Genomic DNA, 57,671 nt, shown 5'->3' with positions numbered 1-57,671 from the left:
TCTAGATTCTTAGGATTCTTTAGATTCTGCGGAATCTTGCATTTTTAAATCAAACTTCATCAAAACTTATTCTTAGATTCTTTTTAATATTCTTTACATTTGCGATTTTAAGGCTATTTTGGTAATATCACTTTTTAAAAATACGAAAAATTGCTAAATTAAAAGGAAATATATGAATACTTGGTCTCCCACAAGCTGGAGAAATTTTAAGATAAAGCAGCAACCTATATATAAAGATAGGAAATTATTAGAAAATGTGGAAAAAGAGCTAAGCGGATTCCCGCCACTTGTGTTTGCCGGGGAAGCTAGGAACTTAAAAAAGCGACTAGGCGAAGTGGTCGAGGGAAAGGCATTTCTTTTGCACGGGGGCGATTGTGCGGAATCTTTTAGCCAATTTAGTGCGGTAAATATTAGAGATATGTTTAAGGTCATTATGCAAATGAGCGTGATTTTGACCTTTGCAGCGGGATTTCCGGTCGTTAAAGTTGGCAGACTTGCCGGGCAGTTCGCAAAGCCTCGCTCAAGCGACACGGAGACAATCGATGGGGTAGAGTATCTAAGCTATCGAGGCGATATGATAAATGGAATGGAAGCAGATTCCGCTCTAAGGGAGGCAAATCCAAAGCGAATGCTAAAGGCGTATAATCAATCCGCCGCGACGCTTAATCTCTTACGAGCCTTTGCGCAAGGTGGTTTTGCGGATTTGAATGAAGTCCATAAGTGGAATCTAGAATTTGTGAAAAATAACTCTTTCGGGCAGAAATACGAGGAATTAGCCGAGCGAATTACTGAGGCACTCGCATTTATCGAGGCTTGTGGAATCCACGCAGAAAACACCCAGCAACTAAAAGAAACAGAGTTTTACACCTCGCACGAGGCTTTATTGCTAAATTATGAGGAGCAATTATGCCGTGAGGACAGCTTGAGCGGGACATATTACGACTGCTCGGCACATATGCTTTGGATTGGTGAGCGAACAAGGGGGCTTGATGAGGCACATATCGAGTTTTTGCGTGGCGTGGATAATCCGCTTGGTGTGAAGATTGGACCAAATGCCACGAAAGATGAGATTATGGGAATCTGCGACTTATTGAACCCAAAGAATGAAGCTGGTAGGCTAAATCTAATCGTTCGCATGGGTGCTGGTGTGATAGAGGAGAAATTGCCGAATATTTTGAAGGCGGTGTTGCCTGAGGGGCGTAAGATTCTATGGAGTATCGACCCAATGCACGGCAATACAATCAAGGCAAATAGCGGTTATAAAACTCGTGCATTTAATAAAATATTAGATGAAGTTAAGAGCTTTTTTGAGATTCACAAAGCAGAAAATAGCTATGCTGGGGGCGTTCACCTTGAGATGACAGGGCAGAATGTAACAGAATGTATCGGCGGCTCACAAGAAATCACGGAATCTAGCCTAGGGAATAACTATAATACGCAATGCGACCCTAGACTAAATGCCTTGCAAGCGATAGAATTGGCATTTTTAATAGCGGATATTTTAAAAAAGCGAAAAAATAATTAATATTATGGTGATATGTTATTTAAAAAATATAGTATATTTTGGGTGTTGCAATAAAATTAAAAGTAGAATATTTAAAAAATTAATATTTTTGAAATAATAAGCTTTATTTTTAAGCTTCATTTAAGTGTTAGATATGTATTATTCTATTTCCTTATTTGACAGAAAACAAAATCACTAAACTATGTAGAATCTTTATAAGTTCTATAGTATTTGTTTTGTCTAAATTTGGATGTTCTATGTTTAAATATTAGTATATTTTGTAAGTAATCATACTATGAGATATATAATTATTTATAGGTAGTGATCTTTGACAACTAAGCAAGATAAACTAACAAATTAAATGTATTTATTATTTATTTATATTTACAGAATTTAGTTTATTGATTTAAAATACAACTTGTCTATTAATTTTATATTTATTATGAAATTAAACTTTGATTTTATATTGAGCTAAATTATGGATTAACTTTTCATTTTTACGGAGAGTTTGATCCTGGCTCAGAGTGAACGCTGGCGGCGTGCCTAATACATGCAAGTCGAACGATGAAATTTCTAGCTTGCTAGAAGTGGATTAGTGGCGCACGGGTGAGTAATGCATAGGTTATGTGCCCTTTAGTCTAGGATAGCCACTGGAAACGGTGATTAATACTGGATACTCCTTACGAGGGAAAGAATTTCGCTAAAGGATCAGCCTATGTCCTATCAGCTTGTTGGTGAGGTAATGGCTCACCAAGGCTATGACGGGTATCCGGCCTGAGAGGGTGAACGGACACACTGGAACTGAGACACGGTCCAGACTCCTACGGGAGGCAGCAGTAGGGAATATTGCTCAATGGGGGAAACCCTGAAGCAGCAACGCCGCGTGGAGGATGAAGGTTTTAGGATTGTAAACTCCTTTTCTAAGAGAAGATTATGACGGTATCTTAGGAATAAGCACCGGCTAACTCCGTGCCAGCAGCCGCGGTAATACGGAGGGTGCAAGCGTTACTCGGAATCACTGGGCGTAAAGAGCGCGTAGGCGGAATAATAAGTCAGATGTGAAATCCTATAGCTTAACTATAGAATTGCATTTGAAACTATTGTTCTAGAGTATGGGAGAGGTAAGTGGAATTCTTGGTGTAGGGGTAAAATCCGTAGAGATCAAGAGGAATACTCATTGCGAAGGCGACTTACTGGAACATTACTGACGCTGATGCGCGAAAGCGTGGGGAGCAAACAGGATTAGATACCCTGGTAGTCCACGCCCTAAACTATGAATGCTAGTTGTTGCCTTGCTTGTCAGGGCAGTAATGCAGCTAACGCATTAAGCATTCCGCCTGGGGAGTACGGTCGCAAGATTAAAACTCAAAGGAATAGACGGGGACCCGCACAAGCGGTGGAGCATGTGGTTTAATTCGAAGATACGCGAAGAACCTTACCTAGGCTTGACATTGATAGAATCTGCTAGAGATAGCGGAGTGCCACGCAAGTGGAGCTTGAAAACAGGTGCTGCACGGCTGTCGTCAGCTCGTGTCGTGAGATGTTGGGTTAAGTCCCGCAACGAGCGCAACCCTTATCCTTAGTTGCTAGCAGTTCGGCTGAGCACTCTAAGGAGACTGCCTTTGTAAAAAGGAGGAAGGTGAGGACGACGTCAAGTCATCATGGCCCTTACGCCTAGGGCTACACACGTGCTACAATGGTAAGCACAAAGAGAAGCAATATTGCGAAATGGAGCTAATCTCAAAAACTTATCTCAGTTCGGATTGTAGTCTGCAACTCGACTACATGAAGCTGGAATCGCTAGTAATCGTGAATCAGCAATGTCACGGTGAATACGTTCCCGGGTCTTGTACTCACCGCCCGTCAAACCATGGGAGTTGTATTCGCCTTAAGCCGGGATGCTAAAATAGCTACCGTCTACGGTGGATGCAGCGACTGGGGTTAAGTCGTAACAAGGTAACCGTAGGTGAACCTGCGGTTGGATCACCTCCTTTCTAGAGATTTAATATTAACTTTATTGTTAATATTATTAAATAAGTATGTTTTTTTGTTAGCTTGCTTAGTTGTCAGAGATTACTAATTGCCTAGTAACTAATTATTTAGGGGCTTATAGCTCAGGTGGTTAGAGCGCACCCCTGATAAGGGTGAGGTCGGAGGTTCAAGTCCTCCTAAGCCCACCATTTTATGGGGAATTAGCTCAGCTGGGAGAGCGCCTGCTTTGCACGCAGGAGGTCAGCGGTTCAATCCCGCTATTCTCCACCAGAATCTATCTTTAAAGAATCTAATTTTAAGGTCTAAATATGAGATTCCAGAATCTTATATTTAGACTTTATGTCTAGCGTTATTTTAAAATTTATTGTCAATAGCCAAATATAAAAGACTACAATAAGTTTTGTTTAATTTAATAGATTAAACAAGGCAGTGATAGAATTAGAATATGTAATCAAATAAGCTTTTAAAGAGCAAATGGTGGATGCCTTGGAAGTCAGAGGCGATGAAGGACGTACTAGGCTGCGATAAGCTATGGGGAGTTGCCAAGAAACTTTGATCCATAGATTTCCGAATGGGGAAACCTAACTAATAGAGATATTAGTTGCCTTATATAAGGAGCAAACCTAGGGAAGTGAAACATCTCAGTACCTAGAGGAAAAGAAATCAATTGAGATTCTCTTAGTAGCGGTGAGCGAACGGGGAAGAGGGCAAACCAAGTGCTTGCACTTGGGGTTGTGGACTGCAATATCCACTAAAATAACTTAGCAGAATTACTTGGAAAGGTGAATCATAGAGGGTGATAGTCCCGTATGCGACAAGTTATTTTTAGGTAGCAGTATCCAGAGTAGGTCAGGACACGAGTAATCCGGACTGAAGCAGGGGAGACCACTCTCCAACCCTAAATACTACTGACTTACCGATAGCGAACAAGTACCGTGAGGGAAAGGTGAAAAGAACCGCAGTGAGCGGAGTGAAATAGAACCTGAAACCATTTGCTTACAATCATTCGGAGCACTATAGTGAGTCCCTTTGAGGAATTAAGTGGGGGGGGGTAGATTATTATCTTTCTCTACTACCTAGTTTCTCTTTTTATTATCAATAATAAGGAGGAAAATTATGGGAAAAGGGAACTCAAATCCAAACTATCCTTCCACAACAGGTAACCCTAGTGGTGGTGGTAGGGGTAATACACCTAAAGGCAAGTAATGTAAATTTTACTATTGCATGTAAAGTTAGGCATTAAATTAAGATTTATAAGTAATCAATAGATAATTTTATAATTTTTATAGATTCTTATAAATCTTGTTTGTTTTGTGGTGCAATTCTTCAAAGGGGCTCACTAGTGTGACGGACTGCCTTTTGCATAATGATCCTGCGAGTTGTGGTATCTGGCAAGGTTAAACTAATGTGAAGCCGTAGCGAAAGCGAGTCTTAACGGGCGTTTAGTCAGATGCTGCAGACCCGAAGCTAAGTGATCTATCCATGGCCAAGTTGAAACGAGTATAATAGCTCGTGGAGGACTGAACTCGTACCCATTGAAACGGGTTGGGATGAGCTGTGGATAGGGGTGAAAGGCCAAACAAACTTAGTGATAGCTGGTTCTCTTCGAAATATATTTAGGTATAGCCTCAAGTAATAGTAATAGGGGGTAGGGCTCTGATTGGGCTAGGGCTGCTCACCGCGGTACCAACCCCTGTCAAACTTCGAATACCTATTACCGTATCTTGGGAGTCAGGCGGTGGGTGATAAAATCAATCGTCAAAAGGGGAACAACCCAGACTACCGAATAAGGTCCCAAAGTTCTATTCTAAGTGGAAAAAGATGTATAGTTACTTAGACAACCAGGAGGTTGGCTTAGAAGCAGCCATCCTTTAAAGAAAGCGTAACAGCTCACTGGTCTAGTGATTGTGCGCTGAAAATATAACGGGGCTAAGATAGACACCGAATTCGTAGATTGTGCTGATGCACAGTGGTAGAAGAGCGTTCGTATCTGCGTTGAAGCCATACCGGCAAGGAATGGTGGAGCGATGCGAAGTGAGCATGCAGGAATGAGTAGCGATAAAATATGTGAGAATCATATTCGCCGTAAATCTGAGGTTTCCTACGCGATGCTCGTCATCGTAGGGTTAGTCGGGTCCTAAGACAAGTCCGAAAGGGGTAGTCGATGGAAAATAGGTTAATATTCCTATACCAACTATTGTGCGTGATGTGGGGACGCATAGGGTTAAATGAGCTAGCTGATGGAATAGCTAGTCGAAGTGCGTAGATTGAGAGATAGGCAAATCCGCTCTTGTATTCGAAACATTACAGGCTCTTTGAAGTCTTCGGACAGATAGGAGAATCATTGATACCGTCGTGCCAAGAAAAGCCGCTAAATTTAACAATAGTTGCCCGTACCGTAAACCGACACAGGTGGATGAGATGAGTATTCTAAGGCGCGTGAAAGAACTCTCTTTAAGGAACTCTGCAAACTAACACCGTAAGTTCGCAATAAGGTGTGCCTAAGCAATTAGGTCTCAGCAAAGAGTCCCTCCCGACTGTTTACCAAAAACACAGCACTTTGCAAACTCGTAAGAGGAAGTATAAGGTGTGACGCCTGCCCGGTGCTCGAAGGTTAAGAGGATTAGTCAGTCAGCAATGACGAAGCTTTGAATTGAAGCCCGAGTAAACGGCGGCCGTAACTATAACGGTCCTAAGGTAGCGAAATTCCTTGTCGGTTAAATACCGACCTGCATGAATGGCGTAACGAGATGGGAGCTGTCTCAAAGAGAGATTCAGTGAAATTGTAGTGGAGGTGAAAATTCCTCCTACCCGCGGCAAGACGGAAAGACCCCGTGGACCTTTACTATAGCTTGGTACTGCAGATGGGAATATTATGCGCAGGATAGGTGGGAGACTTTGATATCTTTACTCCGGTGGAGATGGAGTCACCCTTGAGATACCACCCTTAATATTTCTGTTTGCTAACTGGCTTGAGTTATCCTCAAGCAGGACAATGCCTGGTGGGTAGTTTGACTGGGGCGGTCGCCTCCTAAAAAGTAACGGAGGCTTACAAAGGTTGGCTCATTGCGGTTGGAAATCGCAAGTTGAGTGTAATGGTATAAGCCAGCTTAACTGTAAGACATACAAGTCGAGCAGAGACGAAAGTCGGTCATAGTGATCCGGTGGTTCTGTGTGGAAGGGCCATCGCTCAAAGGATAAAAGGTACCCCGGGGATAACAGGCTGATCTCCCCCAAGAGCTCACATCGACGGGGAGGTTTGGCACCTCGATGTCGGCTCATCGCATCCTGGGGCTGGAGCAGGTCCCAAGGGTATGGCTGTTCGCCATTTAAAGCGGTACGCGAGCTGGGTTCAGAACGTCGCGAGACAGTTCGGTCCCTATCTGCCGTGGGCGTAGGAAAGTTGAGGAGAGCTGTCCTTAGTACGAGAGGACCGGGATGGACATGCCACTAGTGTACCAGTTGTTCTGCCAAGAGCATCGCTGGGTAGCTACGCATGGTTGTGATAACCGCTGAAAGCATCTAAGCGGGAAGCCAACTCCAAGATTAACTTTCCCTGAAGGTCGCAGGAAGACTACCTGCTTGATAGGGTAGATGTGTAAGCATAGTAATATGTTTAGCTGACTACTACTAATAGACCGTTCGGCTTATTTACATTCTAGTTTTAGGCACTGCCTTGTTTAGTCTATTGTTTGGCTATTGAACTCTATAAAAAGAGAAAATAAAGAATATCGCATTTGCGGAATCTTAGATTCTGTATTTCGCATAGATTCTTGGATATTTTAGGATTTTATAATTTTAAATTCTTTTAAGATTCTTGGCAGATTTTTTGGATATTTTTTATTTTCTCTTTTCCTTGTGTTTATAGAAAGAAGGACACACCCAGCTCCATCCCGAACCTGGCAGTTAAGCTTCTTCTCGCTGATGATACTGCACTTTTCAAGTGTGGAAATGTAGGTTGATGCAGGGATAGAGAATAAATTTTAAAATAATTCTTTTTTTTTAATTCTTTTTACCTTAATATTTTTACAAAAATCGAATTGTTTTGAAATTTGATTTTTTGAAATTTGATTTATTAAGTAGTTCTAGCTGTTCCTCAAATCTAGATACAAGATTTGGGCAATATTTTCTAAGAGATTCCATATTGTCTTTAGTTGCAAACTTGCCCTCGAAGTATCCATATCGCACAAGATAAATGTTGTTATTGAAATTATCTAAAGAATCGAATACTTTTGGGTTAAATGCAAGAAGAGCAAATCCTGCACGATGCAATCCCTCCAATTCATCTTTCAATTCCCGCTCTTTAAAGTAGCCAAAGATACTCAAGCCAGTCCTATAAGTAAACTCATTGTTTCCATAATCAGTTTTCACAACAACTTCGTGGTGTAATTGCCTTAACAATTTTGCCTTTTCATATTCCGAGAGGGCAAAAAAAGATTCTAAATCTGCAAATGGCGTAAGGTCTACTTTCCTTTGTTCTGCCATTTCTTTTGCGATTTTTTCTTGTTTTCTGTTATCCCAACACGTCCACATCCACAACAATATAATAGCACAGAAAAATACCATCAAAAACACTTTTTTAGCACTCATTTCAACTTCATTTGAAATTATAGGAGATAAAAAGCACACTACAAGTATGTATGCAAGTATGCATGAGAGACACCCCATTATGAGCATATATTTTATATCATTCCAGAATATATATAAAAATATAAGCACCATTATGAATAAAATAACCACCACAAGCCAACCCATTACACCTCTCCTCAATAAAATAATTTAATCAACATATTTAATTAGCCTATAAACTTTTTAGCATTTTAATACTTCCTAGTCTTGTATCACACTTTGCCATTTTATATTTTTTGCGATTGATTTGCTATTGCCCTTGCTTTATTGGCAACAAAGGCTTTTACAAAATCTTTTGTTGCCTACTTGCCTTAATGATTTTGTTTTTTTTGTATTCCAATAAGGTAAAAAAGATTCTAAGTTCGCAAATGGCGTAAGGTTTACTTTCTTTTTCCTTCCCCTTTTCCTTTCTTGTCCCACAATATCTCCCACAACCCTGATATAGCCCCCAATATCATAAATACAAGCCCTTCAAACATGAGTGTAACCCCCCCCCCTTCTGCACTAATTATATTTGTATTCCATAGATATAAACTAAACATAAACACCATTAAGAGAATCGCATACATTATCTCCACATTACCCTCCCAAAAATAATTTTCTCTTAAAAACCAAATATTACAAAAAAAAAAAAACGATTTGTCAAGGCACCAAAGCCCACATTTTTAAAGAATCTTTAAAGATTCTACGCATTTTTATTGACTTATACCCCTTGCAAATATATAATTAAAACTTAAGAATTAAATTTTGGAGGAAACTATGAAAACTTTAGTGCGACTTTTGGCTATATTTGCGATTTTTATTAGCTTTGCTTTTGGTGTGGATATTAATACAGCAAGTAAAAAAGAACTGATGAATCTAGATGGTATTGGTGATAAAAAGGCAGATGCGATTATCGAATATCGAGCCAAAAATAAATTCAAATCTATCGAAGATATTAAAAATGTCGATGGCATTGGCGATAAACTCTATGAGAAAATCAAAAAAGATATTTCTGTGGGTCAGTAGTTTCTAAATAGATATAAGAATCAAAAATGGATTCTTGTATCAAAATAGATTTTTAAATACAATATAAAATTATGCAAGGCTAGATTCTTTAGCTTTGCTTTTGCTAGAATGATGTAGATTCTAAAATCTATACTATAGATTTTAAGAACTCTCAAAGATTTTATATCTTAAATCCTTTTAATTTTTTCAAGATTCCTATGGATTCTAATGTTTTATCTCTAGCATATTATTTTCTAGTTTCTTATAATTTCTTGGGCATTTCTACAACAAAAGGTTTCTATGGCTTTTTATTAAATGCCCCTATTTTCAAAAACTTGATATTTGCTCGAATAGTTAATAATTCTAAAATATTTAATAAACGCTTTAAAGGCTTTCTGTGCTAAAACAAATGCAAGATTATATGTTTAATTTTCTTAGTTTCCTAACAGAATACCATATTTATATTATTGGATTTTTAGCCTTGATTATATTGTGGCTAATATTCACATTATGTAAAAAAATCTTACTAATCAAAAAATTACGACAAGCAAACTTGCAACAAGGAGAAAATCTCAACAATATTTATGCCCTATACCAGCAAACAAAAGAAGCATTGGCAGAGCAAACCAAAGAAGCCAATAAATTCTATCGACTACATCAGCAAATGCTTAAAAAAGAATCCAAGCGAGAACAAAACGCTAAGTATTTTAGAGAGCAGAAACAGCAAGAGCAAGAACTACTAGAATACCAAAAAAGCTTTGAGTATAAACTATATTTAACTAAAAATTCCAAGATTGATATTAAAAAAGGACTTATGGGAACGCAAGAATTTATGATTTATAGAGAATTGATTTTTTGTAAAAATATTACAAATAATTTTATTATTTTCCCGCAAATCTCACTTAAATCTTTTGTAAAAAACGAATGTCAAGAAGATGAAGTGTGGAAAGTGTATTCTAATCTCGTTGCAGATTTTTTATTTGTTATAAAGGATTTTAAAGACAAAACTACCAAACCTTTTGCCATATTAGAGTTTAATGGTAGCGGACACTTTGGAAATAGCGATGAAGAAAAAGAAAAAATTAAAGAAAGAGATATAATTAAAAAAGAAGTGGCTGACAAGATTGGGTTACAGATATACACAATAGAAGGCGAAGCAATTTATCAAAAAGACAAATGCTACATAGATGAAAACCTTTTAAAAAACGAGATTGAAAAACTATCTAATCACCTTAAAGAGCAACTTGAAAGTAAAACTTGCTAGAGATTTTATATTTACTTTATAGGATTCTTGGGGTTTTTATGCTACTTTTTGATACAAGAATTATCCTAAAACTCTCAAGATTCCACAAAAACTCTAATCAAACTTTTTAAAATTTGTTTTGTTTCTTAAAAATTTGGTGAAATTCTCTCCATCTACAATGTTTCATACTCTGCCAAGTGCGACTAAGTCGCTATGTTAGAGCAAGGTGGATTCTAGCTTTGTGATTTTTTCTCCGCACAATCGCTAGAATCTAGCTCTAAAGTAAGCAGTTTTTAACCTCCCTAAGATTCATTAAATCAAATATAAAACTTGATTTGCAAAACTTTAAGATTTTTAAATTACACGAAGCCACGCTTGGTAAAATATTTTGTCTCCCAAAAATATTTAGGTATGAGCCTCTCATAAATAAAAAGTGCGATAGACTAAGTAAATTTAGTAAAATTTACGAAATAAAATCAATCTAGATATTTATAAATATTTGTAAAAGAATTTTTATAAGGATTCTTAGTTGCGAGATATAAAGCTGGAATCTTATTAATATTGTTGCTAGATATACGGATATTTGGCAAATGCCTAATCTTTAAATAAATTTCTAGCCTTTAGAATTGTATCGCCCATTGCATTTTTGATAAGATTTGATTTAAAAGTCAAAGTAGAATCTATAACTTAAAATTCCTAGAATCTCATAGAGAATCTTTAAGATTCCTTAAGATTCTTATACATTTAAAGTAGATTCTACTTACCAAATCGCTATAACCACATTTCCCATCATATGGGATTTAAAGCTTTTTACAAGCATAGAAAAGGTCTATATATTTTTCGCTATCATTGCCATTTTAATATTTATTTGCCTAATTTATATAGCGACATTAAGACAATTCTTGCTGTTTGGCTTGTTTTTAAGATATTTATTATAGTCGCTCCCACTTGAAAATCCCGCCACTAAAACTAATCTTTTAATATAAAAAACGATTTGAGGGTGAAAATGAATAATATTTAGTGGGTTTATGAGAATATGCTAAAAGTGAGATTCTACCTTAGAATCTAACTTTTTTATTAAGATATTAAGATTCCTTACGCTTTCATATCAATCACATAGCGGAATTTCGCCTTGCCGGTGAGAAGATTCTCATACGCCATATCAATTTGATTGCTTTTGATTATCTCGGTTTCTGGGTAGATTTTATGTTTTAGCGAGTAATCAAGCATTTCTTGCGTCTCTTTCATACCGCCGATTAGTGAGCCATAGACCTTTCGTCCACCACTAAAGACTAGATTCGCCACGCTTATTTGCATATTTGCATCAGTCGGCGGAAGTCCCACGATAGCCAGCTCCCCGCCAAATCGCAAGAGATTCACATATGCATTTATATTGTATTTTGTTGGAATGGTCGAAATAATAAAGTCAAATCGCTCATCAACGCCCTTCGTATCGGTATAAAGTCGCTTTACGCCTAGCATTTCTGCCTCTTGCTTTTTCTTGTCATTCCTTGCAAAGACGCTCACCTCCGCACCAAATGAAAGTGCATATTTCACAGCCATCACCCCAAGTCCGCCAAATCCAGCCACAGCGACTTTATCGCCTTTTTTCACGCCGCTAAAGCGGATTGGCGAGTATGTGGTTATCCCCGCACATAAAAGCGGAGCGACTTTGTCGAGTGGTGCGTCCTTTGGCACGGTTACGGCGAACTTCTCATTTACCACGATATTATTCGAGTATCCGCCGTAGGTTGGCTCATTTGCGTGGTAGTGATCTTGGCAATTGTAAGTGAATACGGCATTTTTGCAGAACTGCTCTTGGTTTTTCTTGCACGAGTCGCATTCCCCACATGAATTTACCATGCACCCCACACCAGCATAATCGCCCACTTTGAACTTGCTGACATTTTTGCCAACTGCGATTACTACGCCGGCGATTTCATGTCCGGGCACCATTGGGTAGATTCCCGGAGCCCATTCGCTTTTTGCAGAGTGTATGTCGCTGTGGCAGATTCCAGCAAATAAGATTTCTATCAAAATATCATTTTCTCCCACAGAGTGGCGAGTGAATGAGTATGGTTCAAATTTGCTGTCTTTTGTGGATACCGCAAAGCCGTTTGCGGAGATTCTCTCTCCGTTTTTAAATTCGTTTAAGATTTGTTCTTTCATTTTTTTCTCCTTTTAATTTTTTAGGCGAATAAATTCGCCTTTTTTAAGCTGTGAAGCCACACCTCACACGAGATTCTTTAAAATTGCAATGCAATTTTAGTAACTTTTTAATTTCGTGCGGTAGCACCAAATAAGGGCGGTGGATTGGAAAAGTTTTTAAAATCTTTAGCCTTTAAAATAAACATTATACAATTAAAAATGTCTTTTAAATAAACTTTTTTAATTTTCTTTGAATCTATCGCCCACTACACTTTTTTTGAGTGCCAAAGCACAAGCTAGATTCTACTCATTTTTCCCATATTCACATATTTTAAAGCCAAATACACCTAAAGCGAAGTGTTTTTAAGATATTTTACCAGAAACTTCGCTTCGCTTGTTTTACCAGAAACTTCGCTTCGCTTGTTTTGAGGTGATTTTGTAAGTTGTGTAGATTCAAGCAAGGAGATAGGACTTATCGCCTATCGACAATAGCTAAGAATCAAACTCTTACAAAAGCTCAAAACCACGCTCTATAGCGTTTTCATATCAATCACATACCTAAACTGCACTTCGCCTTTTGCGACCCGCTGATACGCCTTATTTATCTCGCTGCTTGTGGCTTTGATGACCTCGACATCTGGGTAGATGTTGTTGGCAATCGAGTAGTCTATCATCTCTTGGGTGATTTCCACACCGCCGATTAGGGAGCTGTAAATCTTTCGCCTAAAGTTCCAAATAGTCGTATTGCCATCAAGCGAAGGATTATCAGCGTGAGATGGAAGCCCCACAATCGCCATTTCGCCATCTAGCTTCAACATTTTTTGATACATATTTATATCGTATTTATATGGAATGGTCGAGATGATAAAGTCAAATTCGCTTGAGAGATTTTCGAAATCCTTTGGCTTATTGACATTGAAATATCGCTTCACACCCATTTTTTGTGCGGCTTTTCGCTTGTCATCTGTGGTGTCAAAGACGCTTACCTCCGCCCCAAGCGAAATCATATATTTTACCGCCATATGCCCCAATCCGCCGAATCCTGCCACAGCGACTTTCTGCCCCCTTTTAACCTTGGAGTATTTAATCGGTGCAAATGTCGTAACCCCCGCACACAAAAGCGGAGCTACTCGCTCTATCTTGGCATTTTGCGGGACTTTTATGGCGAACTTCTCGCTTAGGACGATGTTATTTGAATATCCGCCCATTGTGTTTTCGCCCCCGTGGAATACATCGTTGCTGTTGTAGGTGAAGACGGTCTTGGCATTCTGGCAGAATTGCTGCTCGCCATTCTTACACATCTCGCATTCCCCACATGAATTCACCATGCACCCCACACCAGCGTAATCGCCCACTTTGAATTTACTGACATTTTTGCCTACCGCAGTTACCACACCGGCGATTTCATGTCCGGGCACCATTGGGTATTTTGCCTCTCCGTGGTCGCCTAAAACCGTGTGTAAATCGCTGTGGCAGATTCCAGCGTAAAGAATCTCAATCAAAATATCATTATCGCCCACCGGGTGGCGAGTAAAGCTATGGGCTTTTAGCTCATATTTTGGACCAAATGCGGCAAATCCGCTGGAAGTTATCCGCTTACCCTCGCTTACTTCTTGCAAGTTTAATGCTCTTAGATTCTTAGAATCTAGCTTAGTTTGGTTTGCGTTTAAGTTAGTTCCAGCTACTCCAGCTAATGCCATTCCACCGGCTATCCCGCCAACAACTTTGGCAGAATCTTTGATAAATTTTCGCCTACTATTATTATTTTTCATCACAATAACCTTTATTGAGTTTTGTAAATTTCTACAATCTAAGATTTATATTCCTAGCACTATTTACTAAACAATGCTTTAATAATAAGGAGAAACGATTGTTGTATTTTATTATCCAATATAACAAGATATTCAAGCTAACAAGCTAGAAATTAAATCTTAAGGTGTTTTAAAATTTACACCCTAATTATATGACTAAATATAAAATAGAAGGTAGAATAAAACTCCAATATTATTGCCTAATTATGCAATTTATCTAAACAGCATTTTCTTTTAATTGTTCAATATGTTTTTTTGGCGGTATCCCAAATAATCTCACATACTCTCTACTAAACTGTGATGGAGATTCATATCCAACTTTAAATGCTACATCGCTAACATTAATATTTTGTTTTAATAATATTTGTTTTGCCTCTTCAAGGCGAATCTTTTTTTGAAATTGTAATGGGCTTAAAGCTGTAATTCGTTTAAAATTATGATATAAGGAACTCTCGCTTATGTCTAATTGATACGCCAATTCTCGCATATTTATAGGATTTGAAAAATTACTTTTTATCGTAAGTATAGCTTTAACAATTTTATTTGTAATAGAGCCATTTATAACATATTGTTTTAAAAACTCTCCACTATTGCCACTAAGCAGTATGTATAGAATCTCTTTTATTATCAAAGGCGACATAAAATCAATATGACTTTGCGGAGATAAAAGGAGTTTTGATAATCGTAAAATTGGCTCTAATAACTCTTCATTTGCTTCACCAAAATACAATCCTTTGCTAGGTTTTTGATTAATTGGATTTTTATCAAAATCTTTTAGGGTGTCATAGATTTGCTCTAATGTAAATTTTAGTGATATGCCAACATAGGGCTTTTGTTTTGAAGCCTCTAATATTTTCACATATGCAGGGACATGAGTGGATACGAGTAGATATTTTGTTTTATTATAGGTATATACATTTTTAGCAAAACTAACAGATTTTGTGCCTTGTAATGCAAAACAAATAGATGGTTGATAAATATATAATGAAAATTCATCTGTGTTTGTTCTAGAAAATAAATCTAAAGAAGGAATCTTATTTTCTGCATCAATAGGCGTTTGATATAAAATAAAATCAACCAATTCATCTATTATCTCATTTATTCTACTTGTAGGTTTGTTCATAATAATTCCTTTTTTGGTTTGGTTAAGATTCTACAATAAAAATAATTAAGATTTTTTCAAAAATTAAATAAAAGCGTGAAACCTTAGGCTACTAAGATACCAAAATATAAGAAATTAAAAGAATATTAAGAATTTAAAATACTTAGTGGTTTTTAAAACTTGGAGAATTAGGCAAGAAATCTATAGATTTTATTCTATCACTTCGCCCTTACTTCGTTTTATAATTTCTTTAGATTCTTTGGAATCTGCATTTTTGATATTGAAAGGAAGCATATGGAAAATCGGCGGAAATTTTTAAAAGATTCTGCAAAAATTAGCGGAATCTTGGCTCTAAGCGGAGCATTTGGCGGAGCGATTGGCAGGAATCTATTTGCAAAAGATTCCACGAACATCGGGAATCTAGCAAGTGCGAATCCTGCAAATAACACAATAAACTCAATGAAAGGAACAAACATGAAATATATAAAATTAGGGCAGAGCGATTTGAGCGTATCGCGGATTTGCCTAGGGTGCATGACCTTTGGGAAGCCGCAGAGTAGCAACCAAACTTGGCTTTTAGACCAAGCCAAGAGCGATGAGATGATAAAGCGGAGTTTGGAGCTAGGCATAAACTTTTTTGACACCGCAAATACTTACAATGGCGGGACTAGCGAGGAATTCTTAGGCAAGGCGATTAAGAAATTTGCCAAAAGAGAAGATGTGATTCTAGCGACAAAAGTGCATTTTAACGAGGGCAAACTCTCTTATAAGGCGATAAAGAGGGAGATTGATGGGTCGCTAAAACGGCTTGGCACGGATTATGTGGATTTGTATATCACGCACAGATTTGACTACACTACACCGGTCGAGGAGACGATGAGGGCGTTAGATGAGACGATTAGGGAGGGCAAGGTGCGGTATATCGGCACTTCGGCGATGTTTGCATATCAATTTTATAAAATGCAAGAAATCGCAAGGCAGAATGGCTACCACACATTTATCTCTATGCAAAATCACTATAATTTGATTTACCGCGAAGAAGAGCGAGAGATGATGCAACTCTTAGAAGAGGAAAAGGTAATGATGACCCCGTATTCCCCACTTGCAGCTGGGAGGCTCGCTAGGTCGTGGAGAGCGAACACGGAGCGAAGCAAAAACGATAATTTTGCCAAGCAAAAATACGATAGAAATGAGAAAATCGATGAGCCGATTTGTAGGCGGGTAGAGGAGATTAGCAAAAAATATGGCGTCTCAATGAGCGAAGTCGCCCTAGCGTGGCTTTTATCTAAACCGCTTGTAGCATCGCCGATTGTGGGGGTTACTAAGATTTCACATTTAGAAGATGCAGCAAAATCTGTGAATTTGGTTTTAAGTCAAAGTGATATTGCGTATTTGGAGGAGTTATACGAGCCACACGAGGTAGTCGGGGCGATTAGACCTTAAAGCTAGGATTTTGTTTGCTTTGGGGGATTTCTTGGCTTTGGGATTTTTTGATTTCTCAGCTTTGGGTATTCAATTTGAACGAACGCCGAGCTAGTTGGCGTCGTCATGGACACTTTAGTTCTATTCTTAGCCAACCAGCACGGCATTCGTCTAAAGCAACACCGCAAATCCAAGGCAAATGTGGAATCTAAGGCAATTGTTATAAATCTTATGTGAGGCGCGAATCTCACACATAAAAGGGCGGTGGTTGCAAACAATAATTATTGAAAATGCGGTTTTTAATCCACATAAAGGGCGGTGGGTGGGAAAACGAGCGAAGCGAAGTTTCCTGCCATAGATTTAAAAAAGATTTTAAAAGTATGCTTTTAAAATATCCTTGCAAAAAACTAAAACAAGAAACTTGTAAAAATTAAGTTTTTATTCGGCGGAGGGCTTCGCCCTCGTCTTTATCTAATCCCACCCACCGCCCTTTTTATGCGAATCTTTAAAACTAAATTCTAATAATTAATTTTCACACTCGCCACCCTATTTTTATGCGAAGCAAGATAGTGATGAGGTCAATTATAAAAAGCCCTTAATTTTGTCGATTTCACAGCAAAACAAAGGGGGAAATATGTGGCAAAATATGTGGATTATATATGCCCTACTTGCGGCGTTTTTTGCCGCGCTTACTTCGATATTTGCAAAAGTCGGCATAACAGGCGTTAATGCGGATTTAGCCACTGCGATACGAACGGCGGTTGTGTTAGTTTTGGCGTGGGTATTTGTGTTTGTGGCTGGGTCGCAGAGCGAGATAGCGGAGATTAGTAAAAAAAGCTGGATATTTTTGATTTTATCAGGCGTTGCCACAGGGTTTTCATGGCTCTTTTTCTATCGAGCGTTGCAGCTAGGAGAGGCGTCAAAGGTCGTGCCTATCGATAAATTCAGCGTTGTTATTACGATGATTTTAGCATTTATATTTTTGCAAGAGGCGGTGAGCCTAAAAGTCATCATCGGCGGAGTTTTAATCACGGCTGGAACTTTAATTTTAGCGTTTTAGTTTGCTGGATTTCTCGGCTTTGGGTATTCAATTTGCGTAATCTCCCACCCAGTTCGCTCGTCATAGACTCCAAGTCTTATTCCTCCCAAACAGGGCGAGAGATTACGCAAAGCAACACTGCAAATCCAAGGCAAATGTGGAATCTGTGCTAGATTCTGTTGCGAATCTCACAAGAATCTAATAAAATCCCAAATAGAATCTTAAATAAATATTACACATTTTTCACTAAAATCAGTGGCATCTAAAAAGCCCAATTAGGGGAATCTTAGCAAAAAAACTAAAAGAAAGTAGAAAAAAATGAAAAAAATCACTATTTTATTAATTTGTTTTATATTCGCTATAATAGCCCTTGTGGGCGTTAGCGAGATTTTTATCAAAGGAAAAAATATGAACGAAGAGCGGATTATTAATTCACCACATTTTAAAAATGGTAGATTCCACAATATAGAGCCAGTTGCCACGACTTTCGAGAACGAGGGCAAGAAAAAAGATTCTATGCTAAAAATTATGCTTGATATTTTTATCACTGGCGAAAAGCCCAAGAATATCCCAGCCATAAAGAGCGATTTGAAATCTTTGGGGAAAAAGGATTATGTAGTGTGGTTTGGGCATTCGTCGTATTTACTGCAGGTTGGTGGGAAGCGGATTTTGGTAGACCCCGTATTTGGAAGGGCATCGCCAGTGCCTTTCATCAATAATCCATTCAGTGGCACGGATATTTACCATGCTGAGGATTTGCCAAATATCGATTATTTAGTAATCACGCACAATCACTACGACCACTTAAGCAAAAACGACATAAAAGCCCTAAAATCTAAGGTCAAAACGGCGATAGCTCCGCTTGGCGTGGGGAAATATCTGCGTAATTGGGGCATAGAAAATATTATTGAATTAGATTGGAATGAGGAATATGTGGAATCTGGAGCCGATAAAAACGATAAAATCAGCGGAATCTCCGGCAAAATCACTAAAAGCACGGCAAACGAAACCGATAAGCCCAACAAATCCAGCGATTTCAAAATCTTTTGCCTAACTGCAAAGCATTTCTCCGGTCGCAAGATTTTTGATAGTAATGCCACGCTTTGGGCGTCGTTTCTAGTGGAAATTATGGGCAGAAAGATTTATATCGGCGGAGATTCTGGCTATGGAGGGCATTTTAGAGAGATTGGGGAGCGATTTGGGAAAATCGACTTGGCGTTTTTAGAAAACGGGCAGTATAACGAGAATTGGCGTGAAATTCATATGTTTCCACAAGATGTGCTAAATGCAGCAAATGACCTAAATGCCACTTCTCTATTCCCCGTGCATAATTCTAAATTTCGAATTTCTTTGCATAGCTGGAATGAGCCTTTAAGCGAGATTTCAAAGCTACACAATAGCAAAAAATACGAGAAAATCGAGCTTTTAATGCCACAAATCGGCGAAATCGTCCCATTATGGGAGAAATACAATTATAAAAAATGGTGGGAAGGCGAATTAAATATTTGATAAATAAGAATCTTGATGAAAATACTAAAATATTTTTAAGGATTCTATTTTATAGAATCTAATCATTTTAAACTTCGATACTCAAATACCATTTTCAAAATCCATATTAGAACTTATAATAAATCTTGTATTTTTATATATAAATTCTATTTGTTTTGAGTGTAGCATTAATCTATCTGCACCAAAAATTTCTTTTCTTTTTTTCTCATCGAATGTTTTATTTAGATAATCTCTAGTGTGCGTATCATCAACCCCATATAGGCATTCACCAACAATTCTATGTCCAATATGGTTTAAATGCACTCTTATTTGATGTGTTCTTCCTGTGATTGGATAAGCTTTTATTAGTGTGGTATTATGTGTTTGATTGTATTTTATCGCTTCTATTTTTGTTATGGCTTTTTTGCCATTTGGGGAAACGATTGAGCGAATTCCTAAATCCTTTTTTTTATTTTGCTCTAAAATATTTAAGTCAATAACGCAATCCCCTATCTTTCCATAAACTAAAGCTAAATAGATTTTTTTAACCTCTCTTTTTTCAAAAGATTTTTTTAGAATAATCTCACTTTGTTTATTTAGCGATACAAGTAGGATTCCGCTTGTCTCAAAATCTAATCTATTTATTGGGTTTGCATTATCCCCAAAATAAAACTTTATACTATCAAGCAAACTTAAATGATAGAATCTCCCCTTTGGATGAACCAAAAGTTTTGGCGGTTTGTCAAATACAACAAAATCTTTTGTTTTAAAAATCGGCTTAATCCCTAAATCTTCTGCTCTAAATCTATTAATCCAAATATCACCAAATAGGATTCCAGCTTTTTCTTTAAATGACTTATCATTAATAAAAATTCTACCTTTATCAATGATTCTTTGTGCGTCTTTTTGTGATAAATGGAGATTTTGTTGTAGGAATAATGTGGCTTTTATGGGATATTTGATGTGAAATTTTTGCTTTATAAAGGGCATTATTTTAAAAGTATTTTCATTAATTTTAATGCTTTAAATCTATGCGAGATTGTATCTTTCACCACATCGCCTAAAACAGCCAAACTCTCACTATAGCCATTGGGGATAAATATAGGGTCATATCCAAATCCACTTTCCCCGCTTTTGTTTGTTACTACTTTTCCATTTAAGAATCCGTGTGTTGTTAGGATTTGCTCATTTTTTAAAACTGCAACACAAGATATAAAAGTAGCCTTTGAGGATTCTAGCCCTTTATTTTTTAGGCTATTTATTAGTTTATTTATATTTGCTTCATCGCTGGAATCCTTTGCTTTTAATATAGATTCTTTATCGCTAAAATCATCAATATTTGCATATCTGCTTGAATAGATTCCGGGCTGATTATCTAGGCTTTGGACGCATATTCCGCTATCTTCACTCATAAGGATAAAATCTTTACTTAAACTTTTTGGTAGTTTTTGGCTTAAAAATCTAAGTTTTAAAATAGCATTATCCTTAAAACTTTCACCATTTTCAACAACACAAAATGGCTCTATAAACTCAGTATAAACTCGCACATAATGCTCTTTAGATGGACTAAAAATACTCTCTATTTCTTTTACTTTGTGTTTATTTTGACTAAATAAAATAATTTTCAAATTTACAACTCTTTAATGAAATTTTTGTAGAATTATGCTCTTATATTGCCAAATAAAAAATTAAATAGTCGGTGAAAAATGTTTAAAATTGTAGGTTCTTTGTCTTTGATAGCAGGGCTTCGCTTTTTTGGGTTATTTGTTGTTATGCCTGTTTTAGCACTATATGCCATAAGTTTAGATGCAAACAATATGACATTAATAGGATTAGCCATTAGCTCATATGCTATTAGTCAAATAATATTTCAAATTCCATTTGGAATCTTAGGTGATAAGTATTCTAAACGCAATGTTATTGCTATGGGATTGGTTATATTTATAATCGGCTCACTTATTTGTGCATTTGCTTCTAGTGTTGAGATGATAATAATTGGTCGTATAGTTCAAGGAGCAGGGGCTATTGGGAGTGTTGTAAGTGCTAAAATAACAGATTTAATAAAAGAAGAAAAACGCGGTAAAGCAATGGCGTTTATGGGGGTTGCAATATTTATAAGCTTTATTTTAGCAATGATTATTGGTCCTAGTGTGGGAATGAGATATGGCGTAGATAAGCTATTTTTATTGACGGCGTTATTGTCATTCTTTGCTATTATTTTATTATATGCGATTGTCCCTAAAGCACCACATTTGGAATATACTATAGATACAAATAAAAAAATGTATCTTAATATTTTAAAAAATAAAAATATAATGATTTTAAATATAAGTGTTTTATTGCAAAAATTTTTAATGACTTTTGCTTTCACTATTATTCCTATAACCTTAGTTCATCATCTAGGTATGCTTGAGAAAGATATTTGGAAAGTTTTTGGAATCTCTGCGATAATAGGGCTTCTTGCTCTTATCCCTGCGATGATTATCGCTGAAAAATATAAAAAACCAAAAGCAATCATACTCATTGCTATAATCTTTTTTGCGATTGCCTATATGCTTATGGGATTTGGTGATTTGAGAGATAAACTTATTATTTTTTCCATAGGTGTTGTGCTATTTTTTAGTGCATTTTGTATACATGAACCACTTTTGCAGAATCTAGCTTCCAAATATCCTAAAATGCAAGAAAAAAGCCTATCACTTGGAATCTTTACTACATTTGGATATTTAGGCTCATTTTTAGGCGGAGTTGTAGGTGGAAAATTATTTGAAAAAATAGATTTTATATATATTTCTGTAATTATCGCTATATTTGTGCTGTGTTGGTTTATTTTATTTATTTTCTTAAATAATCCAAGTTTGCAAGAAAATATATATATGAAATTAAAAATTATCCCTAAAAACCTAGATAATATTAATGCTATTTCAGGTGTTATTGAAAGCTATATAAATAAGAGTGAGAATCTTTTAGTAGTAAAATATAATAATAAAAAGATTAAGAAAGAAATATTAGAGGAAAAAATAAGGTTAGAATTGCAATGATAAGTAAGAAGATTCTAAGCATTGTAGGTAAAACAAATGCTACATATGGTTTAATAAAAGAGGGCGATAAGATTCTACTAGGATTAAGCGGGGGAAAAGATTCTATGCTTTTGGCTACTATATTAGCAAGAATGCAATCTCACGCCCCATTTAAGTTTGAATTTAAAGCTTTGACTGTTGATTATGGGAGAGGTGGAGAATATGACTATATTTTTGAATATTGCGAAAAATTAAAGATTCCATATGAATTATATAGAACAACGATATACCAAGCCCTAGAGGAAAAAAAGCGACCAAATAGCTCATATTGTAGTTTTTGCTCTCGCCTTAGACGCGGAGCCTTATACTCTAAAGCATTAGAAGGTGGATATAATAAAATAGCATTAGCACATCATTTAGACGATGCTGCGGAGAGCTTTATTATGAATCTAAGTTTTAATGGGGCTTTGCGTTCAATGCCTCCAATATATAAAGCTGGAAATGGGCTTTTTGTCATTCGTCCTTTAATCTTTGTAAGAGAGCGTCAAATAATAGATTTTATAAAAAATAATGGAATCTACATAGCACCTGATTGTAATTGCCCTATAAATTGGCATAGCGATGATAAGAAACCCTATGCTAGAGAAAATGCCAAAAAGCTATTAAAAGATTTAGAGGATGCGAATGAAGAGTTTTTTATCTCGCTAAAAAAAGCGATGAGTAATATTCACATAAACACATTTTGCGATGAAAGATATTTGGATTTATAATATTTTAGAGATTAAAAAATAGAGCAAGAGAATCTCCCCTTGCTCTATGTAGATTCTATCCTTTAGAATCTTATTTTTTTAAATCTTTTTCAAGTTTTTCTACAACTCTCCAAGTCGAAATCACAGAATCTGGATTTAGCGAGATGGAGTCTATCCCCTCACGCACGAGGAATTCCGCAATTTCTGGGTAATCGCTTGGGGCTTGTCCGCAGATTCCACAATATTTATTATGCTTTTTGCACGCCGCAATTGCCCTTTTAAACATCTCTAGCATAGCAGGATTCCGCTCATCAAATATAGAGCTAACTAGCTCACTATCCCTATCCACGCCCAAAGTAAGCTGAGTTAGGTCATTTGAGCCGATTGAAAAGCCGTCGAATAATTGCAAGAAATCATCTGCCAAAATCACATTTACTGGAAGTTCACACATCACATAGATTTCCAAGCCATCTTTGCCAGATTCTAGCCCATTTCGTCGCATAATCTCCAATACTTTTTTGCCCTCTTCGGGTGTTCTTAGGAAAGGCACCATAACTTTCATATTTGTTAATCCCATCTCATCTCGCACTTTTGCCAAGCCTTGACATTCCCATTCAAAGGCAGTTCTATAAATATCAGAGTAGTAGCGATTTGCCCCTCTATAGCCAAGCATAGGATTTTCCTCGTGTGGCTCATATGGTGCTCCGCCAATCATTCCCTTATATTCATTTGTTTTAAAGTCGCTAGTTCGCACAATCACAGGATTTGGGTAGAATGCAGAAGCTATCATTCCAATCCCCTCAGCAATCTTGCTAGTGAAGAAGTCTTTTGGATTATCATAACCACATATAATATTTTTTATAGTCTCATAATCTTGCACATCTGTTTTGCCATTTTGCATATCGACTAACGCCACCGGGTGGGCTTTAATGCTATTTATAATAATTAATTCCATTCTAGCTAATCCAACGCCATCATTTGGTAGTTGTGCGAAAGAAAAGGCTTTTTCTGGATTCCCAACATTCATATAAATCTTAGTTTTTGTTTTCCCTAAATCCGATATATCTTCGACATCAATATTAAAATCAAAGATTCCATTATATACGAAGCCTTGCTCACCCTCCGCACAAGAAACAGTTGCTTTAATGCCATTTGCAAGTTTTTCAGTCGCCCCAGTCGCCCCAACGATTGCCGGCACTCCAATTTCCCTAGCTACAATTGCCGCATGGCAGGTTCGCCCACCTCTATTGGTGATGACTGCCGCAGCTTTTTTCATAGCTGGTTCCCAATCTGGGTCAGTATTATCAGTTACTAAAATATCACCTTCTTTAATCCCGCTCATAAGTCCAATATCTTCGATTATCTTAATCTTTCCGTGGCTTATTTTATCGCCAATCGCCATACCTTTTACAAGTGTGTGAATCTTATCGACTGGTTTTTTAAAGCTAAATTTTTCGATTCTATTTATATTATTTGTTTTTTGCTTTTGGCTCTGCACTGTTTCTGGTCTAGCTTGCACGATAAAAATATCTCCACTATTACCATCTTTCGCCCACTCAATATCCATTGGGCGGTATTCTCCAGCCTCTTTGGTGTAATGCTCTTCGATGATTATTGCGTATCTTGCAAGTGTCAAAATGTCTTCATTGGTGATTGAAAATGTGGTGAGTTCTTCGATTGTAGTTGGTATATTTCGTGTTGGTCTATCGCTTCCTAGCGGGGCGTAAACCATTTTTATATCTTTTTTACCCATTTCTTTTTTAATAATTGGGCGTTTGCCTTGCTTTAAAGTTGGCTTAAATACATAGAATTCATCTGGATTAACTGTGCCACCTACGACATTCTCACCCAATCCCCAGCTTGAAGTAATAAATACAGCATCTTTAAAGCCCGTTTCTGTGTCGATTGAAAACATAACCCCAGAGCTTCCTATATCGCTTCTAACCATTTTTTGCACTCCCACAGAGAGAGCGATTTTAAAGTGGTCAAACCCTTTAGTAGCTCGATAGCTTGTAGCTCTATCGGTAAAAAGTGAAGCCATACACGATTTTACATAATGTATTAGATTCTGTGCCCCCTTTACATTTAGAAAAGTGTCTTGCTGTCCGGCGAAACTTGCATCGGGCAAATCCTCTGCTGTTGCCGAGCTTCTAACTGCTACATCTGCATTATTCATATTATATTCTTTGCTTAGAATCTCATATGCTTGAAGTATTTCATCTTTTAAATCTTGTGGAAATGGTGTGGTGAAAATCAGCTCCCTAATCTTCTTACTCCTAGCCTTTAGCACATCAATTTCGGAAACATCAACATTCTCAAGTAAATCTATGATTTTTTGGCGGATATTCCCACTATCTAATAAATACCAATAAGCCTCACTTGTGATTGCAAAACCATTTGGAACCTTAATGCCAACTTGGTTTAGCTCTTGAAACATCTCTCCAATACTTGCGTTTTTTCCCCCAACAATCGGCACATCTTTATTGTTAATCTCTTTAAAAAACTTTATATACCTCATTATGCAACTCCTAAGTAAAAATTATCCTAATATTATAAAACAATATCCTAGAAATTTTTGCTTAAAATGATTAAAATTTGATAAAAACATATAAGTTGGAGAATTATGCTTAAACATATAACCATTAAATCTATAAAAAAAGGCATAGTAAATGAAATAATAGAATCTTTTTATAATGATACTAATATTAAGGTTTATATAAATGATTATTTGGAGATTATGTTTATTTGCTTGGATAATGATTTAGAACCTCTTGTTCGTGGATATTTGAGTAATATAAAAAAAGATTTTATACAAAATATAGTGGTAGAAAAAAATAGTATTTTCGTCCAAGTAAGCCTAAAAAAAGATGAATTTCTTAATCTTTTAAAGGATAGGGAAGTGATACAAACTTGCGAATCTATCACTTTAACAGATAATTTGATGGATAATAAGAGGAATAAAGATAAAGTTATCATTCCATTTAATAATAGCAGAAGAAATATTCATATAAATGATTTATTAGAATCTTGTAGAGATTTTTATAACTTTGATTGTAGCGATTCCTATCTTTGTCGCTCTAAAATCGTATTTTTAGGCAATAATGGGGAGTTTTTAAATATTGTAGAATCCTATGATATAAATCCCAAAAATGCAGTTTATAAGGCGATTGGTTTGGCTAAAACAAAGAGAGATGAATTATTAGATTCTATTATTTTTATTAATTTTAGGCTTGATGTAGAGATATTAAAAAAGATTATTTTATCCAAAATAACTTTTATCGTTTTTATAGAGAAGCCAAGTTTTGCCGTTTTACGATTTGCTCAAAAGTTTGGACTTACACTAAGCCAATATATACCTACAGAAGAGATGAGGATATTAACACATAGCACAAGGATTAATTAATCTTAGCTTTATTGAGATTTATTTTTGATAGCAATATACATCATTGCAATATCGTAGAATCTACCTCCCTTTTTTATATATTACAAATAAATATTACTTTTATGGACATAAAATTAAAAAAATTTTAATAAATACTTTTATTTAAGTTAAGTTTCATCATAGTAAAATGATGAGCTCAATATTAAGATGAGCAGAAAAACAAAAGGAGAAAGAATGATAAATAGAATTAGCTCTTTTATGGTTAGAATAGTTAATCGATACTTGCCTGACCCTTTGGTATTCGCGATACTTTTAAGTATCATAGTTTTTGTCTTTGGGCTCTTTACCGTTACGCCAGAGGAAGGCGAAACTGCCATTATGTCTATGGTAGGCTTTTGGGGTAGTGGCTTTTGGGGGCTTTTAGCTTTTACTACGCAAATGGCGATGATAGTAGTTACTGGCTTTGCCCTAGCAAGCTCTGAGCAAGTTAAAGCATTACTTACTAAAATAGCCTCTATTGCTAAGACGCCTAAGCAAGGAGTGGCATTAGTCGTATTTTTTGGAGGTATAGCTAGTCTTATAAACTGGGGTTTTGGGCTAGTAGTTGGAGCTTTATTTGCTAAACAAGTGGCACGAAATCTAAAAGCAGTCGATTATGGTTTGCTTATCGCTTGTGCCTATATGGGCTTTATGACTTGGGGGGGGGACTTTCAGGCTCTATGCCCCTTTCTGCTGCTACCGCTGATAATATTATCGTTAAAAACTATCTAGATGGTATTCCAATACCGTTAAATGAGACTATTTTCACTGGATATAATCTCTTTGTATGTGCGGCAATTCTAATCTTAGTTCCTATTTTAGCAACCTATATGGTGCCTAAAAATCCAAAAACCGTCGACCCTGCCTTACTAGCTGAAGAACCAAGCTTTCAAAAAAAGCTTCCAAAAGATGCTCCTCCCGCACTGAAAATGGAAGAAAGCGTAATCTTAGCTTATACTATAGTTGTAGTTGGAGTGGTTTATTTGGGGAATCATTTCTATGAAAAAGGCATAGCTGGACTCGATATAAATACAGTTAATCTTATCTTTGTAGTAATTGGTTTAGCACTCCATAAAACGCCTATGGCTTATATGAGGGCTATTAGTAGTGCGGCTAAAAGCACAGCTGGTATTTTAGTGCAATTTCCATTTTACGCAGCTATTGCTTTAATGATGGAGCATAGCGGTTTGGGTGGTATTATTACAGATTGGTTTGTAGATGTTTCTAATAAGGAAACCTTTCCAGTGCTAACATTTTTTAGCTCAGCTGCTATAAACTTTGCCGTGCCAAGTGGTGGTGGACACTGGGTTATACAAGGACCTTTTATTATAGAAGCGGCTAAAAGTTTGGGTGCTGATGTAGGAAAAGCTACTATGGCTATAGCTTATGGTGAGCAGTGGGCAAATATGGCTCAACCTTTTTGGGCACTTCCCGCACTCGCTATAGCTGGGCTTGGCGTTAGGGATATTATGGGGTATTGTATTACAGCATTAATATTTACTGTGCCTATATTTGTTATCGGGCTTTATTTTTTCTAAATATAAGTTTTAAGCTTGCCTTGGGGTATTCCTAAGGTTTAGCTTATTAATTCTAAATAGGTTTTGTAAAATCACTTCCCCTAAAATCCACTAAGATTTTCAAAGCTAGTTAAAATAAATCACCACTTCGTAAAACTTGTCATCTTTGATGATTTCAAAGCTGAAATCTAGCTCTTTGCTTATTTTTTCCAAGATTTTTATGCCAAGTTTGGAGCTAAAGAGATTGACCTCGCCGCCTTGTTCGTTTTTGACGCGGATTATCTTGCGGGATTTGCTGGAATCTGTGCTAGATTCCGCTGAATCCAAGGATTCTCCGCTAGAATTTAGAGCAGATTCCGCCCTAGATTCCCCAGATTTTACACGAGATTCCACAGATTCCGCCGAATCTAAGCTAGATTCCGCCACGGATTCCACGCCAGATTCCCCAGAATCTTCGATAGAAATCTCTATTTTAGTCCCCATTTTAGCGTATGCAATGGCGTTTTCAAAAATCGACATAAACATTTTCACAAATAGATTCCGCCTAGATTCCAGCATAAAATCATCACCTAGAATTTCCACTCTAAGCCCACGATTTTTTAGTAGCAAATCCACCTTGGAAATCGCCTCGCTAATCTCGCCCTTTACGCTAAAAACAGCCTTTTCATCAAAGTCAAAAATATTAAAATAAAGTATGCTTTTGACCTCCAAATATAGCCGTTTTATGTCCTCATTAATGTCGCTTATAAAGCTCTCTTTGGCGTATTTTAGGTTCTCGCTATACTTCTCAACCCTAGCTTTTATGATAGCCATTGGCGTTTTAAGCTCGTGTGTGGCGGTCGCAAAAATCTCATTATCCTTTTTCCTAAGCTCGTCAAATCGGCTCACCAACGCATTTAGCGCGTGTTCGATTTGCTTTATCTCGCTCCCCACATTTTTATCATTCAAATAAAATTTATTGCCATCTTGGTAATTTTTACACTGATTTGCCAAATGCCCCAAGGGAAGCAAAAGCCGATTGATAAAATAAACGCCCAAGATTCCCACCAAGACCAAATAGCCCAAATGCTGGAAAATAAGAGCCTGTGTAGCCTCTAATATATACTTTCTAACCTCGCTGTCATCACTTTTTAGATTAAAATATGTGCCGTTTTTTAGCCTCTTAGAGACGGCGATTTCGTATTCTTTTGGCTCGTATTTCTCATCGCTAAAGAAAAACTCAATCTCCCTCGCACCGCTTTTTTTAAGCACAGAAGTCATATGGGGGATATTGTAAAGGAATCCAAGCTCGGTTTTATCCTGCTTTTCTTTAATATAATCCATACTCTCACTCAAAGCGTGGGATAGGAGAATCTCCAAATTATCCCTTTTTTCGTTATTGATGTGATTTAGTAAAAAGGTCAAATTTATCGCAAAATACACGCTTATAAGCGCTAGGAAAAACGCTGTAATTCTGCCCTTTAGCGACTTAATCAACTACAAACCCCCTTGTTTTTATGGTGCGGATAATCTTTGGATTGATTTTTTTGCGAATGCGTGAGATTAGCTCATCAATGCTATTTGGCAAAACGCTCTCTGGGTGCAAGTATAGATTGTCAATAATCTCATTTTTGCTAAAGATATAGCCGCGTTTGGAGAGCAATAAAAATAGCAGATTAGATTCGTTTTTGGTTAGATTGACAGGCGTATTTTGACAAAGAATCTGCTTTGTGGAGAGATTTATATGCGTGTCCTCAAACTCATAAATATCGCTGTAAAATCGGCGGTTTAGCGCGTAGATTCTTGCCTTCAACTCCTTATTATCAAAGGGCTTTTCCAAGTAGTCGTCTGCCCCTTTAAGTAGCCCAGTAACCTTATCATCGACGCTACTCATCGCAGAAATGACTAAAATTCCCATATTTGGATTTTTAGCTTTGGCGTATTTTATGACCTCATTCATAATATCAATCCCATAAAAGTTCCTATCCAGCACCAAAACTTGATAAATATAAGAATCCAAATACGCCTCGATATCCTCTCTATTATCGACCGCATCGACCTTGAAGCCCTCTAGCTCAAGGGATTCTTTTGTCAGCTCCAACAGCGTCTTTTCATCATCAGCAATTAAGATTCGCAAAGATTTGCCCCTTTAATATTTTTTAATATTGTAATTTCTAAGATTCCGCCAATAAACCACGCTTTTAAAATCACTATTTTAGCCTATTTCGCTTTTAGGTCGCCAAGGTAGATTCTCAAATCCTCCTTGCCAAACATCGCATATAGCTTATTTGCAAGTCGCTCTAGTTGCTCTTTTTCCCTAGATTCCACCAATAACTCAATTTTGCCATAGTCAATCCGCCCTGTTACTCGCTCTTTGGCACTTGTTAAATTCTTCGTATTATATTGCTTACAATCAAAATAATAAAAGTTATCAAACTCGCTCTCTAGCAAGCAATCCACGACCATATCCTTAAAATTATCCCTAAAATAAATCTGCATTACATTCATATTTTTACTCCTTATAATCCAACTTTTTACAATCCAACTTTTTTAGCCAAGAATCTAAACGCCGGAGGCAAAATCACTAGTGTCAATATGCTTGAAGTCGCCAATCCACCCAAAATTACAATCGCCAAAGGTCGCTGCACCTCGCTTCCCACGCCACTTGAAAGTAGCAATGGCAATAATCCAAACCCAGCGATAAATGCCGTCATAAGAACTGGTCGAAGTCGCCTTTTCGCCCCCACTCTTACCGCCTCATCGAGCTTGTAGCCACTTTTTAGGAGCGCGATAAAGTAGCTCACCATAACAAGCCCATTTAAAACCGCAATACCAAATAACGCGATAAATCCCACGGACGCGGGAACGGAGATGTATTCGCCAGTTATAAAAAGTGCGATTAAGCCCCCAGTTACGGCAAATGGGATATTTAGCAAGATGAGTAGGGCAATTGAAATATGCCTAAAAGTGAAAAATAATATGAAAAATATTACCACGATACTAAGCGGGATTATCGTCATTAGCCGTTTTTGCGCTCTCTGCTGGTTTTCAAACTGCCCTCCGTAGGTGATTTGATAGCCCCCATCTAGTATTATTTCTTCACTTATCTTTTGCTTTATCTCATCGACATATCCGCCTAAATCTCTGCCTATAACATTGCTTCGAACCACGCTCATTCTAAGGCTATTTTCCCTATTTACTTGCACTGGACCATCGACTTGACTAATTTCAGCAATCGCATTAAGTGGCACCGCGACGCCCTTATCGCTGGTGATTTCTAGCATTTTAAATCTATCCACATCATCTGCCAAGCCACTATCCATGCGAATAATTACTGGCGTGGTGATGAATCCTTGCGGGAGACTTGCCACTCTAAGCCCATCAAGCGAGGCTTGGAGGAACTTTTGAAACTCCGCCATACTAATCCCAAGATTCGCCATAGCAATCTTATTTGGCGTAACTTGGAGGTATGTGAAGCCCTCATTTAGTGTGGTAAATATCTCGCTAGAGCCTTCAATTGTGCCTAGCAAGTCCGCAATCTCCACGCTAAGCTCATTTAGTCGCTCAATATCGCTCCCAAAGATTTTAATCGCCACATCGCCCCTAGCTCCAGTTAGCATTTCAGAAGTCCGCATTTCGATTGGCTGGGTGAATCCAAAGCTAATGCCCTTGAAGTCGCTTAAAGATTCCTTGATTTTATCTTGAATCTCCTCTTTTGTTTTGACCTCCCATTCCGCCTTTGGCTTTAGGACGATGAAAGTGTCGCTTTGGTTTAGCCCCATTGGGTCTAGCCCTATCTCATCGCTCCCAGTTCGTGCCACTATGCTTTGTATCTCGCTTACATTTTCTAAAATCTGCTTTTGGATTTTTAGGTTTAGCTCTTTGGATTGATTTAGCGAGATTGATGGGGGCGTCTCAACGCTAAGAATTATATCGCCCTCATCTAGCGTCGGCATAAACTCGCTCCCCACGAAAAAAATAAGGCTAAAACTAGCCACTAAAAACGCAATTGCCGCACTAAAAACAATCTTAGTGTGTTTTAATGCAAAATCCAGCACCGGCGAATAAAGTGTGTGGAAAATTTGATTTAGCTTCGTATCTTTATGCGGCGTTTGCTTTAAAATAAACGAACTTAGCACTGGGATAATGCTTAGAGATAGCACGAGTGAGCCAAAAAGTGCAAAGACGATTGCAATGGCAACTGGGGCGAATAATTTCCCCTCTAAGCCCTCAAGTGTTAAAAGCGGCATAAAGAATAAAATAATAATTAAGATTCCGCTAAATACGGGGAGAGCGACCTCTTTTGCGGCTCGATAGATGATGTGGAGCTTGTCTAATTTGCCTTGTCGTTCGCCCAAGTGCAAAAATATATTTTCCACCATTACCACCGCGGAATCTACTAGCATTCCCACGGCGATTATTAAGCCCCCTAGGCTCATTAGATTTGCCGTAATGCCAAAGATTTTCATCATTATAAAGGCAAATCCAAGTGCCAGTGGCAAAATCACACTAACGGCAATTGCGGCGCGAATATTCCCTAAAAATAAAAATAGCGTGATTACGATTAAAACGACCGCTTCTAATAGGACTTTTTGGACGCCATCGACAGCTTTTTGCGTGAGATTCGACCTATCGTAGAAAACCTCGATACTCACGCCATTTGGGAGATTTGGCTTTAACTCTTCCAAACGCTGTTTTATTCCCTCAATCGCCTCTTTGGAGTTCGCCCCTTTCAAGGACAGCACAAGCCCCTCTGTAGTCTCGCCTACGCCGTCTTTGGTAACGAATCCAAGCCTAGTTATATACTCATCATCAACAATCGCAAAATCGCTTAATCGCACGAATCCATTTGCCGTTTTTATGGGAATCTGGGCGATTTCATTTTTATTTTGTGCGGAGCTTTGGACTTTGACGATAAACGCCTCTCCAGCGATATTTATGCGACCTGCTCCGGTGTTTTGAAGATTCGCATTTAGGGCAGATTCTATATCGCTAATTTGGATTCCTAGATTTGCCATTTGGGTGAAGTTCGGCACGATTGTAATCGCCCTCGCTTCGCCACCAAGCGAGTTTACATCAGCTACGCCCTTGATATTCCGCAAAGCTGGGCGAATGGTAAAGTCCAAAAGCTCCCTTTTTTCCTTTTGCGAGATGTCGCCCTCGATTACAAACATAAACATTTCCCCAAGCGGCGTGGTTATAGGAGCCATACCACCAGTAACGCCGGGTGGCATATCGCCTAGGATTCCGCCTAGCTTTTCAGCGACCATATTTCGCGCCTTATAAATATCCATGCCCTCATCAAAATCGATTGTAATATCGGCAATGGCATATTTTGAAATGCTTCGCAAGGTTTTCTGTCCCTCTAGCCCTAATAATTCGCTCTCTAGTGGGCGAACTATGCGGTTTTCCACCTCTGTAGGTCCCATTCCGGGGGCTTTTAAGATGATTTTGACTTGCGTTGAAGAAATGTCTGGGTATGCGTCGATTGGGATACTTATGAACGAATAAGTTCCTACAAGCAGTATCGCAAGACCGAAAATTATCATAATTATCCGCTGACGAAGCGAAAACTCGATTATATTTTTTAGCATAAATTTTCCTTTAAAACTTTTAAAAATGTGCTTTGACACCACCGCAGAATGCGACACTTGCACCTCACATAAATCTTTAAAAATTGCGAAGCAATTTTCGTAAAATAAAATCCCGTGCGGTAGCACCAAATAGGGGCGGTGGGTTGGATTCGATAAAGTCGATGGCAAAGCCCTCCCACCGAATGAAAACGCTTTAAAGAATCTAAAAGAATCTTTTATTTAAGGCGAATCTAGATTCAAGGCAAATCTCTTACAAAATCATTTTTTCATAGAACCCTTGCTTTTCGTTTTCAAGCGATTTGTTTAAGAAAGGGGGGACAAGGGGGCTTGAATGACGATTTGCCACTTCGTGGCAAAACGCAGTTTCTAGCAAAAGCGAAATTCGCTCCCCATACCTATCGCAATCTCCCCCAAAATTGGCTTTAGCCAATTTCCTTGCCAACCCCCGACGACGCTTCTTTCGGTGCTGTGCTTCGCACAGGACTAAGAATTTTACGAAAAATTGCTTCGCATTTTTTTAAATCTTGTGTGAGGCGTCAGCCTCACATATAAAATGGGCGGTGGTTGGGATAAAATAAATAGATTCTAAAAACAAAAAGTCTTAAAAAATAAGTTGCACTTAAGAATCTATTCCCGCGAAATCCCATTTACTCAAAACTCAAATCGCTCATAACCCCTTTTAGCACGATTATCGCCCCAGTTGCTAGATTGCTCTTCTCGCTGAAATTATCTTTGGCGACCAAATATCCGCCATTTACTTCCTTGATGATATTGATTTTTGTTGGCATAAAGCCGCCCGCGGTTTCCACAAATACCAAATTATCATTGCTAAATTTAGTCACCATATCATACCCAACCACTATCGTCCCACTCGGGTTTTTCGCCCTTATTAGCACATCAATATTGCTCCCAGCCTTTAACTTCAAGCTAGAATCCAAATTTGCAGAATCCAGATTAGGGGAATCTAAAATCGCCCTTGCTTGGAGCGTATTTGTCATCGTATCAAGGGCGATTGAGAGAGATTCGACTTTGCCGATTTCCACATTTTTAGTGCCATTTTTGATGTAAATTTTCGCATTTTTAGCGATGCTTTCGGCGTTTTGCTCTGGGATTTTGATACTTGCTTGCATTGAGCTATCTTTTGCGATTATGATATATGGGCTAAATGGGGTGATTTTCTCGCCGCTTTTGCTAGGTGCATACGCCAAGATTCCGCTCTCTCTTGCTTTAACTATAAATCCAAAAGTAGAGCTTGAATTCCCCGGATTTACGCCAATCTGGCGGATTGTGGAATCCAAATCTTTCAATTTCAATTCCAACTCATTTGCCAAAAGATAGCTATTTTGATACTCCCGCTGGGAAATCACGCCATCATCATAGAGTGCTTTGTCCTTATTTGCGTTGTTTCGAGCGATTTGGAGCTTAGATTCCGTGTTGTTATACTCATAGATGAGATTTGACAAGGAATCCGAGCTAATGTTGCAAATCGCCTCACCCTTTTTCACAGCCTCGCCCGGGAGCTTGTGAATCTGCGTGATTGTAATCTCAAATGGGCTGGTTTGCTTTAGCGATTGATTGCTGAAATCCACATTCGCCACGAATGGACCAAGCAAGGCATATCCGCTAAAATCCGCCTTTCCTAGCGTGATGCCTAGCTTTTGGCTCTGCTCTTTACTTAGCAAAATCTCATCATAGCCCACAGCTAGGCTAAAAAGGCTAATTAGAGTTAGTATTATTTTTTTCATTTGTGTCCTTTGTTTTAATTTCCTTTTGTAAAAATGATGGGCGATAAAAAATCAAGGGCGAAGTCCTCCAGCGAATGAAAACGCTTTGAGAATCTAAAGCACATTTAAGGTGAATCTGTTTCCTAGCTTTTCTTAGATTTCGCAAACTTGAGCGTTTTAGCGGATTAGAATCTCCACAGATTCCGCATGTTCTAACATTTCAGTTCAAGGGGGACAAGGGGGGCTTGAATTGCGAAGTCGCTCCCCCTTATCCCCCTTCACCCCCAAACCCCCCGACGACGCTTCTTTAGGTATCCGTGCTAACGCACGGAGATTAAGAAGCCAACAAAAATTGCGAAGCAATTTTTGAAGATTCGTGTGAGGCGTGAGATTCACACATAAAAAGGGTGGTGGGTGGGACAAAATAAAATAAACTTAAGAGCCTAAAAATTCCTACAGATTTCCAAAGATTCCGCAGTTTCTAAATTGCAAGAATCTAAAGCAACTCGCAAAGATTTTAAAGATTCGCTTAAAATATTTTTTTATTCGCTGGAGGGCTTCGCCCTCATTTTAATCGAATCCCGCCCACCGCCCCTATTTGGTGCTACCGCACAGAATCTAAATCTACTTCAAAATCTCCCGTCCAAGGCTCTCTTCAAGCATTGAAAGCAAATTTATATAATTCAATTTTTCTTGCGTGGTTTTTATCCTAGCCTCCAAATAATTATTTTTCGTATTCAAATACTCGAAAACTCCCACTGCACCAGCCTCAAACCCCTTTTGCATAATCTCAAATAAATCCTTCTGCACCTCCTCATTTTGTTTTGCAATGGCGATTAGCTCCTTTTGCTCGCTAAGCTGAGCTTTGTATATACTCGCACTTTGGCGGATTTGTCGCTCTTTTAGCTCATTTTGTCGCAAACTCCCGCTTTGAATCTCTAAAATAGCGACTTGTTGGTGGCTAGTCTTGGAGCTAAAGGGAAGTGGAATGATAAATTTCAAATCGATACTATTTGCCCCAAAAGTGTATCCAGCCCCCATTTGCAGGGCGTCCATTCGACTTCGGCTAACCACCTTGGCGCTTTTTTCATAGTCTAGTGCCTCAAGCCTCAAAACCTCGCTATATATGGAGTTTTCCGCCTCTAGGTTCAAATCAATCTCGCCTAGATAGTAAAAATCTAAATCCGCCACCTTTGAAAACTCCCGCCCAGCTAGAATCTGCAAATTCCCAAGGCTAGAATCCACCAAGAGCGACTGCGTTTTTAAAACTGCCACGGCACTCGCATAATCGCTCCTAAATCGAAGCAATTCCGCTTTTGAGATTCGCTCTGCAAGGAAACGCTTTTCTGCGATTTCAAGGGCATTTTTGGCAAGTTGGGCTTTTTCTTTGTAAATCTCAAGTTGCTCTTTATAAATTAGGTAGCTTAGATAACCCCTTTTTGCCCCAATTGCGATGATATTTTTTTGTAACTGCGTGATTTTCACATTTTTTAGGGCTTTTGTGGCGTAGCTATCTTTGATTATCCCACTTACCCACGGCATTTTGGGCGTTAGCATTAGCAAAACTTGGGCTTGGGATTCATAGCGATTTAAGCTTGGATTTTTAGCAAAACTTGGATTAACCTCCACATATGGGGAATCCCACGCATTCATCGCCTTTCCCTCCGCTTCAATCGATTTTGAAAGGGCATTTTGCATAACCAAATCTTGGGAGTTTTCAAAAACTAATTCCAAAAACTCGCTATAAGTTAGATTTTTGCTTAAGTTTTGATTTTGGGACGAATTATCGTCTAAATTTATATATGTGTTTTGCATTAGATTCTCTTTTATTGGAATCTCATTTGCCATAATTTGCAAGATGAAAATCTGCATAAACACAATTTGTATTAATAATTTTCTCATAACAACACTCAAAATAAATTTTCGTAATGCTATGATTTTTGTATTAGAAAATTGTGAGAAAATAATTCTCTTAGAATCCTATGGAATCTTGTTGATTTAAGAATCTTTGATTATTAGATTTTGTAGATTGAAGTTTTTAAAACCCCTTTCCAGATGGCTATGGCACACAAATACATTAGGGGCTCTGCTGTGTTCCCACCCTGAAGCATTACCTAAAGCACCCATTGCATAGGTCTAAAAAGAGGCGAGTGGAATAATAGCTGAATTTTCCTTAAAAAAATATATTACTCTAAAAATATTAACTTTGATGTTTTTAAGTTAAATCTAAAATTCTCCCAAGTATCGCAATAAGATTCCAAAATCTTTATTAAATCTGCAATATTCTAGAATCTTGGCTATTTTTGCATAATAAAGGTGATGTTTTAGATTTTTAATAAATATAGGTGAGTGGATAATTGGCATAAGATTTAAGATATGGGGATTTACCCCCATTTATATTTTTTCAAATCCTAATTTAGATTCTTAGGCTTGTAGAATCCCTAGCAAAGCCTAAAGATTCTACTTTACTTTTTGGATTCTTCTTGTTTTATGGCATTTTCTTTTTGTTCTTTTGCTTTTCTAACAAAATATTGGTCGCTTGTTTTTGTGTTTTTAAATCCATAATCATAAGCAGGTTTTGCGGTGTTATTAGCTAGTGCAAATCCAAAAATAAGCGATAAAATTACTATAAGTTTCATAAAAATCCTTTATATTATTTTTGCGTAGTTTATTTGCTTATTATTAGAAAATTATGAGAATCTACTAAATCAATATTAAGAAAAACAAAATTGAGAATTAATCTTATTTTTAGATACTTTTAAACTTACTTTGAGATTCCAAGACTATAATTCCAACATTGCAAATTTTTGGAGATAGATGATGGATACAAGTTTAGAACAGCAAGGAAAGCGAGCAATCTACAAGCGAGATGGGAGAATCGAGGAGTTTAAAGCATATAAAATCGAAGATGCGATTAAAAAGGCATATAAAAGCGTTTCATTGCCCTATAGCGGGGAGATTTTTACAAAGGTTTTGAAAAAAATCAATGAGGAGCAACTAAAAAGCGTCGAGGAAATCCAAGATGCAATCGAACTAGCCCTTTTTGAAATGCGAAATTTTAGCGTGATGAAGAGCTTTATGAACTATCGCCATTTGCATAAAATCCAGCGTGAAATCATCAAAAAAGCTCCATACGCCACGACCTATGTAGATTCCACCCAAAGCGTGGAGGAGTATATCACAAAGGAGGATTGGCGAGTCAATGCCAACGCAAATACGGGCTATTCCAATGCTGGGCTGGTGAATAATCTAGCCGGCAAACTCATCGCAAATTATTGGCTTGATAAGGTTTATAGCACAGAGGAGGGGAAAGCCCACAGAGAGGGCGATATCCATATCCATGACTTGGATTGCTTGAGTGGATATTGTGCTGGGTGGTCGCTTCGAGTGTTGCTGAATGAGGGCTTTAATGGCGTTCGTGGGCGAGTGGAATCCCACGCTCCAAAGCACTTTCGAGAAGCACTTGGACAAATGGCAAATTTTCTTGGGATTTTACAAAGCGAGTGGGCTGGAGCACAGGCGTTTAGCTCATTTGATACATATTTGGCTCCGTATGTTTTTAAGGATAATTTAAGTTTTAGAGAGATTAAAAAGGCGATTCGAAGCTTTATTTACAACCTAAATGTCCCTGCTCGCTGGGGGCAAAGCCCATTTACAAACATCACTATTGATTGGAGTGTGCCGGAAGACTTGAGAGAGCAGATTCCAACGAGGAATGATAGGCATTTATTCGAGGGGATAGATGATGAGATTCTGTTTAAAAAGGCAAAATCTCGCGGTGCAGATTCCCTAATTTCCCTTACCTACAAGCACTTTTTAGATGAGATGAATCTAATCAATCGCGCTTATTACGAGGTGATGAACGAGGGCGATAAGAACTCTCAGCCATTTACTTTCCCAATCCCAACGGTAAATATCACCGAAGATTTTGACTGGGATTCCCCAAATTGCGATATTTTATTTGAAAATACCGCAAGAATCGGCTCTAGCTACTTCCAAAACTTCATCGGCTCACAATATAAATATGATGAAAATGGCAATAAGATTCCCAATGAGGAGGCGTATAAGCCAAATGCCGTGCGGAGTATGTGCTGTAGGCTTCAGCTAGATTTAAGGGAGCTTTTGAAGCGAGGCGGAGGGCTATTTGGCAGTGCGGAGATGACTGGGTCAATCGGCGTTGTTACGATAAATATGGCACGGCTTGGCTATCGCTTCAAAGGCGATAAAGAGGGACTTTTAAGGGAATTAGCGTATTTAATGGATATTTCCAAATCGAGCCTAGAAAAAAAGCGCGTGGTGGTAAATGAGCTTTTTGAAAAGGGCTTGTATCCCTACACCAAGCGGTATTTGCCACATTTCAATCACCATTTTTCAACCATCGGCGTTAATGGTATGAATGAGATGATACGCAATTTTAGCGATGATAGGGAGAGCATTACGAGTGAGTTGGGAGAATCTATGTGTATAGAAATCCTCGATTTTATGCGTAATAGAATAAAAAGCTACCAAGAGCAAACTGGCAATCTCTACAATCTCGAGGCGACCCCAGCGGAGGGGACTACCTACCGCTTCGCCAAAGAGGATAAAAAGCGATTTAGCGATATTATTCAAGCGGGATTTGGCGAGAATGTATATTATACAAATAGCTCCCAGCTTCCGGCAAACTTCACAGACGACCCATTTGAGGCACTCAAACGACAGGATAACTTGCAGTGTAAATACACTGGTGGCACCGTGCTACACTTGTATATGCGAGAGCGGATAAGCTCATCGAAAGCGTGTAAAGAGCTAGTGAAAAAAGTCATTAGCAACTTCAAACTGCCATATATTACCATTACGCCTGTTTTTAGCATTTGTCCAAAGCACGGCTATTTGAATGGCGAGTATGAATACTGCCCAAAATGCGACGCAGAAATCGAAGCAGAGAATCTAAAAAAGAAGAATCTGGCTTAAGATTCCACTTTAGATTCTGGATTGGATTCTTAAAAATGCGGAATCTGGCTTGAAATTTACTTGAAATTATGTCGATTTAGTAGCTATGACTTGGTTGCAATTTTAAAAAATACTTAAGGAGAAAAAATGAAAAAAGAGGACGCACAAAAGCGAACAAAATGTATGGTGTATACCCGCGTAATGGGCTATCATCGCCCAGTTGAGAGCTTTAATGTTGGCAAAAAAGGCGAACACAAAGAGCGAATCTATTTCAAAGAAAATAGCATAAAATAGATTTTACATAATTCTGTGTTTTTAAAATTTATAAAATATTAAGAAATAAGCTAATTTCAATAAAACCAATCTTGTAAATTAGCTTAATATCTAAAGAGAAATCTATGAACGACAAGCCAATCCATTCAATTACGCCTTTTACAATGCTTGACTTTCCAGATAAATTAGCTTGTATTTTTTGGTTTAGTGGTTGTAATATGGCTTGTCCATATTGTTATAATGTAGAGTTTTTGAAAGAAAAGGGCAAGATTACCAAAGAATATGCATTGAATTTTTTGGATAGTAGAAAAGGTTTGCTTGATGGCGTTGTTTTAAGTGGTGGAGAAGCTACTTTATATAAAGATTTGATTAGTTTTGCTCAATCAATTAAGCAAAGAAATTTTTTATTAAAACTTGATACAAATGCTTCAAATCCGCTCGTTTTAGAAAAATTGATTTATTTTGATTTATTGGATTATGTGTCATTAGATTTTAAGGCACTAAAGGCTAAAGAGCATATTTTTATTAAAAATTTTAATTTGTTTGATAATTTTTTAAAATGCTTAAAATTATTACAAGAAAGTAAAATAAGTTTTTCTGTTAGAACGACCTTGCATAGCGATATTTTAAATGTAGATGATGTAGTAAAAATGGAAAAAATATTACGAGAAAATGGCTATGAAAAAGAATATTTTCTACAACATTTTGTTTTTGATAAAGAAACCTTAAAAGAGTTACCTAAACACGATAGAGAGCAATATAAGGGCATTAAAAATATTGTATTTACAAATTAGCTTAAGAATCTTTTAAAAGCATATTTATCATTTTAATATTACTTTATTTTTTATTTCACAAATATTACACATTTATTTTGATAGAATCCTAGTCGTCTTTTTAAAATTTTCAAGATAAAAAGGAGTAAAATGAAAAAGTTGATTTTAAGCTTAGCAATTGTTGCTGGGGGGGGGGTTGCTTAGTTTTCTATCTGCAGCTCAAAATAGCGGTGTGTTTTTGGGTGTAAATGCTGGAGTTCCTATCACAACTCCAACTTATGGTGGCGGACTTGCAGTTATCAAACAAGCACTTCCTAGCAATGGAATCGGCTATGCGGTGGGCGTAGATTTGGGATACAAACAAGCCTTAAGTAAAAATATGGGTTTAAAATACTACCTCGAATACAACTACAGCAAATCCAAAGGCAAGAAGGAAGGTAGCTCAATTCAATTAATCAACAAAGTAGATGCAAATATCACTGCTGATTTGCTTACCTTAAATATCGATTATTATTTTAATCCGGTGGATTTATTTGGTATTTATGTGGGCATTGGCGTGGGATACCAAAGCTTTAAGCCAACTTGGGATTATGTAGGAATGGGCAACACAACTGGCTCTGTGGGCGGAAAGACAAAGGGCGGACTTGCAGTGCCTTTGAATGTGGGCGTTACATTTAATATAAGCGATGGCAATCAGATTCTACTTGGGGCAAAAATCCCACTTGTGGCATATGACTATAAAACAGAAATCCCAGCTGTATTCTCAGGTGGAGCAGCCACATCAATGGCTCCAGCAAATGTGAAGCTAAAAAACTACATCGTGCAAGTGGGATATAACTACACATTCTAATGCTAGATTATTTAAAATAAAAGATTTCTCTTTTATTTTAAATAAAGCCCTAATCTCAAATCATATCCAAGTATTTATATCTTAAAAGCTGACTTTCATTGCCAGAAGTTCCGCCGGAGTGCAAAAATAGTAGATTTTTATATTTTTGGAATCTATTTTTATTATCCATAATGGCTTTCCACATTACACAATCATATAGCAAATCAAACTCAACCCCAATATTTTTCCACTTTTTATATATTTCTAATAAACTAATATGTGGCTTTGCAAAGGGAAACTTTTCCTTTGGCATAATAATATTTGGGTGGATTGATTTATCATTTGTGAGATTAGAAAATTGCTTTTTTAGATATTCTTTATTGCCTACACAAGCTGTAGTCCACACATCAATATTATATTGTTTTAGGTATTTTTGCAGGAAAAGACTACTAGTGCCTGTTCCCGATGAATAAAATACACATAAATGTTCTAGATTTAGATTTACAATATTTTTCCCAAGCTCTATAATCCCTATTTCTGCTTCGCTCATCGCTCCACCTTGAGGAATAAAAATAGCATTGTTCTTTTTTGCAAAAGAGATAAAATCATTTTGTTGATTATAGAATCTTAATTGCATTCCATTTTCTAATGCAATTTTAAGATTCCCATTTATATTATTCTCTAAGTAGCTTGATAATGCCCTTGTAAAATATGTGAAATTTGCATTTTTATATTTTGCCAAAAATGATATAGCTAACATTGCATTGCTTTGATTTCCACCAAAACTAACAATATTTTTAAAATCCTTATCTAGTAAAAAATAAAATTTATAAGCCTTATTTCCATTTATTTCACTAGAGATTAAATCATCTCTTTTTATTAGATATTTTATCCCTTCATAAGTGTAGGATTCTACTATACTGCGATTAAAATCAATATTCAAACTTAACGCCCATTTTTAAGAATCTATTATTTGGAATCCTAGCTTTTTAAGCTCTAAATTTGCCTGTTTTCTAACATCGCCTTGTAAATTTATTTGTATAAAATCTTCTACAATTTCGGCATTTCCACCGCAACCAAGTTTCTTTTTTAGGATTTGCAGAATCTCTTTTTGATTATCGATATATAGCGGATAAAATGAACTAATAAGTTTATTTTTAACCTTGCTAAGTTTAGAGTGAATCTTATATGTATCTTTTGGCATAATTTTTATTACAGCCTCATTACATATGCATTCACTGCCTAATTCCCCACATTTTTTGCAGATTCTATCTATGCTATCATCAAATGTCGGCTCTAAGATAAATTTTTTCATATTATTCTTTTAAAAGCTGTATTGCTTTAAGTAGACTTAAACCTTTTATTTGCATTCCAGAAGTCATATTTTTTAATGTGATGCCATTGACTTTCAATTCATCATCGCCTATTACAACGACAAATTCATGCCCTTTTGCATTTGCATAAGCAAATTGCTTTTTTAATTTGCTTATTTCAGGATAAACTTCTGTTGGGATAGTGCTTCTCCTAAAAGATTCTGCGATTTTATACGCATAGCCAAAATGTGCCTGATTAAGGCATATGATGAGAACTCGTGCGGAAGTCTGCTTTTTATTTTTACTTTCCATTGCGACTAAAAGTCTATCAATTCCAATACTAGCTCCAACTCCGCTGATTTTTTCTTGTGAAAAGCTACGCGTTAGATTATCATATCTCCCCCCAGAGCAAACACTACCAATATCTTTTTGTCTATTTAGGGTTGTTTCATATACTATGCCGGTGTAATATCCAAGTCCTCTTGCGATGGAGAAATTAATACGATAAGAATCTATATCCATTTGCAAGTTGGATAGAATCTCGCATATATTTTCTAATTCCTCTATGCCTGTTTTTAAACTATCATTCCAATCTTTAAGATAGCTTATTTCATTGAAAAATTCCTTTATATCGCCACTTTGCTTAATGCTTGTAGTTTTAAGTATATTTCTTGCATTTTCTTCATTTGTAATTTTTGTAAGCTCAAATATAATATTTTCCTCGCCTATTTTGTCGAGTTTATCGATAATTCTTAGCACATTTGAAATATCGCTTTGTTTTGTAATGCCGAAATATTCGCAGATTCCATTTAATATCTTGCGATTATTTAGCCAAATGGTAAATTCTTCTATTCCAAGTGCGACCATCGAAGCATAAATAACTTGCACAATTTCCGCATCACAAGCAATGCTATTACTTCCAATAAAGTCAAAATCACATTGCGTAAATTCCCTATATCTACCCTTTTGTGCTCGCTCTCCACGAAATACATTGCCAATGGCATATCGTTTAAATGGCAAATCAATCTTTGCTCTATGCTGTGATATAAATCTAGCCAAAGGCACAGTTTGGTCGAATCGTAATGCTACTTCCCTCCCGCCGTGGTCTTTAAATCTATATAATTCTTTTTGAATCTCATCACTTCCTTGCTTTACCAAAATATCTGCATATTCTAAATGTGGTGTTTCAATCGGGACAAATCCAAAATTTTCAAAAATCCTACTAACAATAAAAAGCAATTTTGATTTTGCCATAGCCTCCATTGGTAGTCTATCTTTAAAGCCACTTAGGGTTCGCGGAACAACTAATATACTAGAATCCTTATTTTTATTTGATTGTATTTCTTTGGATTCTGCTTTTTGGGATTCTACTTTTTGCCTTGAATCTTGCATAATAACCTCTAAAGTAAATGTTAAAAAGCTAGATTCTATCTATCTTTGTGTTAAAAATCTATAAATATGCTAGTTAATATTCTCTAATCCATCTTTTGTAAGATAAAATATTTTATCTACAACTTTGTTTATAAAGTTTTCATTATGCGAAACTATGATTTGTGCTACATCTAGATTTGAGAGTAATTTAGCGACTTTTTCTTGCACCTTAATATCTAATCCACTAGTTGGCTCATCTAATAATATAATTTTGGGATTATATATAAGAACCCCAGCTATCGCTACAAGCTTTTTTTCGCCACCTGAGAGATGAAAAACTATCTCATCTTTGAGATGCCAGATTCCAAATTCATTTAGTATATTTTTTGTCATTTCATAAGCGAGATTTCTATCTACTCCATTGGCTAGTAGGCTAAAACTTACATCATCAAGCACATTCGGGCATATGAATTGGTCATCACTATTTTGAAATAAATAGCCTATATCTTTTCTATAAATCTTATAATCTTTTAAGTTTGAAATATGCTTACCAAAAAGCTTTATTTCACCGCTATTTGGCTCTTTTAAACCAGCTATAATCTCAAGTAAGGTTGTTTTTCCAATGCCATTATTACCGATAATTGCAATCTTTTCCCTATTACCCACACTTAAATCTATATGTTTGAAAAGTAGTCGCTCACCAGCCATTGCACTAATATCTTTGAGTGTTATAGTGTGATTCATAAAACTATCTTTATATGAAAAATATATATGCAAATACATAATATTATTAATAAAATATCTACAAAGCCAATCTTTTGTTTATGTTGATGAAAAAATCTCCCCTTAAAATTTCTAATAATAAATGTTTTTTCTAGAATCTCAGCTTTGTAAAAGGCATTAATAAACAGCATTGCAACCAAATTCGCATAAATTTTATAGGTAAAAAGCGATGTTGTTGGTATGAATCCCCTTGCTTTTAATGTTTTTTTAAGTCTAATAAATTCATATCTAAACTCTTCTATAAATTTTATACAAAAATAGAAAATACTACTTGCCTTACTGCCTATCTTTAGCCTATTTAGAGCAAATGCCACATCAAAAGCATTGGATTTATGAAATACTAAAAGGCTAAATAAAATGATTAGATTTGAGCGTCCAAAAATAACTAAGGCTTGATGAAAATTGCCATATAAACTAACGCTAATACCAACAAGCACGATAAATAAATTTAGAAAAAATAAGTTTTTAAAAATAATAAAAATTTCTTTATATCTAATAATGCCTAATAAGATAATAGGTAAAATAAAAATTAAATCAATACTATTACTTAATGCCACTTTAAAGCTAAATAATACAAGTGCGATAAGCCCACAAGATAGATTTATTTGGGATAGTTTCATTTGCGTTTTTTAATAATATATAAAAGTGTAAATATAATAATAATACTTCCAAATGCTATGGCAAATTTGTATATATATGATATAGATGATTCTATGCGTTCGTTGCTTTGGATTCCACTACTAAACATTATCTTTTTTTCGTGTCCTAATCCACCATCAACTAGAATCTCAAAATTATTTTCTATGAGTTTGGCTTGTAGGATTCCATTTTCATCTGTTTTTAGATTCTCAAAAATCCTACCATTTTTTATAAATTTCACGCTACATTCCTTGCAAGGGGAATTTCCACTAAAATATGTTTTTATATGTATAAAACCTCCCTCTTCAGTGGCAAAAACCTTTAGTGAATGGGCGTTTGCAAATACACAAATAAATAAAATAGATAGGAATTTTAACATTCTACAAACTCCTTTTTTACTTTGTATATAAAGCTAATTCCAAATAATGATATAATGCCCTCAATCCCCATAAGTGGCAGATTTGAAATAAATGCTAAGGTTGCTATGGGGATAAATTCATCACCATTTAAGCTTAAGATTATGCTAAGTAAGCAAGTGGATATAAAAAGCGGAATCGCTCCTACCAAAAACCAATTTAGAGCTTTGAATTTTTTGAATGACATTTTTAAGAAAAATCTACCACAAATAGATGGTGTGCCGATTATTAGTAGGTTTATACCAAGTGTGGTGATTCCGCCATATCCAAAAAGTAGGGCTTGAAGTAGTAATCCAACAAATATAGCAATCATAGCATTAAGTCCTAAAAACGCCCCTATTAAACCACTTAATACAAGGTGAATGGAGGTTACACCAAGTGGAACATGTATAAAAGAAGCCACAAAGAATAATGCACTCAAACAAGCAATTTTTGGAATATCCCTCAAATCTAAGCGATAAATTAGATATGCTACCCAAATCCCAGCGATAATAGCACTTGGAATGATAATTTCTGGTTTTAAAACCCCCTCAGCAATATGCATTAATAATCCTTAAACAAATAGATTATGGAGCTATCTCTATTTATAATCCTTTGTTTCTACCCAAATAACACCGCCAATCTCAACTAGATAATCTTTGCCATCTTTTTTTATTTTCACATCATCATCAATAAGTGCAGCAAATCCCCACCATCCGGCAAGTGGCATAGCAAAGCTAAATTCGCCATTTTCATTTGTTTTAACTTCTTGGGTTATAAAATCTTCACTTGGAGATTTTAAGCCATTTTTATTATAGTATTCGACCTCAACCATAGTATTTTTAAGCGGTTTTCCTTTATATAAAACTACCCCTGTAAATAAATTTCCCTTGTATAATCCATAAGGTCTTGTTAACGGGATTATTTCAGCTTTTAGTCCAAGTGGTTTATCCCAGCCCTCGCCAAATCCATAGCCATTGACTATTGTTTTTGTGATATGCTGGATAAACTTACCCTCAGATGGTTCAAAATATGGCTTTGGGATAACATAAAATTGATACATTGCTGGATTATTTGCATTAAAATTAGCAGTCCAATAGCTAAATTTTCCATCTTTATGCTCTTTTAGATTCGAGAAAATCTGTTTTTTATTATCTACATAAACACCTGCTTCAAGGGGTTTTTCCATATTCATCATTGATTGTTCAAAAGGGTGAGTAAATCTATAGGTTATAGTCATTGTTGCTTCATTTGTATTATTGATTGTAGAATCTTGTGGCATCACAACCCCAAAATGTCCAAATAAACTTATGCCTAAAATCATTGATAAGATTAAGATTTTCATTTTTTCTCCATATTTTAATAGTGTTACATTTTTAAAAAAAATAATACCAAAATTATCTAACAATATTTTTTAATAACACATAAAGCATAATGCAAATCCAAATTTTATATACATCTAGTAACTTTATAATTATTTTTATAGAATCCATATTGAGTTTATATTTTAAAGGTAGGATATTTGAGAGAAGATAATTTGAGAATCTTGCTTCGGCTTCCAAATTGGCTTGGCGATAGTGTTATGGTGTCTCCTAGCTTTGAGCTATTAAAAGAATATTTTAGGAATGCCACATTTAGTTTGATAGGAACAAAGCCAAGTTGCGAGATTTATAGTAGAGATGTGCGGGTAGAAAATATATTTATCGATGAAACAAAAAAGCAAAGCAATAGGATTCGGGCTACTTTGGATTTTGCTAAGATAATCGGTAGGTATGATATTGCAATTTCATTTAGTAATACATTTTTTTCAGCATTGCTTTTATATGCGACTAAAACCCCTATAAGAGTTGGATATGGACGCAATTTTCGCTCTTTATTGCTTACTCACAGAATCCCCTTTATAAAAAATATACATCAAGTTTTATCATATATGAATCTAGTAAATGGACTTTGTAATAAGGATTTAATACACCCAAATAGCGATACTAGTGATATACAAGGGCTACAATTAATCTCACAAAAGATTAAAAATTTTCATAAAGATGAAAGTAGGATTTATATAGGTATTAATCCCGGGGCAGCTTATGGAAGTGCTAAGAAATGGGAAGAGAAGTATTTTGCAGAGATTATGGCATATTTTTTACAAAATGATTATATGGTGTTTTTATTTGGTAGTAAGGGAGATAAAGTAGCAGAATCCATAGAATCTCTACTAAAAAAATATGAAAATCTAAATATGAATAATCTAATCAATCTAGTAGGGCAGACCTCAATTCACCAGCTTTGCGATTATATCGCTATGATGGATTTATTTATCACCAATGACAGCGGGGCAATGCATATTGCAGCGGCACTCAATGTGCCTATTATAGCGATGTTTGGTTCTACAGATTCTAAAGAAACTAGCCCGTGGAGGGCGAATGCGATTATTTTAAACAAAAATCTCCCTTGTTCGCCTTGTAAAAAACGGGAATGTCCGCTAAAACATCATAATTGTATGAAATTAATAACCCCCGATGAGGTAATCTATAATGCAAATAAATTGCTATATTTTAGAAGTAATTAAATTTTATTATAATTCTATAATTCAATCTAAAAGGTTTTAAATGAGTAAGATAGTGGCAGTCATTGATATAGGTTCTAACTCTGCTAGAATGGCGATTTTTAGACGAACGAGTCGATTTGGATTTTCATTAATATTTGAAACTAAAAGTAAGGTTAGAATCTCGCAAGGTTGTTATGAAAATGATGGAATCTTGCAAGATGAGCCAATAAATAGGGCATTAAATGCTATTAGGGATTTTGCAAAATTAGCCAAAATCCACAATGCCAAAAAGCTTTTTTGTGTAGCAACAAGTGCGGTTAGAGACGCACCAAATAGAAATCAATTTATATCCTTAATAAAAAAAGAAACAAAAGTGCAAGTAAAGGTAATAGATGGGCAAAAAGAGGCATTTTTCGGGGCGGTTGCGTGCTCGAATCTGCTTCATAAAAAAGATGGCATTACTATCGATATTGGTGGCGGTTCTACTGAATGTGCGATTATAGAAAATGGACAAATAAAAGAGCTAATCTCGCTAAATATCGGCACGATTAGGCTTAAAGAGTTATTTTTTGATACTAAAGTTGATATAGAAGGTGCAAAAGAATTTATACAAAAAGAGATAGACAAGATTCCATCGTCATTTATGGGTGAAAATGTTTTTGGTATCGGTGGAACGATTCGCGCTTTGACAAAATTAATAATGAAAAAAGAAAAATATAAAATACATTTTATCCACGGATATGAATTTGAGGCATTAAGATATATTTCATATTTTAAGAGAATCTATAATAGTGAATTAAAAAAGTTAAAAGAGTTTGGAGTCCCGCCAGATAGGGAGGATAATATACGAGGCGGAGCATTAATATTTTCTATGTTATTAGAAAAATTTAATACAAAATTAGTCATTACAAGCGGGGTTGGCGTTAGAGAGGGGATTTTCCTTAGCGATTTATTGCGTAATCAAAAATACTCATTTCCAAAAGGTTTTAATCCGTCCTATAGAAGCATTTTAGATAGATTTATCATTGAAGAAAAATTGCAAAATAATGTAAAAAATAATGCTGTAAAATTATTTGAGATTCTAAGTCCTAGACATAAAATCGATAGAAAATATCTTTTTCATCTACAAACTGCCGCAGGGCTAACTAAAATCGGCAATTATCTTAGCTTTTATTCATCAAATGAGCATAGTGCATATTTCATATTAAACGCCCTAAGTTATGGATATTCCCACGCTGATAGAGCTATTATTACTTTGCTTGTTAAATATAGCGACAAGAAAATTCCCCAAGATGACGAGATTTTACACATTAGCAAGATTATGCCGGATATTTTGATTTTGCAGTGGCTTAGCTTTATTTTAAGTATCGCAGAATCTTTGAGTTTCGCCAATGATAGCTTTGATTTTTTATTTAAAAATAATATTCTTTATATTACAAACAAGGAAAATGCCTATATTGTAAAAGAAAAAGTTGAGTCTTTACACAAGCCCGAGCCATTGGGGATAGAGTTTATCTAATGGGGCGAAAAATGCTTAAAATGAAGTGGAGCGATTTGAGATTGGAGCGGAACGATTTTACATTAGGGCGAAAAATATGAGAATAGCCATAATCCGCCTTAGCTCACTTGGAGATATTATCAGCACAGCGGTGTTTTTGGATTTTTTACGCTCGTCTCTAATTAAAGCTGGGGCAGAAAAAAATGTGGCGGAAGAAAATACAGCTAAGAATAATGCGGAGACAGAATTTAAGGCGGAAAAAAATGTAGCGGAGAATCTCCATATAACTTGGATTGTAGATTCCGCATTTAAGGGGATTTTGGCGGATTCTCCATATATTAGCGAGATTTGCGATATTCCATTGCGTGAATCCAAAAAGCAAAAAACTATTATTTTTGATATTTATAAAAAACTAAAAAAGCTAGAAAAATTTGACTTAGTTTTAGATTTTCAAGGGCTTTTAAAGTCCGCAATTGTAGGGAAAATCCTAAAATCAAATGATTTTATAGGCTACTCCAAAAATGGGGCAAGGGAGAAAATAGCTAGTATTTTTTACACCAAAAAAGCCGAGATTCCATATGAAGAGCATATTTTAAAGCGGCAATATGCCATTTTAAAAACGGCTTTTGAAACTATGGCGGATTTGGGCGCGTTTGGCGCGACGAAATCTATGGCGGATTTTAGGGCGGATTTTAATCTTAAAATGCTAGATTCTAGAGATAGGGCGTTTAAGTATTCTAAAAATGCGGAAAATAAAATAAATGAGATTCTAAGCGAATCTAAAAGCAAATCCGGTAAATCCGGCAAATCCGGCGAATCTAAATCCCTACAAATTAAGATTCTATTCCTACCTGAAGCCTCAAAAATAGAAAAAGAATATCCGCTTGATTGTTTTTATAAAGTCGCACAAGAGCTTAAAAAGGCGTTTTCAAATCTAAGAATCTATCTTTTATGGGATAAGAAAAAGAGCGAAATTGCCGACTTGGCACAAAAAGATAGCGTATTTTGCCTTTTGCCACATTTGAATTTTGATGAAATTAAAGCATTAGTTGCACGAATGAATCTTGTAATCGGTGGCGACACGGGGATAACGCACCTAGCTTGGGCGATGCAAACGCATTCAATCACGCTCTATGGCAACACGCCTATTGAGCGATTCCGCCTTGATGGGGATAATCACATTTCAATCACAAAAATCAAGCAAAACGCCATAGTTAAGGGCGATTTCTCCATACGCGAGATTAGCCAAAATGAAGTGGCGCAATCTGCCAAGATTCTATTAAATAAACATTTACCAAATGTCGCAGATTCCGCTAAAGATTCCAATAAAAAATCTAGTAAATCCAAAGAATCTATAGAATCTAAAAGCCCAAAAAAATCCGCCGAATCCACTCCAAAAGCCACCAAAAAGGGATAAGAATGAATAAAATACTAGATTTTTTCATCATCATTTTTGCAAATACATTTGGATTCATATTAAGCCTTATAGGCGATAAAATCTTTTATTTTTGCGTTAGATTCGTGGCATTTTTATTTAAATCCTTAGATAAACGACGGAAATTTGACTGCTTAAATAACCTTGATTTCATCTATGGCGACAAGCGTTCAAGTGTCGAAAAACAGCGGATTTTGCATAGGGCATATGAGAATTTCGCCTTTGTGCTTTTAAACTCACTTCGATTGCTTTTTATGGATAAAGCTAAATATCTCTCTAAATTCCAAGCTCATAATACAGAGATTATCGAAAATGCCATAAATGGGGGGGATTTCCTAGTTATCACGGCTCATTATGGCGATTGGGAGGCTACTGCTAGGTGGATTGCGGCAAATTACCCACAAATCAAGCTCTCCGTCGTGGGGCGAATGACGAATTTTAGCTCGATAAATGCTCTTATGGAAAAGTCAAGGGAGACTTTTGGCTCGGCATTTGTGGATAAAAAAGGGGCGAGTAAGGTTTTAGTTAGGCTTTTAAAAGAGCCAAATAACGCCATTGGACTTGTTATAGACCAGCATATTTCTCCAAATGAGGGCATTTGGGTGGAATTTTTTGGGCGTGAGGTTACGCATACGCCCATTGCAGCGATTTTATCACGCAAGTATAATATCCCAATCATCGCTGTTAGGACAACTCTAAACGATGATTATAGTGGCTATAATATCTATTTTGATTTTATAACAAATGCCATAATTTCCAAAGATAGCAAAGCAGATATCGCCCAAATGACGCAACTACAAGCCAATTGGACGCAACAAATCATAGAGGAGAAGCCAGATGAGTGGTTTTGGTTTCACAAGCGATTTAAGGCAAAATACAACGATATTTACACATACAAATCCAAAAATTAAAGCTTTTAAATCCAAATAAATTTTTTAGCATTTTTATAATTTCGTTATATTTTTTAAAATATTTGACTTATATCATTATATTTTTTTTAATATTTCGTAAAAATACCTTGTTTGGTTTTTTATGGTTAAGATTTTGTAGGATATTAATCTCTTAAATAACATAATTCCAAAATCCATAGAATCTTACTTTTATAAATCAAACAAAACTTCTTAAAAAGGGCTATTAAAATGCGACTTTTAATATCTTTTTTATTTTTTTTCTCATTTGGTGTTAGTGTATTTGGAGCAAACATTAAAGCCTATGCTACAAATCCGCCTTTATCGTTTATGCTATATATCATTAGTCCAGAAAGTATGATTGGACTACCGTATAAGCCGTATAAAGAGGATTTAACATTTCTTTTGCCAAGTGTCTCAAAACTGCCCGTTATAGGAATGGTTGGCGGTGGAAAAGAGATTAATTTGGAAATGCTTTTATCGAAAAAACCTAGTATAGTTTTTGTAAGCCATTCGATGAAAGATTCCGCCACTGACTTCGAAGAAAAACTTAAAAAATTTAATATCAAAGTAGTTTATCTAAAAAGTCAAAATATCATAGAATCATTAGATTCTATGGTTATTATGGGGGAATATCTAGGAAAAAAAGAAAGGGCATTAGCCCTTAAAAACTATGCTTTGGATTTGCTAAAAGATTTGGAATCTAAAAAGGTTACAAACTACCCTAGTGTGTATTTCGCACAAGGTATAAGTGGATTAGAAAGTGAATGTGGCGATGGCTCTATAAATGATGTTGCTAAAAATATTGGTGGAACGAATATTATTCAATGCGACGATTTGGCTGATAGTGTAAAAAATGGAAGAATATCCATTAACATTGAGCGTATAATAGAGCGTAATCCAAGTTTTATTTTTGTTCGGGAGATTGCGTTTTACAATGAGCTTAAGGCAAACCCTCCTATAAAATGGCGAAATATTTCTGCGATAAAAAATAATAAGGTTTATTATGCTCCAAGTAGCCCCTCAAATTGGCTCTCTCGTCCGCCATCGCTTATGCGAATTATCGGCTTTCCGTGGGCGTTTAATATTATTCACCCAGAGATTGATTTAGGATTTGATTTGAATGCGAAAATAAAGGAGTTTTATGCCCTATTTTTGCACTATGAGAATCTAAGCGATGAGGATATAGAGCGGCTAGAAAAGGGCGAATAGCGGATTTTAGCTTTATTTTGGGTTTTTATTTGGGTTTAAGGTCGGCGGTTTAGGAAATGTTAAGTATTTGGTATTTAATCCCAAGTTTTGGGGTTAAATATGAGTTTTTTGAAAGCTATAAAGTTTTAAATTTTTGGTTAAGTTTTAAACTTTGGGGATTTATGGCGAGATTCCACCGCTTTATGGCGATGATGGGAGTAGATAAAAAATAGGGCGAAGCCTTAGCGAAACTTTTTCCATAAAATGCCATCATTTAAAGCGATTGTTTCGTAAAGATAAGGGTTTGAATGATGAATTTACCGCTAAAGCGATAAAAGCGAAGTTCACTCCACATCTTATAATCTCCCTAAAGCGAAGCGAAGTTTTTTGCGAAGAGAAGTTTTTTTGTCAACCCACGATTTCGCTTCTTTTAATCTTGTGCTAACGCACGGAGATTTGAGAAGTTAATTAAAAATTGCTCTGCAATTTTTACAAATCTTATGTGTGGCGATAGCCTCATATAAAGGGCGGTGGGTGAGACAAAATAGATTTATTAAAAGTCTAAGGGCTTTATTGTTTATAAACCTTAGATTCTCGATTTTCGTTAGAAATTTGTAGCTTTAGGGGTTTCGAAAACGAGCGATGGCGAAGTTTCTTGTAAAGGGGCAACGCCCCTTATCGTAAAGCGGGGCTTTGCTCCACTGCGAAATTAAAGTATATAAAACTTAGTTTCGCCTCTCCCGCTTTTAGCGGGTAGCTTTGGCAGGAAACTTCGGCTAAAGCCTTGTTTTACACGAAGCTACGCTTTGGGAGTTTAAAACGAAACGCAGTGAAGTTTCTTGTAAAGGGGCAACGCCCTTATTTCAAAGCTAGTAATTCCACTATTGCCGGCGAAACTAAGTTTCGCCTCTCCCGCCTTTGGCGGGTAGCTTTAGGTGGGTCGAGGGAGTAAAACTCCCCGTCGTAAAGTGGGGCTTTGCTCATCTGCGAAATTATACCTTAGCCTCTCGAATTTTGTTAAAAATTCGTAGCTTTAGGGGGTTTAAAGGGGCAACGCCCCTTATCGCAAAGATGAGCTTAGCTCATCTGCGAAATTAAAATTAAAAAGGAGAACAAATGAAAAATATAAGCAAAGTTTTATCAATTATTTTATTATGGGGGGGGCAGTATATGCCCAAGATTCTACAGATTCTAGCTTAGAGCAAGTAAATCTAGGCGAAGTCGAGGTCGTAGCAAATCGTATCGATGAAAATAGAACAGTAAGCATCGTCGATGAAACCGAGATTAAAGATATGAATATGAAAGACTTATCCCAATCTCTTAGCTATACTTCAGGCGTGATTTACTCCCCTGCTAGTGGTAGTCGTGGCGAGTCCAGCTTTAGCATTCGTGGGTATGATATGGGGCAGACTGGGATTTTCGTAGATGGGATTCCTATGTATTCTATCTATGATAAGCAGACAGATTGGGGGCAATTCACGCTTTTTGATGCACAAGATGTGCAAATCTCAAAAGGCTATACAAGTATGCTCTATGGTCCAAATACACTAGGCGGAGCGGTGAATCTAGTTACCAAAAAGCCAGTAGATAAATTAGAAGTAGAATTAAGAGCACAATACCAAACACCAAATCAACACTACGAATACGCTAGGATTGGGACAAACTTAGGGAAATTTTACGCACAATTTAGCTTTTCTAATCTACAAAGGCAGTTTTATAAGCTATCAAATCATTTTAAAACTACGCCCTTTCAACCGACAAGATACCGAAAAAATAGCTATTATGATAATCAGCGATTTAACCTAAAGCTAGGCTTTACGCCAAACTTGACCGATGAATACAGCCTAAATGTAACCTACCAACAAGGCAAAAAGGGTGGGATTCCAAGCACTAAGGTAGCTAGTAGATTTTGGGATTGGCCCGCGTATGATAAAATCACTGCTTATTTTCTATCAAATACCAAGCTAAGCGATATGGTTACGCTAACTTCTAGGGTATTTTATGATACATTTTATAATGAGCTTCATATGAAAGGGCAGTTACAAGACACTGGTTTGCTAAGTGGGAATCCAACTGGAACTTCTATCTATGATGATTGGACTTTAGGGGCGACACTTGGGCTTGACCTAGATATTAGCCCAAAAGATTATCTAAAGTTTAGCATTCTAGCAAAAAGTGATAATCACAGAAATGACGATGGCAATGCAAATCCAAGCACAAAGCAAAGCGATATTACAAGCTATATAGCTGGGGAATATACTAGAATCTTCCTAGATAATCTAAGGGGAGCTTTGAGCCTAAGCTATACACGAAATGATGTATTTTTAGCACAAACCACAAATACCGCAAAACAAATCGTAGATGACTCTAAAAGTAGCCTATGGGGAATAGGAGCTCAAGCCATACTCTACTATGACCCACTAGATAATGTAAATCTATACGCCACAATAGGCAAAAAGGACAATGTCCCAACACTAAAAGATAGATACTCCACCACTTGGGGAGAGAGAGTGCCAAACCCAAGCTTAAGGACTGAAACTGCCATAAACTATGAGCTAGGCTTAAGCTACTATCCAATCGATGAGCTAGGGCTTAGCCTTGCTGGATTTTACAATGATTTAACAGATATGATTGTAAGCGAGAGTATGCCAGATAGTGCTTGTAGTGCTGGAGGTGGAGATTGCTATCGCCTAGTAAATAAACCAAGTGGAAATGCGTGGGGTATAGAAGCTGGAATCGAATATGAGCTAATAGATACACTAAGCCTAAATGCCAACTATACATATATGAGAAAAAGGGCAAAAGACGGCACTAAAATATTAAACTTTCCAAACCACATCGCAAGTGCAAGAATAAAATATAATCCGCTAATCGATTTAGATTTAATCATAGGTGCTAGATATACTAGCAATCGCCTAGATGGCGTAAGTGCTGGACGAAATCAGCCTACAAACTATGTCAGCTCACCAGATGTGTTTTTAATGGATATTCGAGCAGCTTATAGAATAAGTGGCTTTGAAATCGCACTAGGAATAGACAATGTAACAGATAGAAACTATTGGTATTCCTATGGCTACGAAATGGAGGGCAGGAGATATTATATAGAATTGGGGTATAAATACTAATTTGAATTATCGTGGATTCTATCCACCCATTTAAGCGTGAGGCTACGCCTCACGGAATCTTTTAAAAATCTGTGCTTTAGCACCCAAAAAAGCAAATTATTAAAAACTTTGAGTTTTTGATAATTCGTAAATAGGGGCGGTGGGTGAGATTAGATTAAGATGAGGGCGAAGCCCTCCACCAAATCCTAAAAATTGCGAAGCAATTTTTATAAACTAAAATTTCCGTGCGTTAGCACGGACACCGAAAGAAGCGTCATCGGGGGTTTTTTTGGGGGGGGGGATTGCGTTAGCA

The 57,671-nt window shown here is 36.5% G+C and carries 46 protein-coding genes, 2 tRNA genes, 3 rRNA genes and 1 other RNA gene; 27 read left to right on the top strand and 25 right to left on the bottom strand.

Annotation, left to right across the window (positions count from 1 at the left end; all coding sequences use genetic code 11):
• The first annotated feature begins 172 nt into the window (after positions 1-172).
• The 6 genes from CCY99_RS01585 (at position 173) to rrf (ending at position 7,466) form a co-directional block, all read left to right on the top strand.
• Positions 173-1,525: a 3-deoxy-7-phosphoheptulonate synthase class II gene (locus tag CCY99_RS01585; RefSeq protein ID WP_112059658.1), complete on the top strand. Its 1,353-nt coding sequence runs from the start codon at positions 173-175 to the stop codon at positions 1,523-1,525.
• 475 nt (positions 1,526-2,000) lie between these two features.
• A 16S ribosomal RNA gene (locus tag CCY99_RS01580) occupies positions 2,001-3,498 on the top strand.
• Positions 3,499-3,607: 109 nt separating this feature from the next.
• Positions 3,608-3,684: transfer RNA gene (locus CCY99_RS01575), tRNA-Ile, on the top strand.
• 6 nt (positions 3,685-3,690) lie between these two features.
• Positions 3,691-3,766 (top strand) — tRNA-Ala (locus tag CCY99_RS01570).
• A gap of 183 nt (positions 3,767-3,949) precedes the next feature.
• Positions 3,950-7,151: ribosomal RNA gene (locus CCY99_RS01565) — 23S ribosomal RNA — on the top strand.
• Positions 7,152-7,350: 199 nt separating this feature from the next.
• Positions 7,351-7,466 (top strand): 5S ribosomal RNA (rrf, locus tag CCY99_RS01560).
• The 16S, 23S and 5S rRNA genes sit together here with 2 tRNA genes alongside, the layout of an rRNA operon.
• Positions 7,467-7,522: 56 nt before the next feature.
• Here the strand turns inward: rrf and CCY99_RS01555 are convergent.
• On the bottom strand, positions 7,523-8,251 hold the full coding sequence (locus CCY99_RS01555; RefSeq protein WP_112059657.1) for a hypothetical protein: 729 nt from the start codon (positions 8,249-8,251) through the stop codon (positions 7,523-7,525).
• 633 nt (positions 8,252-8,884) lie between these two features.
• Between CCY99_RS01555 and CCY99_RS01545 the strand changes: the two genes are divergently transcribed.
• Positions 8,885-9,133 (top strand): helix-hairpin-helix domain-containing protein, encoded by a 249-nt coding sequence (locus tag CCY99_RS01545; RefSeq protein WP_112059655.1) that lies wholly within the window; start codon positions 8,885-8,887, stop codon positions 9,131-9,133.
• 20 nt (positions 9,134-9,153) lie between these two features.
• Here the strand turns inward: CCY99_RS01545 and CCY99_RS09790 are convergent, their stop codons facing one another.
• The gene (locus CCY99_RS09790; protein WP_258442984.1) at positions 9,154-9,288 is read right to left on the bottom strand and encodes a hypothetical protein; all 135 of its coding nucleotides are present in this window, start codon (positions 9,286-9,288) and stop codon (positions 9,154-9,156) included.
• A gap of 221 nt (positions 9,289-9,509) precedes the next feature.
• Here CCY99_RS09790 and CCY99_RS01540 point away from each other — a divergent pair, with 221 nt between their 5' ends.
• Positions 9,510-10,376, top strand: a complete 867-nt coding sequence (locus tag CCY99_RS01540) for a DUF2726 domain-containing protein (protein ID WP_112059654.1) — start codon at positions 9,510-9,512, stop codon at positions 10,374-10,376.
• Between the two features lie 1,074 nt (positions 10,377-11,450).
• Here the strand turns inward: CCY99_RS01540 and CCY99_RS01535 are convergent.
• From CCY99_RS01535 to CCY99_RS01525, 3 genes are all read right to left on the bottom strand, one after another.
• On the bottom strand, positions 11,451-12,524 hold the full coding sequence (locus CCY99_RS01535; protein WP_112059653.1) for an NAD(P)-dependent alcohol dehydrogenase: 1,074 nt from the start codon (positions 12,522-12,524) through the stop codon (positions 11,451-11,453).
• 509 nt (positions 12,525-13,033) lie between these two features.
• Complete coding sequence (locus CCY99_RS01530; protein ID WP_258443078.1) at positions 13,034-14,122, bottom strand: NAD(P)-dependent alcohol dehydrogenase; 1,089 nt, start codon at positions 14,120-14,122, stop codon at positions 13,034-13,036.
• Positions 14,123-14,531: 409 nt separating this feature from the next.
• On the bottom strand, positions 14,532-15,437 hold the full coding sequence (locus CCY99_RS01525) for an AraC family transcriptional regulator (protein ID WP_112059652.1): 906 nt from the start codon (positions 15,435-15,437) through the stop codon (positions 14,532-14,534).
• A 273-nt stretch (positions 15,438-15,710) separates the two neighbouring features.
• On the opposite strand from CCY99_RS01525, the gene CCY99_RS01520 reads away from it, so the two are divergent.
• The 3 genes from CCY99_RS01520 to CCY99_RS01510 all read left to right on the top strand — a co-directional run bounded on the left by CCY99_RS01520 (position 15,711) and on the right by CCY99_RS01510 (position 19,386).
• Positions 15,711-16,859: an aldo/keto reductase gene (locus CCY99_RS01520; protein WP_258442980.1), complete on the top strand. Its 1,149-nt coding sequence runs from the start codon at positions 15,711-15,713 to the stop codon at positions 16,857-16,859.
• 613 nt (positions 16,860-17,472) lie between these two features.
• Positions 17,473-17,898, top strand: coding sequence for an EamA family transporter (locus CCY99_RS01515; RefSeq protein ID WP_258442978.1), 426 nt, complete (start codon positions 17,473-17,475; stop codon positions 17,896-17,898).
• A gap of 297 nt (positions 17,899-18,195) precedes the next feature.
• Positions 18,196-19,386, top strand: a complete 1,191-nt coding sequence (locus CCY99_RS01510) for an MBL fold metallo-hydrolase (protein ID WP_112059651.1) — start codon at positions 18,196-18,198, stop codon at positions 19,384-19,386.
• An 81-nt stretch (positions 19,387-19,467) separates the two neighbouring features.
• On the opposite strand, the gene CCY99_RS01505 is transcribed toward CCY99_RS01510, so the two are convergent.
• On the bottom strand, positions 19,468-20,355 hold the full coding sequence (locus CCY99_RS01505) for an RluA family pseudouridine synthase (protein ID WP_112059650.1): 888 nt from the start codon (positions 20,353-20,355) through the stop codon (positions 19,468-19,470).
• The gene (locus tag CCY99_RS01500) at positions 20,355-20,993 is read right to left on the bottom strand and encodes a non-canonical purine NTP pyrophosphatase (RefSeq protein WP_112059649.1); all 639 of its coding nucleotides are present in this window, start codon (positions 20,991-20,993) and stop codon (positions 20,355-20,357) included. Before CCY99_RS01500 ends, CCY99_RS01505 begins: the two co-directional genes overlap by 1 nt.
• A gap of 78 nt (positions 20,994-21,071) precedes the next feature.
• Here CCY99_RS01500 and CCY99_RS01495 point away from each other — a divergent pair, with 78 nt between their 5' ends.
• Together CCY99_RS01495 and CCY99_RS01490 are read left to right on the top strand one after the other, a co-directional pair.
• Positions 21,072-22,406, top strand: a complete 1,335-nt coding sequence (locus CCY99_RS01495) for an MFS transporter (RefSeq protein ID WP_112059648.1) — start codon at positions 21,072-21,074, stop codon at positions 22,404-22,406.
• Positions 22,403-23,155 carry an ATP-binding protein gene (locus CCY99_RS01490; RefSeq protein WP_112059647.1) on the top strand — a complete coding sequence of 251 codons (753 nt, stop codon included), beginning with the start codon at positions 22,403-22,405 and terminating at the stop codon, positions 23,153-23,155. Before CCY99_RS01495 ends, CCY99_RS01490 begins: the two co-directional genes overlap by 4 nt.
• Positions 23,156-23,225: 70 nt before the next feature.
• Here CCY99_RS01490 and ppsA read toward each other — a convergent pair whose 3' ends face one another.
• The gene (gene ppsA, locus CCY99_RS01485) at positions 23,226-25,652 is read right to left on the bottom strand and encodes a pyruvate, water dikinase (RefSeq protein ID WP_112059646.1); all 2,427 of its coding nucleotides are present in this window, start codon (positions 25,650-25,652) and stop codon (positions 23,226-23,228) included.
• A 105-nt stretch (positions 25,653-25,757) separates the two neighbouring features.
• Between ppsA and CCY99_RS01480 the strand changes: the two genes are divergently transcribed.
• From CCY99_RS01480 to CCY99_RS01475, 3 genes are all read left to right on the top strand, one after another.
• On the top strand, positions 25,758-26,537 hold the full coding sequence (locus CCY99_RS01480; RefSeq protein WP_112059645.1) for a formate dehydrogenase accessory sulfurtransferase FdhD: 780 nt from the start codon (positions 25,758-25,760) through the stop codon (positions 26,535-26,537).
• 213 nt (positions 26,538-26,750) lie between these two features.
• Positions 26,751-27,287 (top strand): TIGR00366 family protein, encoded by a 537-nt coding sequence (locus tag CCY99_RS09675; RefSeq protein WP_220092222.1) that lies wholly within the window; start codon positions 26,751-26,753, stop codon positions 27,285-27,287.
• The gene (locus CCY99_RS01475) at positions 27,212-28,093 is read left to right on the top strand and encodes a TIGR00366 family protein (RefSeq protein ID WP_220092221.1); all 882 of its coding nucleotides are present in this window, start codon (positions 27,212-27,214) and stop codon (positions 28,091-28,093) included. The genes CCY99_RS09675 and CCY99_RS01475 overlap by 76 nt, the downstream gene beginning before the upstream one ends.
• 105 nt (positions 28,094-28,198) lie before the next feature.
• Here CCY99_RS01475 and CCY99_RS01470 read toward each other — a convergent pair whose 3' ends face one another.
• From CCY99_RS01470 to CCY99_RS09420, 9 genes are all read right to left on the bottom strand, one after another.
• Entirely contained in the window at positions 28,199-29,548 is a 1,350-nt protein-coding gene (locus CCY99_RS01470) for a HAMP domain-containing sensor histidine kinase (protein ID WP_112059644.1), read from the bottom strand.
• The gene (locus CCY99_RS01465; protein ID WP_112059643.1) at positions 29,541-30,188 is read right to left on the bottom strand and encodes a response regulator transcription factor; all 648 of its coding nucleotides are present in this window, start codon (positions 30,186-30,188) and stop codon (positions 29,541-29,543) included. Before CCY99_RS01465 ends, CCY99_RS01470 begins: the two co-directional genes overlap by 8 nt.
• Before the next feature lie 83 nt (positions 30,189-30,271).
• A complete protein-coding gene (locus CCY99_RS01460) occupies positions 30,272-30,559 on the bottom strand; it encodes a DUF3240 family protein (protein WP_112059642.1) in 288 nt (95 codons plus the stop codon).
• Positions 30,560-30,585: 26 nt separating this feature from the next.
• On the bottom strand, positions 30,586-33,645 hold the full coding sequence (locus CCY99_RS01455; RefSeq protein WP_112059785.1) for an efflux RND transporter permease subunit: 3,060 nt from the start codon (positions 33,643-33,645) through the stop codon (positions 30,586-30,588).
• A 647-nt stretch (positions 33,646-34,292) separates the two neighbouring features.
• On the bottom strand, positions 34,293-35,390 hold the full coding sequence (locus CCY99_RS01445) for an efflux RND transporter periplasmic adaptor subunit (protein ID WP_112059640.1): 1,098 nt from the start codon (positions 35,388-35,390) through the stop codon (positions 34,293-34,295).
• A 603-nt stretch (positions 35,391-35,993) separates the two neighbouring features.
• Complete coding sequence (locus CCY99_RS01440) at positions 35,994-37,271, bottom strand: TolC family protein (RefSeq protein WP_112059639.1); 1,278 nt, start codon at positions 37,269-37,271, stop codon at positions 35,994-35,996.
• A gap of 143 nt (positions 37,272-37,414) precedes the next feature.
• An RNA gene (gene ffs / locus CCY99_RS01435) (signal recognition particle sRNA small type) lies at positions 37,415-37,512 on the bottom strand.
• Positions 37,513-37,595: 83 nt separating this feature from the next.
• Positions 37,596-37,763: a hypothetical protein gene (locus tag CCY99_RS09425; protein WP_181646794.1), complete on the bottom strand. Its 168-nt coding sequence runs from the start codon at positions 37,761-37,763 to the stop codon at positions 37,596-37,598.
• 71 nt (positions 37,764-37,834) lie between these two features.
• Positions 37,835-38,008: a hypothetical protein gene (locus CCY99_RS09420; protein WP_181646793.1), complete on the bottom strand. Its 174-nt coding sequence runs from the start codon at positions 38,006-38,008 to the stop codon at positions 37,835-37,837.
• A 178-nt stretch (positions 38,009-38,186) separates the two neighbouring features.
• On the opposite strand from CCY99_RS09420, the gene CCY99_RS01430 reads away from it, so the two are divergent.
• From CCY99_RS01430 to CCY99_RS01415, 4 genes are all read left to right on the top strand, one after another.
• Positions 38,187-40,322: a ribonucleoside triphosphate reductase gene (locus tag CCY99_RS01430; RefSeq protein WP_258442963.1), complete on the top strand. Its 2,136-nt coding sequence runs from the start codon at positions 38,187-38,189 to the stop codon at positions 40,320-40,322.
• Positions 40,323-40,448: 126 nt separating this feature from the next.
• A complete protein-coding gene (nrdD, locus tag CCY99_RS01425) occupies positions 40,449-40,595 on the top strand; it encodes an anaerobic ribonucleoside-triphosphate reductase (protein WP_112059638.1) in 147 nt (48 codons plus the stop codon).
• 104 nt (positions 40,596-40,699) lie between these two features.
• Positions 40,700-41,368 carry an anaerobic ribonucleoside-triphosphate reductase activating protein gene (locus CCY99_RS01420; RefSeq protein ID WP_112059637.1) on the top strand — a complete coding sequence of 223 codons (669 nt, stop codon included), beginning with the start codon at positions 40,700-40,702 and terminating at the stop codon, positions 41,366-41,368.
• Between the two features lie 175 nt (positions 41,369-41,543).
• A complete protein-coding gene (locus tag CCY99_RS01415; protein WP_181646792.1) occupies positions 41,544-42,197 on the top strand; it encodes an outer membrane beta-barrel protein in 654 nt (217 codons plus the stop codon).
• Positions 42,198-42,252: 55 nt separating this feature from the next.
• Here the strand turns inward: CCY99_RS01415 and CCY99_RS01410 are convergent, their stop codons facing one another.
• The 8 genes from CCY99_RS01410 to CCY99_RS01375 all read right to left on the bottom strand — a co-directional run bounded on the left by CCY99_RS01410 (position 42,253) and on the right by CCY99_RS01375 (position 48,022).
• The gene (locus tag CCY99_RS01410; protein WP_112059635.1) at positions 42,253-43,119 is read right to left on the bottom strand and encodes a 1-aminocyclopropane-1-carboxylate deaminase/D-cysteine desulfhydrase; all 867 of its coding nucleotides are present in this window, start codon (positions 43,117-43,119) and stop codon (positions 42,253-42,255) included.
• 15 nt (positions 43,120-43,134) lie between these two features.
• Positions 43,135-43,491, bottom strand: coding sequence for a hypothetical protein (locus tag CCY99_RS01405; protein ID WP_112059634.1), 357 nt, complete (start codon positions 43,489-43,491; stop codon positions 43,135-43,137).
• Between the two features lies 1 nt (position 43,492).
• Positions 43,493-44,881, bottom strand: a complete 1,389-nt coding sequence (gene hisS, locus CCY99_RS01400) for a histidine--tRNA ligase (RefSeq protein ID WP_112059633.1) — start codon at positions 44,879-44,881, stop codon at positions 43,493-43,495.
• A 69-nt stretch (positions 44,882-44,950) separates the two neighbouring features.
• Positions 44,951-45,604 (bottom strand): ABC transporter ATP-binding protein, encoded by a 654-nt coding sequence (locus tag CCY99_RS01395; protein WP_112059783.1) that lies wholly within the window; start codon positions 45,602-45,604, stop codon positions 44,951-44,953.
• Positions 45,601-46,263, bottom strand: coding sequence for an energy-coupling factor transporter transmembrane component T (locus CCY99_RS01390; protein ID WP_258442957.1), 663 nt, complete (start codon positions 46,261-46,263; stop codon positions 45,601-45,603). The genes CCY99_RS01395 and CCY99_RS01390 overlap by 4 nt, the downstream gene beginning before the upstream one ends.
• Positions 46,260-46,661, bottom strand: a complete 402-nt coding sequence (locus CCY99_RS01385; protein WP_112059632.1) for a hypothetical protein — start codon at positions 46,659-46,661, stop codon at positions 46,260-46,262. Before CCY99_RS01385 ends, CCY99_RS01390 begins: the two co-directional genes overlap by 4 nt.
• A complete protein-coding gene (gene cbiM / locus CCY99_RS01380) occupies positions 46,655-47,242 on the bottom strand; it encodes a cobalt transporter CbiM (RefSeq protein ID WP_112059631.1) in 588 nt (195 codons plus the stop codon). The genes CCY99_RS01385 and cbiM overlap by 7 nt, the downstream gene beginning before the upstream one ends.
• A 36-nt stretch (positions 47,243-47,278) precedes the next feature.
• Positions 47,279-48,022 carry a DUF4198 domain-containing protein gene (locus tag CCY99_RS01375; RefSeq protein ID WP_112059781.1) on the bottom strand — a complete coding sequence of 248 codons (744 nt, stop codon included), beginning with the start codon at positions 48,020-48,022 and terminating at the stop codon, positions 47,279-47,281.
• A gap of 177 nt (positions 48,023-48,199) precedes the next feature.
• Between CCY99_RS01375 and waaF the strand changes: the two genes are divergently transcribed.
• From waaF to CCY99_RS01345, 7 genes are all read left to right on the top strand, one after another.
• Complete coding sequence (gene waaF / locus CCY99_RS01370) at positions 48,200-49,243, top strand: lipopolysaccharide heptosyltransferase II (RefSeq protein WP_258442950.1); 1,044 nt, start codon at positions 48,200-48,202, stop codon at positions 49,241-49,243.
• Between the two features lie 40 nt (positions 49,244-49,283).
• Positions 49,284-50,741, top strand: a complete 1,458-nt coding sequence (locus tag CCY99_RS01365; protein ID WP_112059630.1) for a Ppx/GppA phosphatase family protein — start codon at positions 49,284-49,286, stop codon at positions 50,739-50,741.
• A gap of 76 nt (positions 50,742-50,817) precedes the next feature.
• Positions 50,818-52,137 (top strand): lipopolysaccharide heptosyltransferase I, encoded by a 1,320-nt coding sequence (waaC, locus tag CCY99_RS01360; protein WP_112059629.1) that lies wholly within the window; start codon positions 50,818-50,820, stop codon positions 52,135-52,137.
• A 2-nt stretch (positions 52,138-52,139) separates the two neighbouring features.
• Positions 52,140-53,066, top strand: a complete 927-nt coding sequence (locus tag CCY99_RS01355) for a lipid A biosynthesis lauroyl acyltransferase (protein WP_112059628.1) — start codon at positions 52,140-52,142, stop codon at positions 53,064-53,066.
• A 228-nt stretch (positions 53,067-53,294) separates the two neighbouring features.
• Positions 53,295-54,275, top strand: a complete 981-nt coding sequence (locus tag CCY99_RS01350) for an ABC transporter substrate-binding protein (RefSeq protein WP_112059627.1) — start codon at positions 53,295-53,297, stop codon at positions 54,273-54,275.
• A 56-nt stretch (positions 54,276-54,331) separates the two neighbouring features.
• The gene (locus tag CCY99_RS09415; protein WP_181646791.1) at positions 54,332-54,487 is read left to right on the top strand and encodes a hypothetical protein; all 156 of its coding nucleotides are present in this window, start codon (positions 54,332-54,334) and stop codon (positions 54,485-54,487) included.
• A 921-nt stretch (positions 54,488-55,408) separates the two neighbouring features.
• Positions 55,409-57,379, top strand: a complete 1,971-nt coding sequence (locus CCY99_RS01345) for a TonB-dependent receptor (protein WP_112059626.1) — start codon at positions 55,409-55,411, stop codon at positions 57,377-57,379.
• Positions 57,380-57,671 lie beyond the last annotated feature (292 nt).

This window comes from Helicobacter sp. 16-1353 (genome assembly GCF_003288815.1).
Lineage (GTDB): Bacteria > Campylobacterota > Campylobacteria > Campylobacterales > Helicobacteraceae > NHYM01.
The sequence above is the reverse complement of the archived record's forward strand: the minus strand, read 5'-3'. Positions and strand labels throughout refer to the sequence as shown.

What these genes read in the sequence shown, in the direction of transcription:
- CCY99_RS01350 (WP_112059627.1), top strand. Translation starts at nt 53,295, where the DNA reads ATGCGACTTTTAATATCTTTTTTATTTTTTTTCTCATTTGGTGTTAGT.
- CCY99_RS01460 (WP_112059642.1), bottom strand. Translation starts at nt 30,559, where the DNA reads ATGAATGTAATGCAGATTTATTTTAGGGATAATTTTAAGGATATGGTC.
- cbiM (WP_112059631.1), bottom strand. Translation starts at nt 47,242, where the DNA reads ATGCATATTGCTGAGGGGGTTTTAAAACCAGAAATTATCATTCCAAGT.
- CCY99_RS01385 (WP_112059632.1), bottom strand. Translation starts at nt 46,661, where the DNA reads ATGTTAAAATTCCTATCTATTTTATTTATTTGTGTATTTGCAAACGCC.
- CCY99_RS01440 (WP_112059639.1), bottom strand. Translation starts at nt 37,271, where the DNA reads ATGAGAAAATTATTAATACAAATTGTGTTTATGCAGATTTTCATCTTG.
- CCY99_RS01355 (WP_112059628.1), top strand. Translation starts at nt 52,140, where the DNA reads ATGAATAAAATACTAGATTTTTTCATCATCATTTTTGCAAATACATTT.
- CCY99_RS01585 (WP_112059658.1), top strand. Translation starts at nt 173, where the DNA reads ATGAATACTTGGTCTCCCACAAGCTGGAGAAATTTTAAGATAAAGCAG.
- CCY99_RS09675 (WP_220092222.1), top strand. Translation starts at nt 26,751, where the DNA reads ATGATAAATAGAATTAGCTCTTTTATGGTTAGAATAGTTAATCGATAC.
- nrdD (WP_112059638.1), top strand. Translation starts at nt 40,449, where the DNA reads ATGAAAAAAGAGGACGCACAAAAGCGAACAAAATGTATGGTGTATACC.
- CCY99_RS01515 (WP_258442978.1), top strand. Translation starts at nt 17,473, where the DNA reads ATGTGGCAAAATATGTGGATTATATATGCCCTACTTGCGGCGTTTTTT.
- waaC (WP_112059629.1), top strand. Translation starts at nt 50,818, where the DNA reads ATGAGAATAGCCATAATCCGCCTTAGCTCACTTGGAGATATTATCAGC.
- CCY99_RS01395 (WP_112059783.1), bottom strand. Translation starts at nt 45,604, where the DNA reads ATGAATCACACTATAACACTCAAAGATATTAGTGCAATGGCTGGTGAG.
- CCY99_RS01375 (WP_112059781.1), bottom strand. Translation starts at nt 48,022, where the DNA reads ATGAAAATCTTAATCTTATCAATGATTTTAGGCATAAGTTTATTTGGA.
- CCY99_RS01430 (WP_258442963.1), top strand. Translation starts at nt 38,187, where the DNA reads ATGATGGATACAAGTTTAGAACAGCAAGGAAAGCGAGCAATCTACAAG.
- CCY99_RS01525 (WP_112059652.1), bottom strand. Translation starts at nt 15,437, where the DNA reads ATGAACAAACCTACAAGTAGAATAAATGAGATAATAGATGAATTGGTT.
- CCY99_RS01490 (WP_112059647.1), top strand. Translation starts at nt 22,403, where the DNA reads ATGATAAGTAAGAAGATTCTAAGCATTGTAGGTAAAACAAATGCTACA.
- CCY99_RS01505 (WP_112059650.1), bottom strand. Translation starts at nt 20,355, where the DNA reads ATGCCCTTTATAAAGCAAAAATTTCACATCAAATATCCCATAAAAGCC.
- CCY99_RS01545 (WP_112059655.1), top strand. Translation starts at nt 8,885, where the DNA reads ATGAAAACTTTAGTGCGACTTTTGGCTATATTTGCGATTTTTATTAGC.
- CCY99_RS01510 (WP_112059651.1), top strand. Translation starts at nt 18,196, where the DNA reads ATGAAAAAAATCACTATTTTATTAATTTGTTTTATATTCGCTATAATA.
- CCY99_RS01455 (WP_112059785.1), bottom strand. Translation starts at nt 33,645, where the DNA reads ATGCTAAAAAATATAATCGAGTTTTCGCTTCGTCAGCGGATAATTATG.
- CCY99_RS09425 (WP_181646794.1), bottom strand. Translation starts at nt 37,763, where the DNA reads ATGGGGGTAAATCCCCATATCTTAAATCTTATGCCAATTATCCACTCA.
- CCY99_RS01520 (WP_258442980.1), top strand. Translation starts at nt 15,711, where the DNA reads ATGGAAAATCGGCGGAAATTTTTAAAAGATTCTGCAAAAATTAGCGGA.
- CCY99_RS01405 (WP_112059634.1), bottom strand. Translation starts at nt 43,491, where the DNA reads ATGAAAAAATTTATCTTAGAGCCGACATTTGATGATAGCATAGATAGA.
- CCY99_RS01390 (WP_258442957.1), bottom strand. Translation starts at nt 46,263, where the DNA reads ATGAAACTATCCCAAATAAATCTATCTTGTGGGCTTATCGCACTTGTA.
- CCY99_RS01365 (WP_112059630.1), top strand. Translation starts at nt 49,284, where the DNA reads ATGAGTAAGATAGTGGCAGTCATTGATATAGGTTCTAACTCTGCTAGA.
- ppsA (WP_112059646.1), bottom strand. Translation starts at nt 25,652, where the DNA reads ATGAGGTATATAAAGTTTTTTAAAGAGATTAACAATAAAGATGTGCCG.
- CCY99_RS01535 (WP_112059653.1), bottom strand. Translation starts at nt 12,524, where the DNA reads ATGAAAGAACAAATCTTAAACGAATTTAAAAACGGAGAGAGAATCTCC.
- CCY99_RS01555 (WP_112059657.1), bottom strand. Translation starts at nt 8,251, where the DNA reads ATGGGTTGGCTTGTGGTGGTTATTTTATTCATAATGGTGCTTATATTT.
- CCY99_RS09415 (WP_181646791.1), top strand. Translation starts at nt 54,332, where the DNA reads ATGTTAAGTATTTGGTATTTAATCCCAAGTTTTGGGGTTAAATATGAG.
- CCY99_RS01345 (WP_112059626.1), top strand. Translation starts at nt 55,409, where the DNA reads ATGGGGGGGGCAGTATATGCCCAAGATTCTACAGATTCTAGCTTAGAG.
- CCY99_RS01480 (WP_112059645.1), top strand. Translation starts at nt 25,758, where the DNA reads ATGCTTAAACATATAACCATTAAATCTATAAAAAAAGGCATAGTAAAT.
- CCY99_RS01495 (WP_112059648.1), top strand. Translation starts at nt 21,072, where the DNA reads ATGTTTAAAATTGTAGGTTCTTTGTCTTTGATAGCAGGGCTTCGCTTT.
- CCY99_RS01420 (WP_112059637.1), top strand. Translation starts at nt 40,700, where the DNA reads ATGAACGACAAGCCAATCCATTCAATTACGCCTTTTACAATGCTTGAC.
- CCY99_RS01445 (WP_112059640.1), bottom strand. Translation starts at nt 35,390, where the DNA reads ATGAAAAAAATAATACTAACTCTAATTAGCCTTTTTAGCCTAGCTGTG.
- CCY99_RS09420 (WP_181646793.1), bottom strand. Translation starts at nt 38,008, where the DNA reads ATGAAACTTATAGTAATTTTATCGCTTATTTTTGGATTTGCACTAGCT.
- hisS (WP_112059633.1), bottom strand. Translation starts at nt 44,881, where the DNA reads ATGCAAGATTCAAGGCAAAAAGTAGAATCCCAAAAAGCAGAATCCAAA.